Raw genomic sequence first — 53,775 nt, forward strand, 5'->3', positions numbered from 1 at the left:
GACGAACGGGATGCCGAGCCCGAGGCAGTACGCCACCCCGAGCCACATGCCCTGCCAGGCGCTGCCCGACTGCACGCTGAGCAGGTTGATGGCCGCCAGCGTCGGGCCGAGGCACGGGGTCCAGCCGAGGCCGAACACGATGCCGAGCAGGGGGGCGCCGAGGATCCCGGTGGCCGGGGTCCAGCTGGGCTTGATGGTGCGCTGCAGGAACGTGAACCGACCGACGAACACCAGGCCCATCGCGATCACGACGACCCCGAGGATCTGCGTGATGAGGTCGCGCCACCGCACGAGCCAGAAGCCGAGCGCGCCGAACACCGTCGTGTACGCCACGAACACCGCGGTGAACCCAGCGATGAACAGCAGCACGCCGAGCACCACTCGACCCCGACGCTGCCCGCCCTCGGCGACACCGCCGACGTACCCGAGGTACCCCGGTACGAGCGGCAGCACGCACGGGGACAGGAACGACACGAGCCCGGCGAGCGCCGCCACGGGCAGCGCCACGGCCATCTGGCCGCTCAGGATCGCGTCAGCGAAGGGGTTGGAGGTCACGGGTCAGGAGGCCTTGCCGGCGTCGAGCTCGTCGCTGACCAGGGTCTGCAGGATGCTCGTGCCGTCGATCGCGCCGAGGACCCGGGCAGCCACGCGGCCCTTGGTGTCGAGGACGATCGTGGCCGGCACCGCGTTCGGTGCGATCTGCCCGGACATCGCCAGCTGCATCGTGCCCGTGCGCTGGTCGAGGACCGTCGGGTACTGCACGTCGAAGGTGCGCTCGAAGGCGGCCGCGGTCGCTGCTTCGTCGCGGACGTTGACACCGATGAACGCGACGTCGTCGGCGTCGGCGTACTCGTCGTGCACCTGGTTGAGGTACTTCGCCTCGGCACGGCACGGCGGGCAGCTGGCGTACCAGAAGTTCAGGACGACGACCTTGCCGCGGAGGTCCTTCGACGAGACCGTGTCACCGTTCGAGTCCTCGGCCCGGAAGGTGACCGGGTCGGTGCGGTCCTTCGCGGAGACCTCGGTCACGGCACCGTCACCGGAGATGTAGTTCTGGGTCGTGCCGTTGCCGTACTGCTTCGCGATGCCGCCGCTGTCCGACGAGCAGCCGGACAGGACGAGCGCGGCGGCGACGGCCGTCGCTGCGAGGACCGCGAACCGCTTGCTGATGACGCGCGCACGCTTCGTGCTGTTCACACTGCTCCTTCGTCGACGGCGGTCGCGCGCAGTTCCTGCGCGGGGTCCGCGTACCCGACCTCGGTGAACCGACCGGTCGACGTGGCGGGCACACGTTCGACGGTGGTGATGCTCGACAGGTCACAGCGGCGCTTGCGCGGGTCGTGCCACAGGGGCTCCCCCGCGAGCTTCCGGTGGACCATCCAGATCGGCAGCTGGTGGCTGACCAGGACGACGTCGCCCTCGTCCACGCTCTCCCACGCCGTGGTCATCGCCGCGAGCATGCGGTTGGCGATCGACTCGTACGCCTCGCCCCAGCTGGGACGCAGCGGGTTCGCGATCCACGGCCACTCCGCCGGGCGGCCGAGCGAGCGCTTCGTGAACCCGGGGGGCTGCCCCTCGTAGCGGTTCGTCGGTTCGATCAGGCGCTCGTCGAGCGTCACGTCGAGCCCGTAGGCGGCCGACCAGGGCGCAGCGGACTCCTGCGTGCGCTGCAGCGGGGACGCCACGATCCGACGCACGTCAATGCCGGCGTCCTTCCAGGCGGTCGCGGAGGCCTGCGCCATCCGCGTGCCGAGGTCGCTCAGCCCGAAGCCCGGGAGCCGGCCGTAGAGGACGCGGCCCGGGTTGTGCACCTCTCCGTGCCGGACGAGGTGGAGACGGGTCGCGGGCATGGGTTCCAGTGTAGGTCGCCCGCGGTTCCCACCGCCCCCTCAGGTGATTCACCGGATGCGGAAGCACTCAGCCGCCGAGCTCACCGGAGAGCCGCCCGTGCAGCGCGATCGACCCCGTGTCGAGGTTCACCACCTCGACGGTCGACCCGTGCTTCGCGAACCGCTGTTCGACCCCGTCGAGCGCCGCGACCGTGGACGCGTCGAACACGTGGGCGTCGGCCAGGTCGATGATCACGTGCTCCGGGTCCTCGGCGTAGGAGAACCGCGTGACGAGGTCGTTCGACGAGGCGAAGAACAACGCCCCGCGGACCCGGTACCGCACGGTGCGGTCGTCGACCGGCTCGCGCACCACGGTCACCACGTGCGCCACCCGTCGGGCGAAGACCAGGGCCGCCACGACCACGCCGACGAGCACCCCGGTCGCGAGGTTCTCGGTCACGACGACCACCACGACGGTGACGAGCATGACCGCGGTCTCGCCGAGCGGCATCCGTCGGAGGGTGCGCGGTCGGATGCTGTGCCAGTCGAAGGTCGCGACGCAGACCATGAGCATGACCGCCGTCAGTGCCGCCATCGGGATCTGGGCCACGAGGTCGTGGAGCACGATCGTCAGGACCAGCACCGAGACCCCGGCTGCGAAGGTCGAGACGCGGGTCCGGGCACCCGCGGTCTTCACGTTGATCACCGTCTGGCCGATCATCGCGCAGCCGCCGGTCCCACCGAAGAAGGCGGACGCGATGTTCGCGACGCCCTGACCCCACGACTCGCGCCACTTGCTCGAGCCCGTCTCGGTGATGGAGTCGACGAGCTGCGCGGTGAGCAGGGTCTCGATCAGCCCGACGATCGCGACACCGAACGCGTACGGAGCGATGATCTGCAGCGTCTCGAACGTGAACGGCGTCGTGATGCCGCCGAAGCCCGGGAGCGCCGTCGGCAGTTCGCCCTCGTCGCCGACCGTCGGCACGGCGACGCTGAACACCATCGTGAGACCGGTGACGACGACGACCGCGATGAGCGGCGCGGGGATCGCCTTCGTCAGGAACGGGAAGCCGACGATGATCGCGATGCCGAGCACGGTCAGCGGCCAGACGATGAACGGCACGTCGTCGCCGAGCAGGTTCGGCAGCTGGGCGGTGAAGATGAGGATGGCCAGGGCGTTCACGAACGCGACGTTGACGCTGCGCGGGATGAAGCGCATCAGCCGTGCCACCCCGAGGAACCCGAGCACGAGCTGGAACACGCCGCCCAGGACGATCGCGGGCACCAGGTACTCGATCCCGTGCTCCCGGACGAGCGGGGCGATGACGAGCGCCACCGAGCCGGCTGCGGCGGAGATCATCGCGGGGCGACCACCGACGATCGAGATCACGATCGCGATGATGACGCTCGAGAACAGGCCGACCGCAGGATCGACCCCGGCGACGACGGAGAACGAGATCGCCTCGGGGATGAGGGCCAGGGCGGTGACGATGCCGGCCAGGACCTCTCGGGTGAGCATGCGGGGCGAGCGGAGGGCGGCGAGGACGCTCGGGGCCGTCGGCGCGTGTGTGATCACGGACATCGATCGGAACTCTACCCTCACGTGAGGGTAGAGTCGTACGCCGTGAGCACCAGCGACGTCCCCGACACGATGCACATCGACACGATGCACATCGGCGAGCTCGCCGACCGCGCCGGCATGTCCCTGCGCACGATCCGGCACTACGACGAGGTCGGGCTGCTCGTGCCGAGCGGCCGCACCACCGGCGGGTTCCGGGTCTACACGGCGCAGGACCTCGAACGGTTGCTCGTGATCCGCCGGATGAAGCCGCTCGGGTTCACGCTCGACGAGATGGCCGAGCTGCTCCGCGTGGTCGACGCCCTCGCGACGAAGGACCCCGAGGACGAACCAGCGCTGGCAGCCCGCCTCGACGCGTACCTCGAGGATGCCCGCGCCCGGCACGCCAAGCTCGTCGAGCGGGCCGGCATGGCCGAGGAGTTCATCGGCACGCTCGGATCACTCCGCGCGTCGCTCCCCTGATGTCGCGGTGTCCTCGGCGAGCACCCTGGCGCGCATGCGCTGCCGCTCGAGTTCGAGCTTGAGCTCCCCCTCTTCCACGTGGAGCTGCCAGTCGATCGCCCCACGTTGCGCCCAGTCCCACATGCTCTCGCCGGGCGCAGGACCGATGTACGGCCGCTCCGCGGGAACCGTGTCTTCCTTCCGAACCAGCTCTCGCCAGGCACGGCGCAGACGAGTCGTCATCACGGTCTCCTCTTCTCGATGAACAGTTCCGCAAGCACCCTCGCAGCGGGTTCTTCTCCGGCAGGCACTTTCTGCATGTCGTACATCGCCTGTGCCAGATTCCGGCCGATCTCGCGACGCCCGACCTCGGCCGCGGTGATCAGGTCGAACACCACGGTCAACCGCCCCCAGTAGCGGTCCCGTTGCTCCCGCGCGACGTCCCGCCGCCACCGGATGACCGCCCACAGCCCACCGACGACCGCCACGAGCAGCGTGAACGCCGCCGTGCAGAGCGCAGCCACCACCACCGCAACCGCCGCAGGCGGCCAGGTCGCGAGCTCCCCCGTCCCCGTCCCCACCCGGTCCCCCTCTCGTCCCGCGACCCGGCCACGTCGAGAACGCTACGGAGTCCACGCATGCCGCCACGGGCCTCCCGGCCATCGGTGGAGAACATCGGACGCAGGCGGCCCTGTGGAGGGAAGAACCCCGCCGCCCACGCCCCCGGACGCAGGCGGTTAGACTCGACCACCGTGATCGAACGCACCCGCATCGCCGACCTGGCAGCCCTCCCCGACGGTCCCGTCTCCGTGGCCGGATGGGTCGAGACCGTCCGAGACCAGAAGAAGGTGCAGTTCGTCGTGCTGCGCGACGAGACCGGCGCCGTCCAGCTCGTGAACCCGGCGACGCGCGAGGCCGAGGACGGCGACGACGCGGCACAGTCCGCGCTCGCGACCACCAACGAGATCTCCGTCCTGGCGCACGGCACCTTCGTGCACGTCACCGGCACGCTGAAGCACGACGAGCGCGTGAAGCTCGGGGGACTCGAGGTCAAGATCGGTGCGCTGCAGGTGGTGAGCGCCGCGATCCCGGAGACCCCGATCGCCGACGACTCGTCGCTCGACAAGCGTCTCGACTGGCGCTTCCTCGACCTGCGCAACCGCAAGCAGAACCTGATCTTCCGCATCCAGACGACGCTGGAGCACGCGTTCCGCACGTACTGGGTCGACCGCGACTACATCGAGATCCACACCCCGAAGCTGATGGCGTCGGCGTCCGAGTCGCGCGCCGAGCTGTTCCAGCTCGAGTACTTCGAGACGACCGCCTACCTGGCCCAGTCGCCGCAGAACTTCAAGCAGATGGCGCAGCCGGCCGGCTTCGGTGCCGTGTTCGAGATCGCGGACGCCTTCCGCGCCGACCCGTCCTTCACGAGCCGCCACGCGACCGAGTTCACCAGCGTCGACGCCGAGTTCTCGTGGATCGAGTCCCACGAGGACGTCATGGCGATGCACGAAGAGGTCCTGGTCGCCGGCATCACCGCCGTCAAGGAGAAGTACGGCAAGGACATCGCGGAGGTCTTCGGCTTCGAGCTGCAGGTCCCTGCGACGCCGTTCCCGCGCGTGACCCTGGCCGACGCGCGCAAGATCGTCACCGACAGCGGCTACGACGTCGTCCGCGCCGACGGCGACCTGGACCCCGAGGGCGAGCGCCGCGTCGCCGCCTGGGCGAAGGAGCACCACGGCTCCGAGTTCGTGTTCGTCACGGAGTACGACGCCTCGATCCGGCCGTACTACCACATGCGGAAGCCCGGCGACCCGTCGGTCACGAACAGCTACGACCTCATCTTCAACGGCGCCGAGATCTCCACGGGTGCACAGCGTGAGCACCGCGTCGACGTGCTCGAGGCGCAGGCAGTCGAGAAGGGTCTCGACCCGGAGGAGCTCGGCTGGTACCTCGACTTCTTCCGCTACGGCGTCCCGCCGCACGGCGGCTTCGGCATGGGCCTCGCACGCGTGCTGATGCTGATGCTCGGTGAGCCGTCGATCCGCGAGGTCACGTACCTGTTCCGTGGCCCGACGCGCCTGACCCCGTAGGACCCGTGCGCGGCGAGCCCGCGCGCGCATGGTGAGCAGCAATGGTCGCCTCCCGATGCGGGAGGCGACCATTGCTGCTCACGAAGCGCGACGCGGAGCGACGAGCGCGACGCGGAGCGCCGAGCGCGCGCGGACGGGAGGCCCGGCTCAGCTCTGCCAGTCGATGGCGGCCCGCGCCGTGACCAGTTCGCGGATCTCCGCTGCCGCGGCCTGGTGCTCCGGGTGCACCTGGTACGCGTCGAGCCCGGCGAGGTCGTCGAAGCTGGCGACGACGGCGACGTCGTGGTTCTTGTCCGGGTAGGCGACGTTCTCGACGACCTCGAGCGAGCGGATCGACTCGACGGTGCCGATCAGACCGGTCAGGAGTTCGCGGATGCGGGCGATCGACGCGGTGCGGTCGAGGTCGGTCCGCAGGGACCAGGAGACGACGTGGGAGATCATGCGCGGGCCTCGGCCTTCTCGAGCGCACGTGCGAGCCGGTCGGCGTCGACGTACCAGTTGCTGTGGACGCGCCCGTCGATCAGCACGACGGGGATGTCCTCCGCGTACTCCTGGCGGAGGGCGTCGTCGTCGAGGATCGAGCGTTCCTGCAGGGTGACCCCCGGGTGGTCGGCGACGACGCGTTCGACCACGGGTCGGGCGTCGTCGCAGAGGTGGCATCCGGGCTTCGTCAGGAACGTCACTGCGGGCATGGTCCCAGCGTAGTCCGGGAACGCGAAAGCCCCGGCGAACCGGGGCTTCTCGTGCAGGTCCTCCGACCTGCGCAGACCTGTGAGGGTCTACTTCTTGTTGCGGCGCTGGTGACGCGTCTTGCGAAGGAGCTTGCGGTGCTTCTTCTTCGCCATGCGCTTACGACGCTTCTTGATGACAGAACCCATGTGGACCTCGCTCGGACTGATGCTGATGTACGGACACCGGGCCGAAGAGACCGCGGAAAATCAACCTGCCCGAGTCTACCGGCTGCCCGCTGTGATGTCGAACGCGCGCTCAGCCGACGTCCGCCACGCCACCGCGCAGCACGTCGGCGACGGCTGACTCGGGGACGCGGAAGGAGCGGCCGAAGCGGATGGCGGGGAGCTCACCGGCGTGCACCATCCGGTACACGGTCATCTTCGAGACGCGCATCATCTCGGCGACCTCAGCGACGGTGAGGAAGCGCACGTCGTCGAAACTGCCGGTCATGGTCCGCCTTCGGGGCTCGCACGCGCGCTGCGCACGGGAGTGGTGTGACCTGTGTGGTCAGTGGCAACTGTAGAGGCGTGTGCGACCCGGTGTCCAGGATCAGTCCACGCCCGGTGCACACCGACCGTGCCGCGGGCTCAGTCCTCGTCGCCCCGGCGGGTGAAGCGCTTGCGGCTGCGGTCGACGACGCGCTCCCAGCCCTGCTGCGCTCCGGAGATCGCGGCGGTCGCCCGGTACGACGCCTCGGCCATCACACGACCGAGCTCGGTGCCCACCTCCACCGTCGCCTTGCCGGCCGTGCCGTTCCGGCGGATCGACACCGGCTGGCCGTCCGGCGTCCACGCGGTGGTGGCCGGGGTGCCGTCGGCGTCGACCGCGCCCGTGAACGGCAGGACCCAGTCCTCCAGGTGCACGAGCGGCTCCGGGTCGAGCCGGTAGTAGCGGTGCTGCCCTTCTTCGCGACTGGTGACGAGCCCGATGTCGCGCAGGACACGCAGGTGCTTCGACACCGTGGGCTGGCTGACCCCGAGGCGTTCGACGAGCTGGCCGACGCTGAGCTCCCCGCCGGTGACGTCCGAACCGTAGGCGGACAACAGCGTGCCGAGCAGCTCGCGCCGGGTCGGGTCCGCCACGACGGAGAAGATGTCGGCCATGGGGCAAGGCTAGCCGGGGCACCACGGATGTACCATGACGAACCGTCCCGGCCCATGTCCTCGGAGGCATACGCATGCTCGACCGAACCGAGCCGATCCCGCACCACGTGAGTGTCGGCCGACGGCGAGCGAGCCGGATCGCGACGGTGCTGCGCTCGTCGCCGTCCCGACTGGCGATCGTCGTGTTCATCGCGCTGATCTTCCTGTTCACGGTGCTCTTCATGACGCCGTGGGCCACCGCGGACCGCAGCAGCACCCACTTCGCGGACGCCCTGTTCACCGCGGCGTCGGTGGTCTGCGTCACCGGGTTGTCCACGGTCGACATGGCGACGCACTGGTCGGTGTTCGGCAAGGTCCTGGTGGTCATCGGCACCCAGATCGGCGCCGTCGGTGTCCTGACCTTCGCGTCGATCCTCGGCCTGTTCGTCACCCGCAAGCTCGGCCTGCGCGCCAAGCTCATGGCGGCCGGCGACTCGAACCCGCTCCGCACCCACCACGGGGCCGTGCCCGAGGGGCAGGCCGTCCGGCTCGGCGAGGTCGGCACCCTGCTCGCGACGGTGGCGGTGAGCACGCTGTCGATCGAGATCGTCCTCGGTCTGCTGCTCCTGCCGTCGGTGCTCATCGCCGGCATCCCGTTCTGGACCGCGGTCGGCGACTCCTTCTACTACGCGGCGATGGCCTTCACCAACACCGGGTTCTCGCCGAACGCCGACGGCCTCGACCCGTTCGCCCACGACTACTGGTTCCTGACGCTGCTGATGATCGGTGTCGTGGCCGGGTCCATCGGGTTCCCGGTGATCCGTGCCCTGACGAAGCAGCTGCGCACCCCGCGGCGGTGGCCGATCCACGTCAAGCTCACCCTCGCGACGAGCGCGGTCCTGCTCCTCGGCGGCGCGGTCGTCTACACCGCACTCGAGGCGTCGAACCCGACGACCTTCGGCGAAGAAGGAGCCGGGCGCACCGCGTTCCAGGCGCTCTTCCTGTCGACGATGACCCGCTCCGGCGGGTTCTCGCTCGTCGACTTCGACCAGCTCAACGGCTCGAGTCTGCTCGTCACGGACATGCTCATGTTCATCGGTGGCGGATCCGCCTCGACGGCCGGCGGCATCAAGGTGACGACCCTCGCGGTGCTGTTCCTGGCCGCCGTCGCCGAGGCCCGGGGGCGCCAGAGCATGGAGGCCTTCGGCCGCCGGATCCCCAGCGACGTGCTCCGCGTCGCGGTGGCGGTCGTGCTCTGGGGCGCCACGATCGTGGCGGTCGCGACCGTGGTGCTCCTGCAGATCACCGACGACTCGCTCGACCGGGTGCTGTTCGAGGTGATCTCGGCGTTCGCGACGTGCGGCCTGTCATCCGGGGTGTCCGCGGACCTGCCGGAATCGGGCAAGTACGTGCTCGCCGCCACCATGTTCCTCGGCCGGGTCGGTACAGTGACCATCGCCGCTGCCCTGGCCGCCAGCCAGAGCCGGCAACTGTTCCGCCGTCCCGAGGAGAGGCCGATCGTTGGCTGACCGCACCCGTTCGTCGCACCAGCACGGTGCCATCAGCCACGACGCACCCGTCCTCGTCATCGGGCTCGGTCGCTTCGGGGCCGCCACCGCCGGCCAGCTCGAACGCCAGGACCGCGAGGTGCTCGTCGTCGACACCGACCCCGGACTGGTGCAGAAGTGGTCCGACCGGGTCACCCACGCGGTGCAGGCGGACGCGACCGACATCGACGCGCTCCGGCAGATCGGCGCGCAGGACTTCGCCATCGCCGTCGTCGGCACGGGCAGCGACCTGGAGTCGAGCGTGCTCATCACGGCGAACCTGGTCGACCTCGGCGTCCCGCAGATCTGGGCGAAGGCGATCAGCCGCTCGCACGGCACGATCCTGTCCCGCATCGGCGCGAACCACGTCGTCTACCCGGAGCGCGAGGCCGGCGAGCGCACGGCGCACCTGGTCTCCGGCCGGATGCTCGACTTCATCGAGTTCGACGACGACTTCGCCGTGGTCAAGATGTTCCCGCCGCGCGCGGTCCGCGGCAAGGACCTCGCCACCACCGTGATCCGCACCCGGTTCGGCCTGACCGTGCTCGGCATCAAGCCGCCCGGCAGCCCCTTCGTACCGGCGACGCCGGACAGCGTCATCGGTGAGGACGACGTCATCATCGTTTCGGGTTCCGAGACCGACCTCGAGCGCTTCGCCGCGTACGAGTAGCGACCCCCGGACGGACGGGAGGCCCGTGGCGGCGTCGCCCCGGGCCTCCCGTCCGCACTGTGGCTGCGTCCACGACGCGGTGTGCGTCTACGACGCGGCGATCTCTTCGGCACGCGCGATCGCGGCACGCGACGCGCGCAGCAGCGTGTCCGCCAGGTCGGCGTCCTGCAGCACCGCGACTGCCCGCTCGGTCGTGCCCTTCGGGCTCGTCACCGCACGGCGCAGGTCGGCGGGCTCACGGCCCGACCGCTCGAGCAGCTCGACCGCGCCGCGGACGGTGCCCTGCACCATCGTCGCCGCCTGCTCGTGGGTGAACCCGAGCTCCTCGGCGGCACGCTGCCACTGCTCGACCAGCAGGAAGACGTAGGCGGGACCGGAACCGGACACGGCGGACAGCGCGTCGAGCTGCGACTCCGGCACCTCGATGACCGCGCCCGAGGCGGTGAACACCGACGACGCCAGCGCGACGGCCTCGGCGTCGGCCGAGGTGCCCGCGCTGATGCCGGTGACGCCCTGGCCGACGCCGATCGGGGTGTTCGGCAGGGCACGGACGACGCGGACGCCGGCGGGCACCCGTGCCTCCATGCTCGCGGTGGTGGTGCCGACGGCGACGCTGACCAGGACGGCGCCGGGTTCCAGGTCGTCGGCGACCTCGTCGAGCAGGTCCGCGATCATGTACGGCTTCACGCCGACGACGACGAGGGCCGCACCACGGACGGCTGACCGGTTGGCGTCGGGATCGGTGTCGCTCGCGGTGGCGTCGAGACCGCGCTCCCGGTGGGCAGCAGCGGACGCCTCGGACTTCGTGGTGAGGGTCACGGTGGCCGGGTCGAGTCCCGCGGCGAGCAGGCCGTCGAGGACCGCGCCGGACATGGAGCCGACGCCGAGCAGGGCGGTGCGGGGCAGGTCGATCGTCATGCTCCCGACCCTACCGACGCCACCCGCCTAGGATCGTGTCGCAGACCACGAGAAGGGGACAGCTGTGAGCGCTTCCGGAGGCACGAAGGCGATCTTCGCCGCACTCGGTGCCAACATCGGCATCGCGATCGTGAAGTTCATCGCGGCGGCGATCAGCGGATCGGCGTCGATGCTGGCCGAGGGCGTGCACTCCCTGGCCGACTCCGCGAACCAGCTCCTCCTGCTGCTCGGTGGCCGGAAGGCCCGGCGAGCGGCGGATCAGGAACACCCGTTCGGCTACGGGCGTGAACGCTACGTCTACGCGTTCGTCGTCTCCATCATCCTGTTCTCGGTCGGCGGTGTGTTCTCGCTCTACGAGGGCATCGAGAAGCTCGCCCACCCGCACCCGCTCGAGAACTGGTGGCTCCCCCTGGTGGTGCTCGTCATCGCCATCGGGCTCGAGGGCTTCTCGCTCCGCACCGCCCTGCACGAGGCCCGACCGCAGAAGGGCTCGCAGAGCTGGGTGCAGTTCGTCCGCCGTGCGAAGGCCCCCGAGCTGCCCGTCGTGATGCTCGAGGACACCGCGGCGCTGCTCGGCCTGGTCTTCGCCCTGTTCGGCGTCGGCCTGACTGCGATCACCGGCAACGGGGTGTTCGACGCGATCGGCACCATGCTGATCGCGGCGCTGCTCATCGCGGTCGCCGTGGTGCTCGGCATCGAGACGAAGAGCCTGCTCGTCGGCGAGGGCGCGACCGCCGCCGACGTCGAGCGCATCAAGCAGGCGGTGCTCGACGGCCCCGAGGTCGACGCGATCATCCACCTGAAGACCCTGTACCTCGGACCGGACGAGCTGATGGTCGGCGTGAAGGTCGCCGTCGACGGGGACCGCCGGCTCGGTGACGTCGCCGCCGGCATCGACACCGTCGAGCAGCGTGTCCGGAGCGCCGTGCCGATCGCCCGGGTCATCTACGTCGAACCGGACGTCCTGCGCACCGGGCCACAGCCGCCGACCGAGGCGATCGTCATCCTCGCCGCGGACTGAAGAAGTCGTCGAGCAGCTCGGCGCACGCCTGCTCGAGCACGCCCCCGATGACCTCGGAGCGGTGCGGCAGCCGGCGGTCCCTGGCGATGTCGTAGACGCTGCCGCTGGCGCCCGCCTTCGGGTCCCACGCGCCGAACACGACCCGGGGCACCCGCGCGGCCATGACGGCGCCGGCGCACATCGGGCAGGGCTCGAGCGTCACCACGAGCGTGTGCTCCTCGAGGTGCCAGTCCCCCGTCACCGCCGCCGCAGCACGCAGAGCCAGGACCTCGGCGTGGGCCGTCGGGTCCTGTCGTGCCTCACGCTCGTTCCGGCCGGTGGCGACCACCACGCCGTCACGGTCGAGCACCACAGCGCCGACCGGGACGTCGTCGGTCTCCAGGCACCGTCGAGCCTCGTCGAGCGCGCGCTCCATCGCCGGGACGAACGGGCGGGCTGCGGGCTCCTCCACGGGACCTCCTGACGGTCGACGGCACGCTAGGCTCGACCCTATGCGAGTCCACGTCGCCGACCACCCGCTCATCACCCACAAGCTCTCGGTGCTCCGCGACCGTACGACGCCCTCCCCCACGTTCCGCGCCCTGACCGAGGAGCTCGTCACGCTCCTCGCGTACGAGGCCACGCGGGGCGTCCGGGTCACGGCGACGCCGATCGACACGCCGGTGGCGCACACCATGGGCGTCGCGATCGCCAAGCCGCGGCCGCTCGTCGTCCCGATCCTCCGCGCCGGGCTCGGCATGCTCGAGGGCATGGTCAAGCTCGTCCCGACCGCCGAGGTCGGCTTCCTCGGCATGGCCCGCAACGAGGAGACGCTCGAGCCGCAGACCTACGCCGAGCGCCTGCCCGACGACCTGTCCGGGCGGCAGTGCTTCGTGCTCGACCCGATGCTCGCCACCGGTGGCACCCTCGCCGCCGCGATCGACTTCCTGTTCGCCCGCGGTGCGCAGGAGATCACGTGCGTGTGCATCCTCGGTGCCCCCGAGGGGCTCGCCATGGTCGAGCAGGCCGTCGGCGACCGCAACGTCTCGATCGTCCTCGGTGCGCTCGACGAGAAGCTCGACGAGAACGGGTACATCGTCCCGGGCCTCGGCGACGCCGGCGACCGGCTCTACGGCCTGGCCGAGTAGCGCAGACCCGCCACTTCTCGGACTGGAGGCGCGGTGCCAGCTGGCACCGCGCCTCCTGTCGTCCGTGCGGTCGCGCCCACCGCACCCGCCCGTTCCGGGCGCACCAGCCTGTTCCGGGCGCACCAGCCCGTTCCGGGCGTACCCGGTCGTTCCGGGCGTACCAGGTCGTTCCGGGCGTACCAGGTCGTTCCGGGCGTACCCGGTCGTTCCGGGCATACCGGGTCGTTTCTTTCGACCCGGTACGCCCGATTCAACTTTCCATCGCGTGCGCAATGGGAAAGAACGTGCGTGGCACTCGACGCCCGTGCGGTCGCGCCACCGCACCGTCCGCGCGGACGGTTGACACCGCGTTGGTATACCGCAGATACTCGTCACATGACTGCAACCGTGTCCACCCGCGTCCTCTCCGAGGCGTGCTCCTCCGCAGGGGCAGTGGGGACCGTCGGCGTGATGATGCCGACCATGCCGGTCATGCGTTGTCGAATGTGTGCCTGATCGGCACCCGTTCCAGCCGGATCCCCCGCGACACCACCCCCGTCGCGAGCGCGTGATCCCCGGGTGACGGACACCGTCGGCGACGCGCACCACGTCACGAGGTCTGTCTCCCGTTCCCCCGGGTCGGCCCCGGTCCGCAGCAGGACCGCAGGGCACATCGGCGTACCGCCGCACCCGGGATGACGCATTCGACACCGGCCGCCGCGCCACCAGCGCACCGGCCACACCGCCCGGAGAACCACCATGTCGCTCACCATCGCCCAGCCCCGCACCGCGCTCCGCACCGCACCGGCTCCGACCGACCTCGGCACCGTGACGCCGATCCGCCCGCGCCCGGCCTCCCCGGCGGCCACCGGAGCGGCCACCGTGCCGACGAGCCCCGTGATCGCGCCGCAGCGGAACCGCGCACTCCCCGACGGCACCGAGGCCCGCGGCTTCGCCCTGTACGTCGGCATCGACGAAGCGAAGGCCGCCGCCGCCGGCACGACCCTGGCCGCGGTGGTCGAGCAGCTGAAGGCCCTCACCGCGCAGCTCGTCCCGTCGTCCGAGACGTACGCGGCCGTCGCCGTCGCCGCCGAGCACTCCGGAGGCCGTGACGTCGACGTCGTCCGCCTCGCCCTGCAGGACCGCTCAGCGGTGGCCGCCCGCAAGCAGGCCGAGAAGCCCGAGCCCGAGGAGACCGGCGTCGTCATCGACATCTCCCGGAAGCGCGTGACCCTCGACGGCGAAGCGGCGCCCCTGACCTACAAGGAGTTCGAGCTCCTGCAGTTCCTGGTCCTCCGCGAGGGCCAGACCGTCGACCGGTCCGCGATCATCGACGGCCTCTGGTCGGACGGCGAGGACGAGACCCCGAACGAGCGCACCATCGACGTGCACGTGCGTCGGCTCCGCTCCAAGCTCGGCGCGTTCGAGGAGATCGTCCGCACCGTGCGCGGCGTCGGCTACCGCTTCGACCGGCACGCGGACGTCGCCGTGCGGTACGCGTCGACCCCGTCGCCCGACCTCTTCTGAGCCTCATCGACTGCTCTTGGTGAACTCGCAGCGAACCGGCCACGGAGAGGCTGGCGCGCCGTTACCGCTTCGTTATACAGTCGGTGGTGCAGGCAGTGTTTGCTGTGGCACCGCCTGTGGAATGTGATTGCAGGAAACTCTTGGTGCAAGGGAGAGGGCCGGTCGCCGACAGGCGGCCGGCCCTCGTGCATGTCGCCCGGCTCCTGTCGGACCCCGTCGGTAGTGTGGTCAGACCGTACGACCGGAGGGAACGCGAACGTGAGCGAGACACGCCGCAGTGAGAAGGCGACCGCCGTCGCTGCCTGGGAAGCGCTCTTCCGCGCCCAGGTCGCCGTGATGCGGAGTCTCAACGCGGACTTCCCCGGCGACGAGATCTCGTTCAACGAGTACGACGTCTGCTTCAACCTGTCGACCCAGCCCGGCCGCCGCTGCCGCATGCGCGACCTCACCGGGCACCTCCTCCTCACCCAGCCGAGCGTCAGCCGTCTGGTCGACCGACTGCTCGCCCGCGGCATCGTCGAGAAGCAACCGGACCCGACCGACGCCCGCGGGGTGATCGTGGCGCTGACCCCGCACGGCTTCGACGTCTACCGTCAGGTCGCCGTGCAGCACGCGGCGAGCATCGCGCAGCAGGTCGGCGCCGGGCTGTCCGACCCCGAACTCCGCACCCTCACCGAACTCTGCACGAAGCTCCGACTGGCGGTCGGCACGACTCCGGGCCGGCGGTCGACCGTCCGCCCGGTCGCTGCGGATGCGGCCACGGTGTGACCGGCGCGATCGTCTGGCTCCGTGACGACCTGCGGCTGTCGGACAACCCGGCGCTCCGTGCGGCGATCGACCACGGTGGCGACGTCACGGTGGTGGTCGTCCTCGACGAGCAGTCCTCCGGGCTCCGTCCGATCGGTGCCGCGAGCCGCTGGTGGCTGCACCACTCCCTGACCGCCCTCGATGCCGACCTGCGCGAGCGGGGTTCCCGGCTGGTCCTCCGGCGCGGCGCCGCGGCGAAGGCGATCGACCAGCTCGTCGCCGACACCGGGGCGGACGCCGTGTACTGGAACCGTCGGTACGGCGCCGTCGAGCGGGACATCGACGCCGGCATCAAGGCGGCCCTGCACGACCGTGGCATCGAGGCGCACAGCTTCGCCGCGAACCTGCTCTGGGAACCGTGGACGGTGCTCACCGGGCAGGGCGAGCCGTACAAGGTCTTCACCCCGTTCTGGAACGCCGTCCAGGCGCTGCCCGAACCGCGGCACCCCCTGCCCGACCCCGACGACCTCCCGGCTGCGGCCGACGTCACGGGTGATGCTCTGGCCGACTGGGCACTGCTGCCGACGAAGCCCGACTGGGCCGGCGGACTCCGTGACGCCTGGAGCCCGGGCGAGCACGGCGCCCAGCAGCAGCTCGAGCACTTCGTCGAGCACGCGCTCGAGGACTACGACCAGCGCGACGAGCCCGCGATGGAGGCCACGAGCAGCCTGTCGCCGTTCCTGCGGTGGGGCGAGATCAGCCCGTACCAGGTGTGGCATCGCCTGCACGAGCGGCTCGAGCCCGCGCAGCGCCAGAACGCCGCGGCGTTTCTCCGGCAGCTGGCGTGGCGCGAGTTCAACTGGAACGAGTACTTCCACTGCGACGACATCGCCACCGTCAACGTCCGTCGGAACTTCGACGCGTTCCCGTGGCGTGACCCGGAAGCGGCCGAGCTCGACCGCTGGCGGCAGGGTCTGACCGGATTCGACCTGGTCGACGCGGGCATGCGCGAGCTCTGGCACAGCGGCGCCATGCACAACCGGGTGCGGCTGGCCGCCGGCAGCTTCCTCGTGAAGAACCTGCTCGTCGACTGGCGCGTCGGGGAGCAGTGGTTCTGGGACACCCTGGTCGATGCCGACCCCGCCAACAACGCGGCGAACTGGCAGTGGGTCGCGGGCTCCGGCTTCGACGCCGCCCCGTACTTCCGGGTCTTCAACCCCGATCGGCAACTCGAGCGCTTCGACCCGCACCGCGAGTACGTCCACCGCTGGGTCCCCGCCGACGAGCTGCGCCCCGAGCCGATGGTCGACCTGAAGGCGTCGCGGCAGCGGGCGCTCGACGCCTACGAACGGATGCGGCGCTCGTGACCGGGTCGCATCCCGCGATCGCAGCGGTCGTCGACCAGGTCGACGAGCTGTTCCGTGCTCGCGTCGAGCAGGGCATCGCGCCGAGCAGCGTGTGGGGTGTGTTCGACCGCTCCGGCCTCGTCGCATCCGGTGGGCACGGCGACCGCGGGGACGGCAGGCGACCGGACGCCGACACCGTGTACCGCATCGCCTCCTGCACCAAGAGCGTCACCGCCGCGACCCTGCTGACCCTCGTCGCCCGGGGTGCGCTCGACCTCGACGCGCCGATCACCGACTTCGTGCCGGCCTTCGGCGCCGTCACCCTGCCGACCCCGGACTCCCCCGTCCCCACGGTGCGGATGCTGCTGACGATGTCGGCCGGGTTCCCCACCGACGACCCCTGGGCCGACCGGCAGGAGTCGATCTCGGACGCCGAGCTCGACCAGGTCCTTCGCGGCGGCCTGCTGTTCGACTCGCTGCCCGGCACCCGCTTCGCCTACTCGAACCTCGGCTACGCGCTGCTCGGCCGGGTCGTCGCCGTCGTGTCGGGGCAGCCCTTCACCGCGGCCGCCAGCGAGACCGTGCTCCGTCCCCTCGGGCTCACCGACACCGTGTTCAGCGCCGACGAGTCCACAGGCTTCGTGGTCACCGGTGTCCGCGGACACGAGGGCGACTGGGAACCCCTGCCGATGACCGGGCCCGGCGCCTTCTCGTCCATCGGCGGGCTCTTCTCGACCGTGCGTGACCTGGCACGCTGGGCGACGCACCTCGGTTCGGCGTTCTCCGCCGCACCGGAACCCGGCCCGGTCTCCCCCGCTGACCGCCGGCTGATGCAGCAGGCGATGCGGGTCGTCCCGTCGTCCGTCGTCCCGGGTTCTGCCCGCGCGACGGCGTACGGCTTCGGGCTGTTCGTCGAGCAGGACGACCGCTTCGGCGAGCTCGTCTCGCACTCCGGCGGCTACCCGGGCTTCTCCGCGCACATGCGGTGGTCCGTGCGCGACGGCTTCGGGGTCGTCGCGTTCGAGAACGCCACGCAGGCCAAGGTCTCCGCGGCCGCCCAGCAGGCGCACGACCTCGTGCTCGACGCGGCGCTGACGGCTCACACACCCGACGCGCCGGGAGCCAGTACCGACGTGACCGGAGCGAGCACCGGGGTGGTGGCGACCACCCGCGCGACGCGAGCCGCCCAGGTCGCCGTGACGCGCCTCCTGGCCGACTGGCGGGACGACCTGGCGGACGCGATCTGCACGCCCAACGTGGCGATGGACGTGCCGTACGACCGACGGCGGCGGGCTGTGGCGCAGGCCGTCGCGGACGTCGGTGCCGACCTCGGTGCCGCACCGGTGTCCGAGTACTCGGCGGCGCCGTCGCACCTGCGCTGGTGGCTCCCCGGCACCTGCGGGCGACTGCGCGTCGAGATCCGGCTGGCGCCCGCCGCCGCGGGACGCGTCCAGACCCTGAACGTCGTCGCTGAACCGTCCGAGCGCTGATCTGACGGCACCACGTGGGCGCCCGGCTCAGACGGGCGGTCGTCCGCCCACGAAGCCGAGTGCCCGCGCGGCGACCCGGGTGCCCTCGCGGGCTGCCGCACCGACGCGGACCGGATCCGTCGCCCACGCACGGACGAACCCGGCGACGAAGGCGTCCCCCGCCCCGATGGTGTCGACGACGGTCGCCGGTGTCGCGAGGACCCGGTGGACGCTGCGGCCCCGGCGCCCGATGAGCGCGCCGTCGGCCCCGGCCGTGACGACGACCAGTGGGATGTGCTCCGTCAGACGCCGCACCGCGGCGTCGAGATCGTCGCCCCCGGCGAGGGCGAGCGCCTCGTGCTGGTCGGGGAAGAGCACGTCGACGCCCCGCAGGGCCTCGAGGAACCGGTCGGCACCGATCGCCTCGATCACCGCCACCGACGAGGGGTCCACCGCCACGCGCGCCGGGCCGGTCCGGGCGCACGCCACGAGGTCGGCGAGCCGGTCGGCGCCACCGCCGAGCATGGCGGCCCCGGTCAGGTGCACGATGTCGGCGCGGGCGACCACGGACGGCGGGACGTCGGTGGCACTGATCTTCCCGCTCGCGGCGGGGTCCGACATCGCGGTGCGACCGTGGTCGTTGCGGACCGAGACCACGACCCCGGTGGACGTCATCGCGTCGTACCGCAGGTGGGCGCGGACCCCGGCGTCCTCGAGCGCGCGCTCGTGGCGGTAGACGTCATCGACCCCGACCCGGGCGACGACGTCGACCTCGGCCCCGAGCCAGCCGAGCCACGTGGCCGTGTTGCCACCGGCACCGGTCGGCCGGTGGCGGATCTCCGCAGCGGGGTCGTGCACCCCGATCCGGTGTGCGGTGGTGTGCACGAGGACGCCGTCCAGGACGTCGCCGACGACCAGGAAGCGTTTTCCGGCGCCGCGACGACGGCCCGCGACCACCCGTCCGGCGCGGGTCCCCTCGGGCCGTGACGGCGGCAGAGCGCCCTCGTACGGCATGGACATCCGCAACAGTGTACCCGGAGCCGAGTTTTTCTCCGTTTCTATCGGTGAAAACGGAGGTTTCGCGGAGAGATCGCACACAACGACCAATGGTGTCACTGATATACCGGCTGCTAGTATGTGGGCGGTCGCGCGACCACCGCCCCGACGACGGAGATGCCATGCCCAGGAAGCCCGACCCCACCCGCAAACCCGCGATCCTCGAGAAGGTCGTCGACCACTTCGTCGAGACCAAGATCGAGGACGTCACGGTCCGGGGCCTCGGCCGCGTGCTCGGGACGAGCGCCTACCCGGTCGTCTACCACTTCGGCTCCCGCGACGCCCTGATCGACTCCGTCGTCGAGCACCTCGCGACCTCGCACCGAACGCCCGCGCTCGACCCCGCCGCCGACACGGACGCCCTCGCCGATCACCTGGTCGCGACCTTCGGCGGGCTCGACGACACGCACCGTGCGCTGGCCGCACGGCTCACCTTCGAACTCGGCTCGGTCGAGTCCCTCGACGGGCGTGACCGGCAGCGCCGCGCGCACCGCTGCCAGGTCGCCGCCATCCGGGCCTGGTGCCGAGCACACGGCGCCGACCCCGTCCTCGCCGAACGTGCGGCCCAGCACACGGTCATGGCCGCCCGCGGAGCCCAGTGGGGCGCGCTCGTCGACGGCGCGCACACCGATGCTGACGCCGCACTGCGTCGCATTGCCCACGACCTGGCAGCCAGCACGGCCGCCGCAGACCGCGCGCGCTGAGCGCACGCGCGAACGCGATCGCGGACCGCTCGCGTACCCGGCAACGGCGCACGGCCCGGAACGTGACCCGGACCACGAACGGGAGGCACGCTGCCAGCTGGCACCGTGCCTCCCGTTCGTCAGGTGGTCACCGTGGTGACCCGCCGACGCGGATCAGAGCGTGACGAACCGCTGCGACTTCGCGTTCTCGAAACGAGCGGCGACGTTCTCCCAGTCGACGATGTTCCAGACGGCCTTGACGTAGTCCGCCTTGACGTTCAGGTAGTCGAGGTAGAAGGCGTGCTCCCACATGTCGAGCATGAAGATCGGGACGAGGCCGAACGGGATGTTGCCCTGCTGGTCGAAGAGCTGGAACGTGGTGAGCTTCTGGCCCACGGTGTCCCAGGCCAGCACGGACCAGCCGGAGCCCTGGATGCCGTTCGCGACGGCGGCGAACTGCGCCTGGAACTTCTCGAACGAACCGAAGAACTCGTCGATCGCCGCGGCGAGCTCGCCCTCGGGGACCTTCGTGTCCGGGCCGAGGTTGGTCCAGAAGATCGAGTGGTTCACGTGGCCACCGAGGTGGAACGCGAGGTCCTTCTCGAGCTTGTTGATCGCGCCGAAGTTGCCGGACTCACGGGCCTCACCGAGCTGCTGCAGCGCGGTGTTGGCACCGGTCACGTAGGCCTGGTGGTGCTTGTCGTGGTGCAGCTGCATGATCTTGCCGCTGATGTGCGGCTCGAGCGCGGCGTAGTCGTACGGCAGTTCCGGCAGGGTGTACTCAGCCATGTGAGGTCCTTTCGATCAGTGGGTTGTGGACGCGGCTCCGCGGCTCACGAGAGCCGGGAACGATCGGTGAGGGAGTGGAATTCCCGGTTGTGGTAGACCAGCGGCTCGCCGCGGTCGGCGCCGACGATGATGTCGAGCACCTCGGCCACGACGACGGTCGAGCTGCCGATGGGGGTCGTCGACAGCGGTCGGCAGCGGAGCGCACTCGCCGCACTCGGCAGGTAGCGGTCGCCGGACGGCAGGGTGCCCCAGATCGGGTCGTCAGCGGCCGGGCTGCCGGTCGAGGCGAAGCGCTTCGCCAGTGCGACCCCGAGGGAGTCGACCAGGTGCACGACGAACAGCGGCGCACCGAGCACGACCCCGGCCGAGCCGGAGTTCGTCGAGAGCGAGAAGACCAGCACGGGCGGGTCGACGGCGACGCTCGCGACGCTCGAGGCGGTGAGGCCGGTCGGTCCGTCGGGGCCTTCGGCCGTGATGACGGCGACGCCGGCAGGGTGCCCGCGGAAGGCGGACTTGTACGCGTCGGCGATGGTTGCCGGTGCTTCGTCGGGCATGGTGATCGTGGTCGTTCCTTCAGGAGGGGCTGCCGTCACTCGGCGGCTGTCACCCAACGTATGACCTGAACCCTGGTTGAGGTCAACGATTCACAGGTTCGGGCGTGGCCGGGCGCGCCGTTGCGGGCGCTTCGTGAGCAGGAATGGTCGGGTCACGCACGGCGACCCGACCATTCCTGCTCACGAAGCGCAGCGGCGCTCGCGGCGCAGCGGCGCAGCGGCGCAGCGGCGCAGCGCGCGCCCGCGCGCCCGCGCGCCCGCGCGCGGCCGCTCAGCGGCGCTTGAGCATGACGAGCGCACCCGCGGCCGCCACCACCATGAGCACCGCGGCGACACCCGCCGTGATCGTCACGCCGGAGTCGAAGGCCGCCCGCGCCGACTCGAGCAGCACCTGCCCGGCGCTGCCGCCGAGCTGGCCCGCCGCGGCGACCGCGCCGCCGAGGGTCTCCTGCGCCGCGATGTGCGCCGCCGAGGACAACCCGTCGGGCACCACGACGTGCGCCCGGTAGGTCGTCGCCAGGATCGTGCCGAGGACCGCGGTACCGAGCACGGCGCCGATCTCGTACGCCGTCTCGGACATCGCCGACGCCGCACCCGCCTTGTCCGCCGGAGCCGTCGAGATGATGAGGTCGTTCGTCACGGTCTCGGACGCCCCGATCCCGATGCCCAGCAGCACGAACGCGAACGCCAGGGCGGCGATGGAGGCGTGGTGTCCGAGGACCGCGACGAGGGCGTACGCCGCCGCCGAGAACAGCAGCGCGACCGACACGACCCAGCGCGGCGCGACACGCGCCACGATCGGCACGACCGCGAGCCCGGCGACGATGGTCAGGACCGACCCCGGGATGAGCACGATGCCGGACGCGAACGGGTCGAGCCCGGCCACGAGCTGCAGGTGCTGGGCGATGAAGAACAGGAACCCGGTGAGCGAGAACATCGCCGCCAGGTTCATCAGCACGCTGCCGGTGAAGGCCGTGCTGCGGAACAGCCGCAGGTCGAGCATCGGCGTGCGGGACCGCAGCTGGCGACGGACGAACGCGATGCCGCACACGACACCGACGGCGAGCATGGCGATCGCGAGGCCGCGCTCCTCGGGGTGCACGACCGACTTGATGGCCCAGGCGATCGGTGCGAGCGCGCCGAGGGACAGGAACATGCTCGGCAGGTCGACCGGCCCGGGCATCGGGTCGCGGGACTCCGGCACGCAGAACGGCACGCCGACGAGCATGAGCACGAGGATCGGCACCGCGACGAGGAACACGCTGCCCCAGTGGAAGTGCGCGAGCAGCGCGCCGCCGACGAGCGGGCCGAGGGCGTTGCCGGCCGCGAACATCGTCGACCAGACGGCGAGCGCCATCCGCCGCTCCCCCGCGTCCACGAACACGTTGCGGATGATCGAGAGCGTGGCGGGCATGAGCATCGCGCCGAAGACGCCCATGGCGATCCGGGCCGCGACGAGCATCCAGGCGTCGGTCGCGAAGGCCGCGGCCACCGAGAACAGTGCGAACCCGGTCGCCCCGATCACCAGGATCCGCCGGCGGCCGATGCGGTCACCGATGCTGCCCATCACGACGAGCAGGCCGGCGAGCACCAGCGGGTACGCGTCCACGATCCAGAGCTGCGTGGTCGCGTCCGGGTTCAGCGCGCGGCTGATCGACGGCAGCGCGAAGCTCAGGATGGTGTTGTCGACCGAGATGAGCAGGACCGGCAGCATGAGCACGGCGAGCGCCAGGAACCGTCGGGCGCGGCTCCCGGTGACGCGGGTGGCGACGGGGCTGGTGAGCAGTGCGGACACGGCGGACTCCTGGGACTTCGAGCCGGACCAGGTCGACGGCGGGTGGTACGTGGGGCAGACGAGACGGGACGCGGGATGGACACGCGCCCCGTCAGGACTCCGTTAGTGTACCGTCCGGACGGTTTTGGTTGCAAATGCAACTGACGACGGCCGGGAGGCCCGTGCCGGTCCCGCCACGGGCCTTGCGTCGGTCCACTGGTCGCGTCGTCGGCCTACGCCGATTCGCGGAGCAGCAACCGGTGTCGCACCGTGCGCTCCACGGCCTCGCCCGAGCGCGGCAGCTCGCCCGCGAGCATGCCGAGCGCCAGGTCGAGGGCCTGACCCGCGACCTCGTCGAGGTCGACGGCCAACGTGGTGAGCGTCGGCGCGACGAGCGTGCCGAGCGGCAGGCCGTCGACGCCGACCACGCGGACGTCAGCGGGGACGTCGACGCCGGCACGACGACAGGCCGACAGCACGCCGAGCGCCAGCACGTCGTTGAACGCCAGGACCGCATCGACCCGGCGGTGCTCGGCGAGGATCCGTTCGGTCCGTTCGGCACCGGCCTCTGCGGTGGGCGCGGACGCGACGACGAGGTCGGGCAGGTACCCGCGACGCCGGAGTGACGCGACCATGTGCTCCCCGCGCTGACTCGGCGCGCCGTCGGCGGCGGCGTCGAGCACGACGGGGTGCTTCACCCCGACGTCGACGAGGTGGTCGGCGAGGTCCTCGATCGCGGCGGTCGGGTCGATCCGGACCGCGGCGCGGGTCACCGGCCCCGAGGGGTCGAGCTCGACGACCGGGACCGAGCCGAGCCGTTCGATCCACTCCGGGGCGCGGGACCCGAGGTAGCCGATCACGACGTCGGTCTGGGCACCGAGGGACTCCACCATCCGGTCCGAGTCGCTCGCGAGCCCGACGTCGGCGAGCATGACGTTCCACCCGCGGGCGGCGGCCAGGCCGAGCACCGCGGATGCGAGTGCCGGTGCGTAGGGGTTCCGCAGGTCGTTGACGACGAGCCCGAGCTGGTGGTCGCCACCCGTGACGAGCCCGCGGCCGAACCGTGACGGACGGTAGTCGAGCGCAGCCGCGGCCTGGAGCACGCGGTCCTTGGTCGCCGCGCTGATGCCGGGCATGCCGTTCATCGCGCGGGTGACGGTCTGCCGGGACACCCCGGCGGCCGCGGCGACGTCGATGATCGTCGCGCGGCCGCCCGGGGTCAGGCGCGGAGGTCCAGCCATGCCACCTGTTCCGGGGAGAGTTCGACGGAGAGGCCGGTCATGGACGACCGGGCCTCCGCGATCGTACGGGGTCCGAAGAGCGGGAACGTCGGGAACGGCTGGTTGAGCACGTACGCCAGGGCGATCGCCGTCGCGGGGACGCCGAACTGCTCGCCGAGCTCCCGCGCACGCCGGAGCCGCTCGAAGTTGTCGTCCGAGTAATAGCAGCGGACGAGTTCGGCGTCGCTGGTGTCCTCGGGCGTCGCACGGCCGGTGAAGAACCCGCGGGCCTGCGAGGACCACGGCAGCAGCGGGACCTGACGTTCCTCCAGCCACGCCTTTGATGCCGCATCGGTCGCGTGTTCGCAGCCGTCCCACGGCACGTCGTACGCCTCGGCGAGACCGAAGTGGTTGCTGAGCACCTCGAACCCGTGCTTGCCGTTGGCCCGTGCGTAGGCGTTCGCCTCGTCGAACCGTGCGGGGGTCCAGTTCGAGCCGCCGTACACGCGGATGCGCCCGGCTCGGCGGTGCTCGTCGAGCACGTCGACGAACTCCCCCACCGGGATGTCGGGGTTGTCGCGGTGCATCATGTAGATGTCCGCGTAGTCGGTGCCCTGGCGCTCGAGGCTCTCGAGCAGCTGCCGGGTGATCGACTCGGGGTCACAGTGCGGGGTGTGGGCCCCCTTCGTGATGACGACCACGTCCTCGCGGATCCCCCGGTTCTGGATCCACTTGCCGAGCCGTCCTTCGAGCACACCGCCGCCGTAGATGTAGCCGGTGTCGAAGACGTTGCCGCCCTGCTCGACGAACAGGTCGAAGATCGCGCTGGCGTGTGCCAGGTCGGGCTGGTTGTCGACGCCCATCACCAGGCGGGACATCCGCTTGCCGACGCCCGGCACCTCGCCGTAGCGCATCGGGTTGCCGTCCTGCACGGTGAGCGGCCGGCCGGACACCGTCGGGATGTCGGCGGTCTCCGCCTCGAACGGGTAGCGCAGGCCGATCGCCGCGCGCCACCTGTCGAGCGTGCGGGCGGTGGCGAGGGTCTCGTCGATGGTCATCTGCGCCGCCTCGACCGCACCGGCACGCAGGGCGTCGGTGGTGGCGTCGGCTTCTCGGGCGTAGGGGTGCTCACCCGCGAACGACAGCGAGCGAGGGGGTTCGTCGACGGTGTGGATCTCGATGGTGGGATCGTCGCCCAGGGTCCACGGGTCGGTGAGCACGATGCGACCGCGCGAGCCGTACACCGACACGGCGTTGTCGTCCTGCACGAAGACGCCGGTCCGGACCGTCGCCGTGATCCCGCCCCGGTAGGTGAGCTGCGCGACCGTCCACTCGTCGACCCCGGTCGGCCCGAGCGTGCCCGTGGCGGTGAGGTCCACGGGCTCGGCGACGGCGACCCCGGTCGCGGCCTGCACGATCGCCGCGGCCATCGTCACCGGGTACCCGCCGACGTCGAGGATCCCGCCGCCGGCGGTGCCGACGTCGAACAGTCGACCGGTGCGCTCGCCCGTCCGGAACGCGAACGAGGCGTCGACGTGGGTCACGTCGCCGATCACGCCGTCGCGGATCAGGTCGAGCAGTGCCGCGGTCTGCGGGTGGAAGCGGTACATGAACGCCTCGACGAGCGGCAGACCGGCCTGGCGTGCGGCGTCCGTGAGCGCCATCGCGGTCCCGTGGTTCACGGCGAGGGGCTTCTCGCACAGGACGGCCTTGCCGGCCTCGAGTGCGGCGATCACGAGCCGGGCGTGCCCGGTGTGCACGGTCGACACGTAGACGGCGTCCACCCGCGGGTCGGCGAGGACCTCGTCGTAGGTCCCGGCGGTCACATCCGTGAACCCGAACCCGGCGGCCTCGTCGGCGAAGACCTGCGCCCGCTCGGCGGACGAACTGCCGGCCGCGACCAGGACGCCCCCGCTGGCGGGCAGCTGCGAGAGGAAGCGTCGGGCGATGCCGCCGGGGCCGAGGACGGCCCACCCGGGGCCGTCGGTGGTGGTCGAGGTCGGAGTGGTGGCGGTGTTCGCCGTCTGCGCTGACATGCGGATCCTTGTCGTCTCGTGAACCTTCACGGTCGGTTCGACGCTAGCCTCCGCGGGAGGGATCAGCAATGGTCTTGCGGCGATTCGTGAGCGTTCACGGCGGCGACGGAGGAGCTGGCGTCCGCGCCCCCCGGAACTGCTCCTAGACTCTCGGCATGGCCAGTGCCCGCGACCGTGTCCTCGACAGCTTCGTCGCCATCGTGTGCGAGGAAGGCGAGCGTCCCGCCACGCTCGACGCCGTCGCTGCGCGCGCCGGCGTCTCGAAGGGCGGGCTGCTCTACCACTTCGGCTCCAAGGCCGCCCTGGTCGAGGGGCTCTGTGAACGACTGTCGGACCTGTCCGCGATCGACGTCGAGCGCATGCAGGACGCCGAGGACGGTGCCGCGCGCTACTTCGTCCGCAACTGCCTGTTCGTCGGCAGCGAGCTGGACCTCGCCCTGCTCGCCGCGAGCCGCCTGCAGCAGGCCGGCTACGAAGAGGCCGGACGCACCCTCGACGACACCGAGAACGCCTGGCTCGCGACCCTCGTCGACGCCCTCGGCGACGAGCCGACCGCGCAGGCCGTCAAGCTCCTCGGCGACGGGCTGTACCACCAGGCCTCGCTCGGTGCCGCGAGCGAGGTGCGACCGAAGCGGGGCAGCGTCGACATGGAGACCCTGCTCACCGTCGTCGACCGTCTGATCGCGACGCGACCCGGAGTGTGAACCGGCACACCCCCGGCTGGGGATAGACTGGGGAACGATCCACTCGTCGACACCCGGAGGTATCCCGTGGGCCGCGTCATCGCCGCTGTTTTCTCGATCCTGCTGCTGCTGGTGTCGATGTACCTGTTCGGGTTCGCCTTCCAGGTCGAGTCGGGCCAGGCCTTCGTCTTCATGGCCGGCGTGCTCCTGATGAGCCTCTCCTTCTTCCTGCCGATCCACGTGTTCGGCAAGCGCTAGCCAACAAGCACTGCCGCGAGCCAGCAAGCACCGCCGCTGGCCAGCAAGCGCGGACCAGCAAGCACAGAACGGCCCCGCACCTCACCGGTGCGGGGCCGTTCTGCGTGGAGCGTCAGATCACGAGCCGATCAGACCGGGAGGCGCAGGGACCGAAGGATCACCGCGGTGCTGATCGCCGCGTGTGCGGCCTCGGCGCCCTTGTCCTCCTTGGAGTCGGGCAGCCCGGCTCGGTCGAGTCCCTGCTGCTCGTCGTCCAGCGTGAGCACGCCGAACCCGACGGGCTTGCCGGTGTCGATCGCGACCTGCGTCAGGCCGCTCGTCGCAGCACCCGAGACGTACTCGAAGTGCGGGGTGCCACCGCGGATGATGACGCCGAGCGCGACCGCCGCGTCGAACCCGGCCTCGAGCGCGGTCTTCGCGACCACGGGCAGCTCGAAGCTGCCGGGGACGGGGATGACCTCGGCCGTCGCCCCGAGCCGCTCGACCTCGCGCTGTGCGCCGGCCAGCAGGCCCGCCGCGATCGTGTCGTGCCACTGTCCGGCGATGACGGCCACCCGGATCCCGGTGCCGTCGACCTGGTCGCGGTCCGCCGCGCCTGCTCCGCTCATCGTGTCGTTCCTTCCGTGGGCGCTGCGGTCGCTGCCGCCGCCCGGTCTGCCGCGTCCAGCCACTCGGCGAGCGCGGCGATGGTGATGACGGGCACGCCCTCGCGCGCCCCGAGTGCGACGAGCGCCGGCAGCCGCATCATGCTGCCGTCCTCGTCGACGATCTCGCAGATCGCCGCAGCGGGCCGGAGCCCGGCTGCTGTGACGAGCTCGATCGCTGCTTCGGTGTGCCCGGCGCGCTCCCGGACCCCGCCCGGTCGTGCGCGCAGGGGCACCACGTGTCCGGGGCGGTGCAGGTCGTCGCGCACCGAGGTCGGGTCGGCGAGGACCCGCAGCGTACGGGCACGGTCGTGGGCGCTGATGCCGGTGGTCACGCCGACGGCGGCGTCGACGGTGACCGTGTAGGCCGTGCCGCGGACGTCCTCGTTGTGCGCCACCATCGGCGGCAGGTCGAGGGCGTCGGCGATCTCGGTGCTGAGCGGCGCGCAGATGAACCCGGACGAGTGCGCGACGGTCCACGCGATCCACTCCGGCGAGGCGAGCTCGGCGGACAGGATGACGTCACCCTCGTTCTCGCGGTCCTCGTCGTCGACCACGATCACCGGGCGCCCGGCGGCGATCGACGCGATCGCGGCCTCGATGCTCGACAGCCCGAGTGCCTGCGGGACGGCACCGGTCTCGGCGACCATCACCGGGCCTCCGATCCGACGGTCTCGAGCGACTGCGCCGCGGCGTCGAGCCGCAGCATGCGGCGGACGTGCCGTGCCAGGACGTCGGTCTCGACGTTCACCCGGTCACCCGGCACGCGGAGCCCGAGCGTCGTCGCCTCGAGCGTCTCGGGGATCAGGCTCACCTCGAACCAGGCCGCGTCGGGCGCGGTGTCCTCGGGTGAGACCGCGCTGACCGTGAGCGAGACGCCGTCGAGCGCGATCGAGCCCTTGTCGACCACGAGCGGGCTGAGCGCCGGCGCGAGCGAGAACCGCACGCGTCGCCAGCCGTCACCGTCTGCCGTCTCGAGCACCGTGGCGGTGCCGTCGATGTGGCCCTGCACGATGTGCCCGCCCAGGCGGTCACCCACCGAGGCGGCGCGCTCGAGGTTCAGGCGGTCCCCCACCCGGAGTGCACCGTGGGCGCTCATGTCGAGGGTCTGCTTCATGACGAAGGCGGTGAAGGTCTCGGGGGTCTGCTCGACGACGGTCAGGCAGACACCACTCGTCGCGATCGAGTCGCCGTGCCGGGCGTCCTGCACGACGACGGGGCCGTGGACGGTGAGCGCGACGGAGTCGCCCTGCTGCTCGACGGCGGTGACGGTGCCGAGTTCCTCGATGATGCCGGTGAACACTGGTGTCCTCTCAACGGGACTCCGGGGGCGTTCGACGATCGTCGGCATCGACGGACGGGTCGCACCCCACGGGTCGTGGGGTCGTCCTGTCCGCCCAGCGCGCCTCCCATCCGGACTTTCACCGTCGGTCCCGGAATCCCACCGGGTCAACCTCTGTCGGGTTCGCACCCGTCATCAGTTCGTGGACTGTCACCACCGGCTCGGAATTACACCGACCCCGGAGCGCTTGCGTAGTCGGAACGATACCCCAGGCCGCTGACGGCCGCGCCACGGTGGCAGCGCCGTCGTAACCGGGCGTCTCCCCCGGGCGCGGTGAGCACGTGGCACCCGCGGTCTCCGACGTCCGCGTCCGGCGTCCAGCGTCCGGCGTCCGGCGTCCGCACTGCGACGATGCACGAGTCGATCGACGAGCGGTCCGTCGGAACATGCACACGCATCCGATGCGCCGACATGTTCCGACAGGACATCCGTCGATCCTCCGGTGTTCTGTCGTGGAACGCGCACGCCCCCGGGCATGGTGATGAGGGGCGCCACGGTGTGACGCCCCTCGATCACCCGCCGGTCAGTGCCGGCGACGGAGCACGAGCGTGCCCGCTCCGGCGAGGAGCAGCAGGAGCGCGAACCCGGCGGGCAGGATCGGCGAGCCGGCTCCCGTGTAGGCGAGCTCCGGCTGGCCGTCACCGGCCGCGGCGGCTGCCGCGACGGTCCCGGCGCTGGTGCGGACCCCGCTGGTGGCAGCGGTCGTGGTGGTCACCACACCCGTCGTGGAGGCCCGGGTCGGCTCGACGACGTCGACCGTGCCCACCGGGATGGTCGCCGTGCCGGGCGTGGTGCCGGTGTCGGTGCCCGTCCCGTCGGTGGGGACGGTGCCCGGGTCGGTACCGGGGTCCGTACCGGGGTCGGTACCGGGGTCCGTGCCCGGGTCCGTGCCCGGGTTGGTCCCGGGGTTCGTGCCGGTGCCGGGGGTGGTGCTGGTGCCGTCACCGACGATGCCGATCCCGTTGCCGCCGATCGTGATTGGCAGGCTGATCACCGGGGTGACCTGGGTGCCGGAGAGCAGGCCGCCGTCGCCGGAGGTCGAACCGCCGGCCGTCGGGGTCGTGGTGCCGGTGGCCGGAGCCGTGGCGCCGCCGGTGCTCGTGCCGTCACCGAGGACGCCGACGCCGTTGCCACCGATCGTCACCGGGACGTCGACGACCGGGGACACCTGCGTACCCGAAGCCGTGCCGTCCGAACCCAAGGTCGAACCACCGGCCGCCGGAGCGGTCCCGGTACCCGTGCCCGTGCCCGCAGCGGGCGCCGTGCCCGTCGCGGTGCCCGTCCCGAGCAGCCCGATGCCGTTGTCCGCCACCGTGACCGGGATCGAGACGACCGGGGACACCTGCGTGCCCGAAGCCGTGCCGTCCGAACCAGAGGTCGAACCACCGGCCGCCGGAGCAGTTCCGGTACCCGTGCCCGCAGCGGGCGCCGTGCCCGTCGCGGTCCCGTCACCGAGGACACCGATGCCGTTGCCACCGATCGTCACCGGGACGTCGACCAGGCCGGTCACCTGGGTGCCGGAGAGCAGTCCGTCGGTGCCCGAGGTGGCGGGCGCCGACGGGGCTTCGGCAGCCGGCGCCGGTGTCGCCGCCGCCGGGGCGGTCGACGTCGCGGTGCCGTCGCCGAGGACGCCGATCCCGTTGCCGGACACCGTCACGGGGACGGTCACGGCCGGAGCGACCTGGGTGCCGGAAGCGGTGCCGTCCTCGCCCGAGGTGCTCGGAGCGGGAGCGGCAGGAGCGGCAGGAGCCGGTGCCGGTGCCGGTGCTGCAGGCGCCGGAGCTGCCGCGGGTGCGGGTGCGGGTGCGGCGGCCGAGACCGCGTCACCGGCGACCGCCACGGCGTTGCCGCCGACCGTCACCGGTGCCGCGACGTCCGGCACCACCTGGGTGCCCGAGAGGGTGCCGTCCTGGCCCGAGGTGCTGGGGGCAGGAGCGGTCGTGGCCGGAGCCGGAGCAGGCGCCGGAGCGGCGGGCGTGGACCCCGTCGCCGTCGACACCGCGTCGCCGAGCACGGCGATCCCGTTGCCGCCGAGGGACACCGGGGCGTCCACGGAGGGGGCCACCTGGGTGCCCGAGACGGTGCCGTCGGCACCGGATGTCGTGGCCGCGTTCGCCGCAGCCGTGCCGCCGAGCGTGAGCCCGCCGACGAAGAGGGCGAACCAGAGCCCTCTGGAGACGTACTTGTTCATGGTCGTACTCCCTGATCGAGTTCGTCACCGACCGCGGACGCAGCCGGGATGTGTGCGTGCCTGCCGTGGCGGACAGGCGCACCGATCTCAGTCAGGGGCGACGTCGTGCTCGCCGACGACCGATGCGGGGACCGCGTCGTCGGCGAGCGTGCCGCGAGACCCCGCGGCGAGGGAGACGATGTCGTCGGTCGAGCCGACGATGCCGACGGCTGCTGCGCCGCCGGAGGTCGAGGAGGCACTGCCACCGAGCACGCCGGCGTCGGCTCCGTCGAACGGGAGCCCGTGGCCCTCGCCGTCCGCGGGGACGAGCAGCGCGTGTCCGCCGAGCGTCGCGTCCTGCGCATCGACGGCCGTGACGACCGGACCGACCGTGGCCGTCGTGGCGGCTACGTCGACCGGCACCGACGGCCGGAGTCCGGCTCCGCGGTCGCCCACGGCATCGGCCGTGTCGACGCGCACGGATGCGGGTGCGGTGGGCACCGTGGCCCCCTGCGGGGCGACGGTTCCGGGCCGGACGGGTGCGTTCGCGTCCGGCACCGACGGGACGGGCCCGGCGGACGGGTTCGAGCCGCCGCCCACCGGGAGCGCGGGGACGTCGACGACGGGGTCCGTGCCTCCTGGCAGGGTGCCGCCGACGGACGGGACGACGCCCTCGACCACGTCGGGGACGGTGCCGACGGTCGTGCCGACCGAGCCGAGCGTGTCGTCGACCAGGCCCGTGACCGGGCCGGTGACGGTGCCGAGGGTGTCGTCGCCGAGGACCGCGCCGACCACCGGGACGCTACCGACCACGTCGTCGACGGTGTCGACGACGGCGGTCACGGGGCGCGTGTCGGTGACGCGTTCCACGGTTCCGGTGACGGGGCGCAGGACGTTCGCGACGGTGTCGGTGGCCGGCCTGGAGGCGCTGCTCACCTGGTCGACGACCTGTCGCACCGGGCGCGTGGCCGGGTGGGCCGCAGGGGCGGTCGTGGTCGGCTGGGCAGCCGGTGTGGTCGCGACCGGAGCGGGGCTCGACGGCGCGGGGGCTGCGGGAGCTGGAGCGGGTGCTGCTGGAGCCGGTGCGGGCGCTGCGGGCACCGGAGCAGGTGCGGGCGCGGGGGCCGGAGCGGGCGCAGCAGGTGCGGGTGCAGGTGACACGGCCTTGCGGACGGGATCCGTCACGCCGCCGACGACCTTGCCGACCTCACCGGTCACGCCCTGCACGGTGCCACCGACGCCGTCGACGACGCTGCCGACGAGTCCGCGCTGCTCGGTCGGTGCGGCAGAGGTCGTCGCGGCGGAGGCCGGTCGCGCGCCGAGGAGCAGGGACAGCAGCACGAGGGCGGCGAGCGTCCCGACGCCCAGCAGGACGATGCGGAGTGCGGCGCGCCAGGGTGCGCGCAACGGGTGGTCCATGCGCTCACCTCCTGATCTCGGCTGCGCACGTAGAGTGGTTGACCGGCAATGTACGCCGATCCGGTCCGGAACACACCCTGTTTCGGAAGAAATTCTCAGGAAGGGCCGTCCGTGGTCTCGATCTTCAACGCTCCGACCCGCAACCTGGACATCGTCACGCTGCACGAGATCCTGCGGCTCCGCCAGGACGTCTTCGTCGTCGAGCAGGAAGCCGCGTACGGCGACATCGACGGCCGTGACCTCGAGCCCGGCACCGTGCAGTTCTGGGCCGGCAACGGTTCGGTGGACGCGACGCTCCGCCTGCTCCGCGAGCCCGACGGCACCGAGCGCATCGGCCGGGTCGCCACCGCGAAGCACGCCCGCGGCCAGGGCCTCGGCGCGCAGCTCATGGAGGCCGCGATCGCCGAGTCGCGCTCGCCGAGCATCGCCCTCGGCGCCCAGTCGCACCTGGAGCAGTGGTACGGCCGCTTCGGCTTCGTGCGCTCGGGCGACGAGTACCTGGAGGACCGCATCCCGCACATCCCGATGACCCGGAAGCGCTGACCCGACGGCGCTGTTCTGACCGCGCTGATCAGGGCTTTCGCGCGTCAGGCCCGCCAGCGCCGCAGTTCGTCGAACGAGCGGCCCTGGGTGGCCCGGTCGGCGACGAGGCGTTCGAACACGATGTTCGTCTGCGTCGTCGCCACCGAGGGGTCGCCGCTGAGTTCGTCGGCGACGAAGTCCCGGAGCTGCTCGGTCGACTCGCACGCGATGTGCACGAGGAAGTCCTTGTCCCCCGCCAGGAACGACACGTCCTGCACGACGGGCACCCGCAGCAGGCGCTTGGCGAAGTCCCGCAGTTCGTGGCGGGCCGCGGCGTGCACCCGGACGGACACCATCGCCTCGATCGAGAACCCGAGCCGGGCGACGTCCACCTCGGCCCGGTAGCCGCGGATCACGCCGGCGTCCTCGAGCGCACGGACCCGTGCCAGGCAGGTCGACGGCGCGATGCCGACGGCGGCCGCGAGTCGGTTGTTCGGGATCCGGGCATCGGCCGACAGGGTCCAGAGGATGCGCTCGTCGACCTCGTCGAGGCGCGGAGCGGGGTCGGGGCGACGTGCGGGACGGTCGGACACGGCTCGACGCTACCGCGGCGGTGCGAGCAGGGCGCGGAGGGCGTCCTCGAGCGCGGCCGACACGACGGCGTCGTCGGCGGATGCCAGCGGTTCCACCGCGGTGGACTGCCGGAGCATCGACATCCCCAGCACCACCGCCAGCGCGATCTCGGCACGGACGAGCAGTTCCTCGGACCCCGCGCCGCCGACCGTGCCCGCGAGCCGTTCGGCGTACCGGCGCAGCGTCTCTCGGCGGATGGCATCGGCACCGTCGTCGCCGGAGGACCGGAGCAGGAGCATCAGCTGCAGGGAGTCGTCGTCGGTCGGGGCCCGCACGATGTGCGTGATGATCCCCGTGAGCGCCCGTTCGAGGCCCTGCTCGCTCGTCTCCTCGGCCCCCAGGTCGCGCACGACGCGGTCGAGGCAGGCGCGGAAGAGCCCCTCCTTCGAACCGAAGTACCGGTTGATCAGGGCGACGTTCACCCCGGCGTCCCCGGCGATGTCGCGCACCGTCGTCGCGCGGTAGCCGTCGAAGGCGAACCGACGCCGGGCGGCCTGCACGAGCAGGAGTCGGGTGGCCGCGGCGTCCTTGCTCATGGAGCGCAGCCTACCGGTCCTCACAGGGATGTAAGCAAGCGTTGACATGCCCTCTCGAACGCGTACCCTCGTCATGTCAGCAATTGTTTACATCGACGACCACGACGACACGGAGCACGATGACCGACACCCTGCAGAGCCCACGCACCGGCTCGCACCCCACCACCGACGGACGCCGTCCGAACAGCACGGCGATCATCGTCTACCTGTCCCTCGGCGGCCTGTCCTTCGCGGTCCTGCAGTCACTGGTCGCCCCGGCACTGTCGACCATCGGGCAGGACCTCGGCGCCTCCACCAGTGCGACGAGCTGGGTGCTCACCGCGTACCTGCTCTCCGCCTCGGTGCTCACGCCGATCCTCGGTCGCCTCGGCGACATGATCGGCAAGCGCAAGGTCCTGATCGTCGTGCTGTCGATCCTGCTCGTCGGCGCCGTGCTCGCCGCCCTCGCACCGAACCTCGGCGTCCTGATCGTCGGGCGCGCGCTGCAGGGCGCCGCCGGAGCGGTGATGCCGCTGTCGATCGGCATCGTGCGTGACGAGCTGCCGAAGGAGAAGGTCAGCGTCACGATCGGTCTGCTGTCGGCGATCTTCGGCATCGGTGCCGGTGTCGGCATCGTCGCGGCCGGGCCCATCGTCGAGCACCTGTCGTGGCACTGGCTGTTCTGGCTCCCCGCCGTGCTCGTCGTCATCGCACTGCTCGGTGCGGTCTTCGGGATGCCGGAGTCCCCGGTCCGGAAGCCCGGTCGCCTGGACATGGCCGGCACGTTCGTCCTCGCGGTGTCGCTCGTCGCCATCCTGCTCGCCGTCAGCGAGGGCGAGACCTGGGGCTGGGGCGACGGCAAGACCATCGGCCTGCTGGCCCTCGGCGCCGTCGCACTGGTCGTGTTCGTCCTGGTCGAGCTCCGGGTCGCCGAGCCGCTCATCGACGTCCGGCTCTTCGCGGTCCGCGGCGTCTGGACCGCCCACGTCGTCGCACTCGTCTTCGGGTTCGCGATGTTCGGCACCTTCGTCCTCGTGCCGACGCTGCTGCAGCTCCCGACGGCGCTCGGCTACGGCTTCGGCAAGGACGTCACCCAGGCCGGTCTCTTCCTGCTGCCGACCGTCGTGATGATGGTCGTCGCCGGGCCGATCGCGGGCATCCTGGTACGCAAGGTCGGCCCGAAGCCGCCGATGCTCATCGGCGGGTTCGCCATCGTCGCCGCGTTCGTGCTGCCGGCCATCGCACACGCCGAGCTGTGGCAGGTGGTGGCCTCCGGTGTCCTGACCGGCATCGGCATCGGCATGGCCCTCGCCGCCTGCTCGAACGCGATCATCGAGAGCGTCCCCGCGAACCAGACCGGTGAGGCGATCAGCGCCAACACGGTCGTCCGCACCATCGGCTCGAGCGTCGGCACCGCCGTCATCGCAGCGCTGATCACCTCGCACAGCACGCCGCAGGGGCTGCCGACCGACGACGCCTTCACGATCGGGTTCTGGGCGTGCACCGGTGTGGCGGTCGTGGCCGTGCTCGCCGCCGTCGCCGCGCCGTCGATGCGCGCTCGCCGCGCAGCGGCCGCCGCTCGTGGGATCGACGACCTCGAGGAGGTCGCCGAGTAGGGCCGTGGGCCCGACCACCCGGGAGGCCCGTCCAGCGTCGACGACGCGGGGCGGGCCTCCCGTCCGTTGCGCAACCTGGGAACGCACCGGGCGCACGCGAGTCAGCGTGACGATCATCGGACCGGTCGCGTCCCGTCAGGGGACGCGGACCGCCGCGCCCGGACAGGAGACCCCATGAGCAGCACCGACCACGACGACACCACCGCTCCCGGAAGGCCGTCGTTCCGCGACACCGTGACCGCCGGACTCGTGCAGAAGGCCCTCGAGCCGGTGCTGCGCGCCGTCCGCGAGGAGGTCGCCTCGGCGCGGCGCGAGATCGGCGAGCGCGCGAGCGGTGCGAAGACCGGGCTGGTGCTCACCGGGGTCGCTGTCGGGTTCGCCCTGACGACCCTGGTCGCGCTGGCCGGCTTCGCGGTGGCGCTGCTCGCTCTCGCGCTGCCGCTGTGGGCGGCGACCGGGATCACCTTCGTCGTGTTCGCGATCGTGACCGCGATCCTGTTCGTCGTCGGCCTGCGCGGGATCCGGCGGGGTGTGCCGCCGGTGCCGAAGGACACGATCCAGGCGGCGAAGCAGCGGGTGACGCACGCGGCGGACGCCCAGACGGACAGCGCCGCGCGCGGCTGACGGACCCGACGGACCTGCGGCGGGGGCCGCGACCGCCAGCGCTCGCTCCGCTACATCGCCAGGGTCATGCCGACCACCGCGACGGTCATCGCGAAGACCTCGCCGCTGCGGACGGCCCGCCGGTCCTCACGGCCCCACTCGTACCGGAGCAGCCAACCGCTGAACGCGCAGTAGCCGATCACACCGGCGCCGAGCACCGCGGACAGTGCGATGCCGTGCCCCGCGTGGTCGCCGGCGACACCCGAGGCGTGGCCCATCAGCAGCATCCCCGCCATCACGACGGCGGAGAGCGCGCGGTGGACGTCCATCGGCTCCGCGCGGCGACCGTCGCTACGGCGGCGACGCATCACGGGCAGCGGCGCGAGCAGGAGCAGGAGGGTCGCGGCGAACAGGGTCCACACCGCTCCGGCGTCGACGGCGGGCATGAGCATCGCGACGAGCATCACGCCGGCCGGCACGATGACGCCCGGGCGCGGTCGGTAGCGGTCACCGACGATGCAGCACACGGACGCGAACTGCGGCACGACGAGCATGGCGTCGGCGACGGTCTCGTGCACGTGGGGCGTCCTCGGTGCGGCGGAGTGGTGCGGGGTGGGGTCAGTCCTCGGCGCGGGCAGCGGCCTTGGCGGCGCGCTCCTGCTTCACGCGGGCGTTCTCGGCGTGCACGGCGGCCTGCGTCGCACGCTCACGGACGAGCCACTCGGGCTTCTGCTCGAGCAGCGTCTTGATGTCCGCCGTCGTCAGTGCGTCGTCGATCCCCGCACGGCTCAGGCCGGAGATGGAGATGCCGAGCTTCTGCGCCACGACGGGTCGCGGGTGCGGGCCGTCGCGTCGGAGGTCCTCGAGCCAGGTCGGGGGTTCGGTGCGGAGCTCGTCGAAGGCGGTCCGCGTGAGGGGAGCGCTCTGGAAGGACTCCGGAGCCGCCGTCAGCAAGATGCCGAGCTTCTTCGCAGCCGTCTCGGGCTTCATGGTCTGTTCCTGCGCCATGAGGACAAGGGTACGGCCCCTATGCTCGTCTGCATGACCGCGGCTCTCACCATCGCCTTCGTGCCGGGGGTCTCCCCCGCAAAGTGGGCCCGTGTCTGGCGGGAACGCTTCCCCTCCATCGAGCTCCGGCTGCGGCCGATCGGCGCCGACGACGTCGACGACACGCTGGCCGGCGAGGCCGACATGGTCTTCGCACGCATGCCCGTGTCCGAGCAGCACAACGCCATCCCGCTCTGGACCGAGACCGCCGTCGTCGCGATGCCCAAGGACTCCCCCCTCGCCGAACTCGCCGAGGTCGACCTCGCCGACGCCGAGGTCCACGTGATCGACGCCGGCCCGGTGCCCGCCGACATCGACGGATCGCTCGACCTGGTCGAGGCGAACGTCGGCGTCGTCGTGCTCCCCCAGTCACTGTTCCGCGCCGCCAGCCGCAAGGACCTGGTCGGTCGTCCGCTCATGGACGCCGAGGGCACGCGCATCGCGCTGGTCTGGCGGGACGAGGACGCCACCGAGACCACCGAGGAGTTCATCGGCGTGGTGCGCGGGCGGACCGCCAACAGTTCGCGCCAGCCAGGAGGCCCGGATCGCGACGCCGACGACGACTCGCGTCCGGCTCGTGGCGGTGCCAAGGCAGGGTCGGGTGCCAAGGGCTCGTCCAGCGGGTCGGGTGGGTCCGGCGGGTCGGGTGCGTCGGGTTCCAAGGGCGGCGCCGCGGGCGCCGGCGGCAAGGCCAAGGCGAAGTCGCCCGGCAGCGGTAAGTCCGGCGCCGGCAAGAAGTCGAACACCGGCAAGGGGCCGACACCCGGACGCGGCAAGATGCGCGGTAAGCCGAGCCGGGGTTCCAAGGGCAACCGATGACGGACACGCGGCTGGCACTGATGCCGGCCACGCGCCTCCCGGCCTGGCTCCAGCGCACGATGGCCGAGTACGTCGAGTCCCGGATGCAGGCGGGCGAGACCCGCGAGCAGGCCGAGGCGAACGAGCAGCAGTCGCGGGACCGCTGGTTCCCGGGCGGGTCCCCCGCTGACGGGCACCTCGTGTGGGACGTCACCGACCAGGACGACACCGTCATCGGGTACCTGTGGATCGGACCGCTCACGCCGGGCAGCACCGACTGGTGGGTGTTCAACGTCGAGATCGACGAGGCACACCGGCGCCGCGGGCACGCACGGCGGGCGCTCGAGCTCGGGCACCGCGCCGCTGCGGAGCACGGTGCGACGAGCATCGGGCTGAACGTGTTCGGCTACAACACCGGGGCGCAGGAGCTCTACGCGGCGCTCGGGTACCAGGTGACGTCGGCGCAGATGCGGAAGCCGCTGGTCTAGCCCGCGGCGGCCGCGCGGCGGCGGCTGCTGCTGCTGCCGCTGCTCGGGTCACAACACCCCGCGTGCATGGCCCCGAGCGGTCACGACGTGTCGACTGGCCGCGCCCGGAATGACGTGTCGTGACCACTCGGCGGAGGCCAGCGGGGATTCGTGACCGCCTGAAGGTCCGCGTCAGCGCAGGACGGCTGCGGCGGCGCGGGTCACCCTCGCGCCGCGCGACTCCTCGGCTGCTGCGCGGGCCCGGGTGACGACGACGGCGTCGGCGCGCTCGGCCGATCCGTGGTCGAACGGCGGTTGCGGGTCGTACTCGATCTGCAACTGGATCGCCTCAGCAGCGGGCTGTCCAGCGAGCTCGGCCGCGAGCCACAGCGCCATGTCGATGCCCGCGCTCACCCCGGCCGCGGTGACGACGGCGCCGTCCCTTGCGATCCGAGCGTCCACCGGCTGCGCGCCGAAGGCCTCGAGCATCGGCTTCGAGGCCCAGTGGGTGGTCGCGCGTCTGCCGGCGAGCAGCCCCGAGGCGCCGAGCACGAAGGCACCGGTGCACACCGAGGTGATCCACGTCGCGTGCTCGGCCTGGCGCCGCACGAAGGCCACGACGTCCGGGTCGAGCATCGCGTCGAAGGCACCGTCACCACCGGGCACCACGAGCACGTCCGCGGGTCCTGCATCCCTGATCGTCACGGTGGGGACGAGCGCCAAGCCGCAGTCGCTCGGCACCGGGTCGAGCGTCGCCGCGACGTACTCGACGCGTGCGCCGGGCACGCGGCTGAGGACCTGCGCCGGACCGGTCAGGTCGAGCTGGGTCAGGTGCGGGAACAGCAGGAACGCGATCCGGAAGTCGTCGGCCATGTCGTGACCATAGTCCCGGCGAGGACGTGCGTCATGGGCGGGCTGGCTCGTGCTTGCTCGTGCTCCTGGGCTGGACTGGGCTCGCCTGTCAGCCCCAGATGCCGGAGGTCCCGCGCCGGTGGCTGCCCACCAGGTGGGTGTCGACGATGCCGAGCGCTTCCATCAGGGCGTACATCGTGGTCGGTCCGACGAATGCGAATCCGCGCTTCCGCAGCGCCTTCGACAGGGCGAGGGACTCGTCGGACTTCGTCGGGACCTCGGCGGACGACCGCGGCTCGGGCGTGGTCGCCGGCTGGAACGACCACACGAAGTCGGCGAGCCCGCCGTCCTGCCGCAGGGCGATCGTGGCGTTCGCGTTGGTGATCGTCGCGAGGATCTTCGCGCGGTTCCGGACGATCCCGGCGTCGGCCATGAGCCGTGCGACGTCGTCCTCGCCGAACGCCGCGACGGTGTCGGCGTCGAAGTCGGCGAAGGCGGCCCGGAACGCCGGTCGTTTCGCGAGGATCGTGCGCCACGACAGACCCGACTGGAACGCCTCGAGCGAGAGCCGCTCGAACACCCCGCGTTCGTCGCGGACGGGCATGCCCCACTCGGTGTCGTAGTACTCGCGCAGGAGCTCGTCCGACGACGCCCAGACCGGCCGGGCGAGGCCGTCGTCGCCGGTGACGAGGTCGGGCACGGGCGGGGCGTCGACGGGCTCGGTGCTCATGCGACCATCCTGGCGGGCGCCGCCGACAGCCGATCACTCACTCGGCGGGCGGGCCGTCCTGCGTCGCCTGCTCGTCCATCCACACGTACTCCCAGCGGTGTCCGTCCGGGTCGGTGAAGCTCCGCTGGTACATGAAGCCGAGGTCCATCTCCGGGCGGTCTTCGGTGCCGCCGGCGGCCACCGCGGCGTCGACGATGCGGTGGACGTCCTCCTTCGACGGGGCGCTGAGCGAGTTGATGACCTCGATCGTGTCGGCGTCGGCGATCGTCTTGTCCGTGAACTCGGCGAACTTCGCTGTCGTCAGGATCATGACGGAGATCGTGTCGGACACCACCACGCACGCCGCGGTGTCGTCGCTGAACGCCGGGTTGATCGAGTACCCGAGCGCCTCGTAGAACGCCTTCGAGCGCTCGAGGTCCGTGACGGGCAGGTTGATGAAGACCATCGTGTCCATGGCGGTTCCTTTCGTCACGCTCAACCTGGACCCACCCGGTCCAGCGCGCAACCGTTTCGTGGGGGAACCAACCGGTACACAACATGCTGGTCGGATGCGGGCGGACGTGGACGAGTCAGAACCCGGTGGTGGACGGGACCACACCGCGTACGTCCTCGCTGCGGTGATCATGCGGATCAACGGCGAGGACGAAGCCCGCGAGGCGGTTCGACGGGCGACCCCTCGGCGGATGCGGAAGCTGCACTGGTACGAGGCACTCGGAGAACAGCGACTCTCATGGCTCGCCCTCCTGCGGCACGCCGTCGCCATCGTCGTCGTCCGTTACGCCGGTCATCCGGCCCGGACGGAACGCCGTCGCAGGCGGTGCCTGGAGCGCCTTGCTTGGGAGCTCGATCAGCGAGGAGTCAGTCGCGTGGTCTTCGAGTCGCGCGGGCCGTCACGCGACGCGAGTGATGCTTCGATGATGGAGTCGCTCCGCGGTCGGGGCCTCGGCGCAGAGTTGCAGTACGAACACGTCCGAGGCGGTGTGGAGCCGCTGTTGTCACTCGCCGACATCGCCTGCGGGATGCACGTGCACGGCGCCGAGAGCGAGCACGTGCGATTGGAGGTCGTGCGGGCCGAGTGACGGTCCGGACAGCGCAAAACCCCGGTCCCGCGCTGGCTGCAGGATGCTCCGGGGCTCACTTTCGACCGAGCAGCACCCGATCGACATATCAATGCTACCCGCAACGCTCGGCCCCGGTCAGGGCGCCGGCCGCCGCGGCCGGAAACGACGAAGCCGCTGTCGTCCGACAGCGGCTTCGTCGTTCAGCGTCAGGCCGGGGAAGCCCGACCTGAGCGACCTCAGGCCAGCTCGCGTCCTTCGCCCGCCGCACGCTGGTGCGACTCGGCCTCGGCCTGGCCGATGATGTCCTCGGCGGGCACCGGGTTCAGGCGGTCCCAGAGGAAGAACAGGCCGCCGCCGACGAGCAGCGAGATCCCGACCCACAGGTTGATGTGGATCCCGCCGGTCTTCTCGGGGTCGGTGTTCCAGTGCACGATCCCGACGATGGTCGTGATCACGCCGTAGAGCACGAACAGGCCGCCGAGGATGCGGCGCAGGTCGAGCCGGCGGGTGGAGCGGACGAGGGCTGCCTTCTGCTCCTCGGTCATCGCGCCGGGGGTGGTGGTGTCACTCATGAGAAGTGGTCTCCTTCGCGGATCAGAGGAACGGGAGGTACAGGACGACGCACAGGACGAGCGCGACGGTGCCGAGCAGGGCGGGCGAGCGGTACCAGGCGGTGTCCGTCGCGACCGAGTCGCCGTGCAGGTCGATCTTGCCCACGCCGTAGACGAGTCCACCGAGCTCCTTCTCGTCCTTCGGCTTGGTGAGCATCGAGACGACGAAGCCGACGACCAGCACGGTGACGAACGAGATGATCGCGCCGTACAGGGTCTCCGCGGTGGCGGTGGCGAACAGGTCCGGGTTGACCAGGTAGGCGATCCAGGTGATCGTCGGCGTCACGATGCCGAGGACGTACCCCCAGAGCGCACCCTGGGTCGTCATGCGCTTCCACAGCAGGCCGAGGATGAACACGGCGAACAGCGGTGCGTTGAAGAACGAGAACAGCGTCTGCATGTACGTCATGATGTTCGACGCCTGGGCCGCGATGAACGCGGTCGCGATGCCGACCACGACGCCGACGACGGTGACCCAGCGGCCGGTCTTCAGGTAGTGCAGGTCGGGCATGTTCGGGCGGATGTAGCGCTGCCAGATGTCGTAGGTGAAGACGGTGTTGAACGACGAGACGTTCGCCGCCATGCCAGCCATGAAGGACGCCAGCAGACCGGTCACCGCGATGCCGAGCACACCGGTCGGCAGGTACATCTGGATGAGCTTCGGGATCGCGTCGTTGTAGGTCAGCGTGCCGTCGGCGAACTGGTTGCCCACGACGGCCGCGGCGATGAGGCCCGGGATCACGACGATGGCCGGGATGAAGAGCTTCGGGATCGCGGCGATGAGCGGGGTGCGGCGGGCCGCGGACATGTTCTTCGCCGAGAACGCACGCTGCACCTCGGTGAAGTTCGTGGTCCAGTAGCCGAAGCCGAGCACGAAGCCCAGTCCGAGCACGATGGCGAGCCAGTTGGCGCCGATCGGGTTGGTGACGTCACCGAAGCCGGTGCCGGCCCAGGCCTGCAGGTGCTGCACGCCCTGGGTCTCGGTGATGGCCTTCGACAGGCCATCCCAGCCGCCGACGCGGTGCAGACCGACGATCGTCAGCGGGATGAGCCCGGCGATGATCACGAAGAACTGCATGACCTCGTTGTAGATCGCGCTCGAGAGCCCGCCGAGGGTGATGTAGACGAGCACGAAGCCGGCGGAGACGATGATCGCCAGCCACTCCGGCCAGCCGAGCATGGCCTCGATGACGATGGCCATCGCGTAGAGGTTGATGCCCGCGATGAGCACGTTCGACACCGCGAACGCGATCGCGTTCACCAGGTGCGGCGCCTTGCCGAAGCGGCGCAGCATGAACTCCGGCACGGAGCGGACCTTCGAGCCGTAGTAGAACGGCATCATCACGAGGCCGAGGAACACCATCGCGGGCACGGCGCCGACGAGGTAGTAGTGCAGGGTGGCCATGCCGATCTGGGCACCGTTGGCCGCCATGCCGAGGATCTCGGTGGCGCCGAGGTTCGCGGACACGAACGCCAGGCCCGTGATCCACGCCGGCATCGAGCGGCCGGACAGGAAGAAGTCCATGCTCGTCCGGACCTGCTTGCGGGCGGTGAACCCGATCCCGATGACGACCGCGAAGTACACGATGATCATCAGGTAGTCGACCCAGCCCAAGTCGAGCCGGATCCCTTCGTTCGCTGCAGCGAGAACCATTCACATCTCCACGTCAGTGTGTTGCAGTCGACAACTCTGCCGACCCGGACGGAGACGTTACACCGATTTGTGACCGTTCACATAGCCAGCGCATGCATCGTCCGAGCCGCGCAGCGCTCCCCCGGTTCGCTACGCTCAGCCCATGACCGACGCGTCGCGCATCCTCGTCCTCAACGGCCCGAACCTCGACATCCTCGGGCGCCGCGACCCGGAGCAGTACGGCACCGTGACGCTCGCCGAGATCGAGGCGATCGTGCACACCGAGGCGGCCGTGCACGGGCTCGAGGCCGACTTCCGCCAGACGAACCGCGAGGGCGAGCTGGTCGAGTGGCTGCACGAGGCCCTCGACGACTTCGCCGCGGTCGTCATCAACCCCGCCGCCTACGCGCACACCTCGGTCGCGCTGCACGACGCGGTGGAGGCCCTGTGGGTCCCCGTCGTCGAGGTGCACCTGTCGAACACGTGGAAGCGCGAGCCGTTCCGCCACGTCGACCACGTCGCCACGGCCGCGACGGCGGTCATCGCCGGCGCGGGCGCCGACGGCTACCGCCTGGCGGTCGCACACGTCGCGTCCCTGCTCGGCTGAGCCAACGACCGGACGGGAGGCCCGTGGCGGCGTCGCCACGGGCCTCCAGTCCGCCTGCTGGTCACGCTTGGTCGCGCCCGTTCCTTCCCAAAGCACGCGCGATGCCTGGTGGTTCCGGGCATACCTGGTGAGAACTTGCGACCCTGTATGCCCGGAAGCACCAGGTAAGCCCGGAAGAGCAAGGCGTGGGGATCAGAACTCGGCGGGGCGCCGCACGTCGGTCAGGCCGGCGGTGGCGAAGCCGCCGCGGATGAGCGGCACGGCCCGGCGCACGGCCTGGTCGATGCGGAGCTCGAGGTCGACGCTCGCGATGTCGTAGCCACCCTCGCGCTTGGTGAAGTCCCGCTCGTTCCCGAACACCCCGAGCGGCAGTGTCGTGGACTGGAAGAACCCGAACAACGGGCGCATCTGGTGCTCGACGAGCAGGGCGTGCCGGTCGCTGCCACCGGTGGCGGTCAGGAGCACCGGGGTGTCGACGAGGTCGTACTGCCCGACCCAGTCGAAGAAGAGCTTGAAGGCGCCGGAGTAGGCCGCCCGGAAGGCCGGGCTGCCGACGACGAGCACGTCCGCGGCCTCCACCGTCTCGAGGGCCCGGCGGGTGCGGTCGGACATCGTCTCGCGACCAGACGCCGCTCCGAGGTCGGCGAGCAGCGGGCCGATCTCGATCGTCTCGGTCCGGGCACCGTCGATCTCCTCGGCCAACCGGGCCACCGTCGCCGCGACCAGGGTCGAGGTCCGCGAGGGGCCCGATGGGCTGCCACTGACGCCGACGACCAGTTCTCCGCTCATGCGGTCGATGCTCACACGCTGCCGGGGCGGGCGGCACGTTCGTGACGACATGTGTCGGGTGCCAGTCCGTCGGGGTAGCGTCCGCGCCATGCAGACCTTCCTGCCGTACGCCGACTTCCGGGCATCCGCCGAGGTCCTCGACGACCGGCGGCTCGGCAAGCAGCGGGTCGAGACCTTGCAGGTGATGCGCGCACTGACGCTTCCCGACTGCGGCTGGCAGCACCACCCGGTGACGGCGATGTGGCGCGGCTACCGTCCGGCGCTGATGGCGTACCAGGAGGCCACGTGCCACGTCTGGGCCGAGCGCGGGTACGCCGACACGTGTCTCGAGAAGACCCTGCTCGACCTGGGCCGTGTGCCGGAGGACCTGGCGGCGTACGAGCGCGGCGACGTGCCGGTCCCGCCGTGGAACGACGACGAGGCCCTGCACGTCTCGCACCGCTCGAAGCTCGTGCAGAAGGCACCGGAGCACTACCGGGAGCTGTTCCCGGACGTGCCGGACGACCTGGACTACGTCTGGCCGGGGACACCCGAACCGGCGACGCACACCGCCTGACCGTCAGGCGACCGCCCGGCGGTCAGGCGACCGGGATCCAGCGACCGCCCTCGCGCCGGGTGACGACGTCGGAGCGGATCTCGACCACGTCCCGCAGCCCGTCGACTGCGGCGTCGCGGACGGCCGCGGCGGCACGGTCGTCCTCGGCCTCGAAGCGCACGACGGCACAGGGGGCACCACGGAGCAGCCGGACGTCCTCGGCCTCGACCACGGCGTGTTCGCGCACGAGGGCGGCCGCGGCGGGCAGGACGGCGTCCGGGGCGGTGCCGGGCGCGAGGGCGCCGATCGCCAGGGTCGCACGGTACGAGGGCATGCGACGACGCTACCGGGGAACCGGATCCCGCCGTGGGCTGCAGGGGAACCGACGCCGCTCAGGGGTGCGGACGTCGACCCACGGCGGGATCGCGGTGTACGGCGGGACACGACGACAGGGGGAACGTCGCGCCCCGCGCCGGACGTCGATCAGGGGATCGACATCCGGTCTGGGTCCACCGCGCGGCTCGGTTCAGGGGAACCGCACGGTGGTGGACCTCAAGGGTGTTCGGTGTCCTCTCGGTACCGGTCCGTCTCGGTCGGTGCGGGCATCGACCGATGGGCGGCGGCTGGCCGGACCATCGGGAGCAGGGCACTCCCGGCGGTCGCGAGCGCTCCGACCACGGCGATGATCCCGAGCGGGGCCGTGCCGAGGTCATGCTGCGCTGCCAGGGCGAGCGCGACGAGGGTGGCCGGCGCCGGCAGGAGCTGCACCGCTCGGAAGCGGTCGTCCCGTCGTGTCCGGGTCATCATCGCGTTTGCCATGACGACACTCTGACGCAGATCGGTTGTCCACAGAAGGGGGGACACGTACCCAGAGATGGAGTAGAACGTCTAGTACACCTCAGCCGAGGGCACGGACGGTCGCCACGGCGTCGGCCACGGCCCCCACGACGACCGGGACGTCGTCGGCCGTGAGTGCTGCGTCGAACGTCAGGCGGAGCGCGGTGCGCGCCACGTCCTCGGGGATCCCGAGCGCCGTGAGCACGTGGGAGGCCTCGGTGCTGCCCGCAGCGCAGGCGCTGCCCGACGACGACACCACGTCGCGCTGCTCGAGCTCGAGCAGGACGGTCTCGCCGTTGACGCCGGGGAAGCAGAACGACGCGTGCCCGGGCAGCCGGTACTCCCGCGACCCGGTGACGAACGCGCCGGGGACCGCGGCGAGCACGCCGTCGAGCACCGCGTCGCGCACGGTGGTCGCGGTGCCCTCCCCCGACCGCACCGTCTCCGCCGCCAGCCCGAGGGCGGTCGCCACCGCCACGGCACCGGCCACGTCCTCGGTACCGGACCGCCGCCCCCGTTCCTGTCCCCCGCCGTGCAGCAGCGGCTCGAGCGGGACGCCGGCGCGCACCGCGAGCACGCCGGTGCCCTTCGGGGCGCCGAGCTTGTGCCCGGACAACGACAGCGCGTCGACGCCCAGGGCCCCGAGACCGATCGGCAGCCAGGGCGCGGACTGCACGGCGTCGGTGTGGAACCGCGCCCCGACCTCGTGCGCCACCGCCGCGAGCGCGGGGACGTCCTGCACGGTGCCGATCTCGTTGTCGGCGTGCGCGATCGAGACGAGCGTGGTGTCCGGGCGGAGGGCCGCGCGCAGCACCGCCGGGTCCACGCGGCCGTCCGGGCCGACGGGCAGCACGGTGACGTCGAAGTCGTGGAAGCGGGCGAGGTACGCGCAGCTCTCCAACACCGCCTCGTGCTCGATGGCGCTCGTGACGACGTGCCGACCGCGGGGTGCGGCGAGGGCGATCCCCTTGATCGCGGTGTTCGCCCCCTCGGTGCCGCCGGTGGTGAAGACGACCTCGGCGGGCCGGCACCCGAGCACACCGGCGACGGCGGCCCGTGCGGCGGTGAGTCCCCGCGCGGCTTCGTCCCCGACCCCGTGCGTCGACGAGGGGTTGCCGAACACCCCCGTCAGGTAGGGCCACATCGCCTCGAGCACCTCGCGGCGGACCGGGGTGGTGGCGGCGCGGTCCAGGTAGAACACGGCTAGTCCCGCACCGGCACCGCGACGTGCTCCGTCGGCACCGCGACGTGCTCCACCGGCACCGCGACGTCGATGTCGAGTCCGAGGTCGAGCGCCCGCGCCGAGTGGGTCAGCGCCCCGACCGAGATGACGTCGACGCCGGTCGCCGCGATCACCGCGACGGTGTCGAGCGACACGCCTCCCGAGGCCTCGACGAGCGCGCGTCCGGCGACGATGCCGACCCCGGTCACGAGTTCGTCCGGGGTGAAGTTGTCGAGCATGATCGTGTCGACCCCCGCAGCGACGACGGGTTCGATCTGATCGATGCGGTCCACCTCGACCTCGACGTGCACGGTGTGCCCGAGCCGCTGGCGGGCCTGGGCGATCGCGTCGCCGATGCCGATGCCGCCGGCCAGGAGCACCGCCAGGTGGTTGTCCTTGGCGAGCACGGCGTCGGAGAGCGAGGTGCGGTGGTTGTGTCCGCCGCCGCACCGGACGGCGTACCGCTCGAGTGCTCGGAGGCCGGGCGTCGTCTTCCGGGTGTCGACGATCCGCGCCGAGGTGCCCGCGGCGGCAGCGACGTACGCCGCGGTGGTCGTCGCGATGCCCGACATCCGCTGCACCAGGTTGAGGGCGACCCGCTCGGCCCGCAGCACGGCACGCGCCGACCCGGTCACGGTCGCGAGGACGTCGCCCGCGACGAAGCGCGTCCCGTCGGCGACGTGCACGACGGCGTGGATCGACGGGTCGACGGCGTGCATCACGGCGACGAACACCGCGCCGCCACTCAGCACGCCGGGCTCGCGCGCGCCGAGGGTCGCGGTCGCGGTCGCCTCGGCGGGGATGAGGGTCTCGCTGGTGACGTCGCCCCAGGGTGCGTCCTCCTCGAGCGCGGTCTCGATCACGCGACGGAGCGCGTGCGGCGGGATGGTGCCGGGGTCGGTGGTCATGCGGGTACCTCCTGCGGGACGACTGCGGAGCCGTCGGTGCGTTCGTCCGTGTGCTCGTCGGGGTGTGCGTCGGTGTGGTCGGCGACCCAGGCGTACGAGGCCGGGGCGGTGGGGTCGGTGTCGGGGTGGTCGGTGCGGGCGTGCGCCCCGCGGGACTCGGTGCGGGCCTCGGCGGCGAGCGCGACGAGTCGCGCCAGGTCGAGCAGCGCACGGTCCTCGTGCTCGCGCACGCCCCCGCCGGTCGGCGCGGTCAGCGCGTCGAGCTCGCGGCGTGCGCTGGCCAGCCCGACGGCGTCACGGAGCAGCCCGACGCGGTCCGTCATGACGGACTGGACCGCCTGCCGGACGGCACCCAGGTCGTCGAGGTGGGTCGCGCCTCCAGGCAGGGTCGGACGGGAGGAACGGATCGCGTCGGCCGCTCGAGGCACGCTGGTGACGTGGAGACCCGCGTCCCCGCGCAGGCGGAGCAAGCCGGGTCGCGGTGCGGCGACCGCGTCCGCTGCGCGGACCGCGAAGACGAGTCCCTCGAGCAGGGAGTTCGAGGCGAGCCGGTTGGCGCCGTGGACCCCGGTGCAGGCGGCTTCACCGACGGCGAGGAGTCCGGGCAGGCTGGTGCGGCCCTCGGCGTCGGTGGCGATGCCGCCCATCGAGTAGTGCGCGGCCGGTGCGACCGGGACGCCCTCGCGGGTCCAGTCGAAGCCGGCGGCGCGGGTGGCCCGGGTGAGTCCGGGGAACCGCGTGACCAGGAACCCGGCGTCGAGGCCGGTGGCGTCGAGGAGCACGGGCGCGCCGCCCTGGTCGCGCACCGCGGCGGCGATCCCCCGCGCGACGACGTCACGCGGGGCGAGCTCGGCGTCCGGGTGCACGTCGGTCATGAAGCGGTGCCCGGCGGCGTCGCGGAGGACGGCGCCCTCACCGCGGACGGCTTCGGACACCAGGCCGCCACCGGGGACGGCCAGCCGTGTCGGGTGGAACTGGACGAACTCCAGGTCGGCGAGGACGGCGCCGGCGCGCCAGGCGGCGGCGACCCCGTCACCGGTCGCGACCAGCGGGTTCGTCGTCTCGCGGTACAGGTGTCCGGCTCCCCCGGACGCGATGACGACGGCGTCGGCGTCGAGCCGGCGGGGTTCCCCGAGGAGGTCGAGGACGTCGACGCCGACGACCACGCCGCCGCGGACGACCAGGTCGGTCAGGCTCGTGCGCTCGAGGATCGTGACGTGCCGTCGGTGCAGTGCTGCGATGAGGGTGCGTTCGATGGCGGCTCCGGTCGCGTCACCGTCGGCGTGCACGACGCGCCACCGGCCGTGCGCGGCTTCTCGCCCGCGGGCGAGGTCGTCGCCGTACCGGTCGAGGGTCGCCGGGTCCGACGACCGGTCGAAGGGCACCCCGAGGGCGAGCAGGTCGCGGACGCGGGCCGGGCCGTCGGTGCACAGGACCTCGACGGCCCGGGTGTCGGCGCTGCCCGCCGCGGCGACGTGGGTGTCGGCCTGGTGCAGCGCCGCGGAGTCGTCGGCACCGAGCGCCACCGCGATGCCGCCCTGGGCGTACGCGGTGGCGCTGTCGGCGAGCGCCCCCTTCGTCACCAGGGTGACGTCGTGCAGGGCACTGGCGCGGATCGCTGCGGTCAAGCCGGCGATGCCGGAGCCGACGATGACGACGTGCACGGTGGTCTCCCTCGTTCGGTCGGGTCCGCGTCTCAGCCGCGCGGCTTGGCCGCGAGCATGCGCTCGAGCGCGACCTTGGCGTCGGCCTGCACGTCGGTGGGGACGACGATCTCGTTGAGGACCTCGCCGCGGACGAGGGCCTCGAGCACCCAGGCGAGGTAGCCCGGGTGGATCCGGTACATCGTCGAGCAGGGGCAGACGACCGGGTCGAGGCAGAAGATCGTGTGCTGCGGGTACTCGGCGGCGAGCCGGTTCACCATGTTGATCTCGGTGCCGATCGCGAACGTCGTCGGCTCGGTGGCCGCGGCGACGGTCTTCCGGATCAGGTCGGTGCTGCCGGCGTGGTCAGCGGCGTCGACGACGGCCATCGGGCACTCCGGGTGCACGATGACCTGCACGCCCGGGTGCTCGCGGCGGGCCTGGTCGATCTGGTCGACGGTGAAGCGGCGGTGCACCGAGCAGAAGCCGTGCCAGAGGATGACCTTCGCCTCGAGCAGGTCCGCGCCCGTGTTGCCCCCACCCGGCAGGCGCGGGTTCCACATCGGCATCAGGTCCGTGCTGATGCCCATCGCCTTCGCGGTGTTGCGGCCGAGGTGCTGGTCGGGGAAGAACAGGACGCGCTGCCCACGCTCGAAGGCCCACTCGAGCACGGTCGCGGCGTTCGACGAGGTGCACACGATGCCGCCGTTGCGACCGCAGAAGGCCTTGAGGTCGGCGGCGGAGTTCATGTAGGTGACCGGGATCACGGGGACGCGGCCGTCGGCGTCGGGCTCGGTGCCGTACACCGCGGTCAGCTCCGCCCACGCGGCCTCGACGCTGTCGATGTCGGCCATGTCGGCCATCGAGCAGCCGGCGGCCAGGTTCGGCAGGATCACGCGCTGGTCGTCGCGCGCCAGGATGTCGGCCGTCTCGGCCATGAAGTGCACGCCGCAGAACACGATCGCCTCGGCGTCGGGTTTCGTCAGGGCGGCGTTCGCGAGCTGGAACGAGTCGCCGAGGAAGTCCGCGTGCCGGACGACCTCGTCGCGCTGGTAGAAGTGCCCGAGGACGACGATTCGGTCGCCGAGGGTGGCCTTCGCCCGCTCGATGCGCTCGTGGAGCTCGTCGGTCGGGGTCGTCTTGTACTCGTCGGGCAGGACGCCCTGGCGCGGGGCGCTCGTCGGGATGACGTCGGACATCGACGACCCCGGGCCGTACCCGGGGCGGGAGTCGAAGTCCCACGTCGGCATCGCGAGGTCGGGCGTGCAGGTGCTGCCGCCGGCCTTGCCGTTGGAGATGAGTTCGATCGTCGTGGCGATGGACACGGGGCTTCCTATCGGTTCCGCTGCTGGTGCTGATCGGCCCCGGTCTGCAGCGGGCCGTTGTCCGCGTAGGCCAGGTCGGGGTTCGAGCGGTACAGCCGGGCCGGACGGTGCCGACCCCCGCTCGTGGTCTCGTCGGTCGGCAGGACCGCGTCGGTCTTCTCGACCTGCCGACGGAAGTTCGCGGGGTCGAGTGCACGGCCGAGCACCGCCTCGTACACGCCGCGGAGTTCGGCGAGGGTGAAGCGGTCACCGAGGAACGCCTGCGCGATCCGCGAGTAGGACATCTTGTTGCGCAGCCGCCACAGGGCGTACTCGACGATGCGGTCGTGGTCGAAGGCGAGGGGCGGGTGCTCGTCGGCCAGGAACCACCGGACGTTCCAGTCGTCGGGCACGACGTTCGCCTCGTCCGGGTGCACGAGTGCCCAGTACACGATCGACACCACGCGGCTCGGGGATCGTCCGACGTCCCCGAACGCGTAGAGCTGCTCGAGGTACCGCGGCTGGACGTTCGTCGTCTCGCGCAGTCGGGCGGCCGCGGAGTCCTCGAGCCCCTCGTCGTCGCCGACCCAGCCGCCGGGGAGCGCCCATGAACCCTCGAACGGTTCGGCGACGCGACGGACGAGCGGCATCCACAGCGCCGGGGCCCCGGTGTCGGGGTGCGGGCGCAGTGCGACGATCACGGTGGAGACCGCGACGCGGATGCCTGCTTCGTCCATGGTGGAGATAGTGTCAATCTGACTCGAAGTGTTCGGGTTGGGATGACACTATCACTGCCGACGCGGTGCGCTCGTCACGAGCCGGAAACAGATCGTCACGGGGCCGAAAACTCCCGAGGGGCCGCCGCGGTTAGCGTGGAGGACATGACGACGGTGACGAGGGTGCATGCCGTGGTGTCGGGGACGGTCCAGGGGGTCGGCTTCCGGTACTGGACCGCTCGGAAGGCGGACGGGCTCGACCTCGTCGGCTACGCGAGGAACCTCTGGGACGGCACGGTGGAGGTCGAGGCGGAGGGACCCTCGGTCGCCGTCGACTCGTTGGTCGAGTGCCTGCGCACCGGGCCACCGTCGGCGACCGTGACCGACGTCAGCCTGCGGTCGGTGGTACCGCACGGCGACACCGACGGGTTCGCGATCCTGCACTGAGCCGACGTGCGTGGGAGCTGCGCCGGCGACCGGCGTGCTCGGCACCGATCGTTCACCTGCGGATGTCGGAGCGAAGCGGAATAATCGCATCCACTCAGGGAGTTGGCCTGTCTGCGCGTCCTGCGCCACACCCGTTCCACCCGTCGTGACCACCAGGAGCACCCGCATGACCCAGGCCGTCGATTCCGCCCCCCGCACGGGAAGCGTCTCGCAGCCGTCCGCTGCCGAGACCCGACTCGTGATCGGGCTGCTGCTCGTCTCCGCGTTCGTCGTCATCCTCAACGAGACCATCATGGGCGTGGCCCTGCCCCGGCTCATGGACGACCTGGACATCAGCGCCGCGACCGGCCAGTGGCTGACCACCGGCTTCCTGCTCACCATGGCGGTCGTCATCCCGATCACCGGGTTCCTGCTGCAGCGCTTCAACACCCGACCGGTGTTCGTCTGGGCGATGGGCCTGTTCTCGGTCGGCACGCTGATCGCCTTGCTCGCGCCGGGCTTCACCGTCCTGCTCGTCGGCCGCATCGTGCAGGCCAGCGGCACCGCGATCATGATGCCGCTGCTCATGACGACGGTCCTGACCCTCGTCGACCCCGCGCACCGTGGCCGCATCATGGGGAACATCTCGATCGTCATCTCGGTCGCTCCGGCCATCGGCCCGACGATCTCCGGCCTGATCCTCAACGCGTTCTCGTGGCGCTGGCTGTTCGGCTTCGTGCTGCCCATCGCGATCGCGGCGCTCATCCTCGGCATGGTCAAGGTCCAGAACGTCTCGACGCCGCGCAGGGCACCGATCGACGTCGTCTCGGTCATCCTCTCCGCCTTCGCGTTCGGCGGCATCGTCTACGGACTGTCCAGCATCGGTGAAGCCGGTACGACCGGTCCGCTCGTCCCGGTGACCGCCCTGGTCGTCGGTGCCGTCGCCCTCGCGGTGTTCATCGTCC

Annotated in this window: 64 protein-coding genes and 1 riboswitch (2 of these 65 only partly in view); of the genes, 23 read left to right on the forward strand and 41 right to left on the reverse strand. The window is 71.5% G+C overall.

The features are described 5' to 3' along the window. The 4 genes from DEJ19_RS12850 to DEJ19_RS12865 form a co-directional block, all read right to left on the reverse strand. On the reverse strand, positions 1–513 hold the 5' portion of the coding sequence (locus DEJ19_RS12850) for a cytochrome c biogenesis CcdA family protein (protein WP_110863490.1). It extends 186 nt beyond the left edge of the window; the window shows 513 of its 699 coding nt (coding positions 1–513); the start codon lies at positions 511–513; its stop codon lies beyond the left edge, outside the window. A gap of 45 nt (positions 514–558) precedes the next feature. Continuing rightward, positions 559–1,197, reverse strand: coding sequence for a TlpA family protein disulfide reductase (locus DEJ19_RS12855; RefSeq protein WP_111233290.1), 639 nt, complete (start codon positions 1,195–1,197; stop codon positions 559–561). Next, entirely contained in the window at positions 1,194–1,850 is a 657-nt protein-coding gene (locus tag DEJ19_RS12860; RefSeq protein WP_071406299.1) for a histidine phosphatase family protein, read from the reverse strand. The genes DEJ19_RS12855 and DEJ19_RS12860 overlap by 4 nt, the downstream gene beginning before the upstream one ends. Positions 1,851–1,917: 67 nt before the next feature. After that, complete coding sequence (locus DEJ19_RS12865) at positions 1,918–3,411, reverse strand: SulP family inorganic anion transporter (RefSeq protein ID WP_111233289.1); 1,494 nt, start codon at positions 3,409–3,411, stop codon at positions 1,918–1,920. A 69-nt stretch (positions 3,412–3,480) separates the two neighbouring features. Here DEJ19_RS12865 and DEJ19_RS12870 point away from each other — a divergent pair, with 69 nt between their 5' ends. Beyond that, the gene (locus DEJ19_RS12870; protein ID WP_111233314.1) at positions 3,481–3,870 is read left to right on the forward strand and encodes a MerR family transcriptional regulator; all 390 of its coding nucleotides are present in this window, start codon (positions 3,481–3,483) and stop codon (positions 3,868–3,870) included. On the opposite strand, the gene DEJ19_RS12875 is transcribed toward DEJ19_RS12870, so the two are convergent. Both DEJ19_RS12875 and DEJ19_RS12880 read right to left on the reverse strand, forming a co-directional pair. Next, positions 3,847–4,092, reverse strand: a complete 246-nt coding sequence (locus DEJ19_RS12875) for a hypothetical protein (RefSeq protein ID WP_111233288.1) — start codon at positions 4,090–4,092, stop codon at positions 3,847–3,849. The two genes, DEJ19_RS12870 and DEJ19_RS12875, sit on opposite strands and share 24 nt — an antisense overlap. Beyond that, positions 4,092–4,376 carry a hypothetical protein gene (locus tag DEJ19_RS12880; RefSeq protein ID WP_284176450.1) on the reverse strand — a complete coding sequence of 95 codons (285 nt, stop codon included), beginning with the start codon at positions 4,374–4,376 and terminating at the stop codon, positions 4,092–4,094. The genes DEJ19_RS12875 and DEJ19_RS12880 overlap by 1 nt, the downstream gene beginning before the upstream one ends. Before the next feature lie 225 nt (positions 4,377–4,601). On the opposite strand from DEJ19_RS12880, the gene aspS reads away from it, so the two are divergent. Further along, entirely contained in the window at positions 4,602–5,942 is a 1,341-nt protein-coding gene (gene aspS, locus DEJ19_RS12885; protein WP_111233286.1) for an aspartate--tRNA(Asn) ligase, read from the forward strand. A 147-nt stretch (positions 5,943–6,089) separates the two neighbouring features. On the opposite strand, the gene DEJ19_RS12890 is transcribed toward aspS, so the two are convergent. The 5 genes from DEJ19_RS12890 to DEJ19_RS12910 all read right to left on the reverse strand — a co-directional run bounded on the left by DEJ19_RS12890 (position 6,090) and on the right by DEJ19_RS12910 (position 7,777). Beyond that, positions 6,090–6,383, reverse strand: coding sequence for a Dabb family protein (locus DEJ19_RS12890; RefSeq protein WP_111233285.1), 294 nt, complete (start codon positions 6,381–6,383; stop codon positions 6,090–6,092). Then, complete coding sequence (locus DEJ19_RS12895) at positions 6,380–6,634, reverse strand: glutaredoxin family protein (RefSeq protein ID WP_111233284.1); 255 nt, start codon at positions 6,632–6,634, stop codon at positions 6,380–6,382. The genes DEJ19_RS12890 and DEJ19_RS12895 overlap by 4 nt, the downstream gene beginning before the upstream one ends. Before the next feature lie 87 nt (positions 6,635–6,721). Then, the gene (locus DEJ19_RS12900) at positions 6,722–6,820 is read right to left on the reverse strand and encodes a 30S ribosomal protein bS22 (RefSeq protein WP_003792170.1); all 99 of its coding nucleotides are present in this window, start codon (positions 6,818–6,820) and stop codon (positions 6,722–6,724) included. 109 nt (positions 6,821–6,929) lie between these two features. Next, on the reverse strand, positions 6,930–7,124 hold the full coding sequence (locus DEJ19_RS12905) for a helix-turn-helix domain-containing protein (protein ID WP_017888579.1): 195 nt from the start codon (positions 7,122–7,124) through the stop codon (positions 6,930–6,932). 137 nt (positions 7,125–7,261) lie between these two features. Continuing rightward, positions 7,262–7,777, reverse strand: a complete 516-nt coding sequence (locus DEJ19_RS12910; protein WP_051596885.1) for an ArsR/SmtB family transcription factor — start codon at positions 7,775–7,777, stop codon at positions 7,262–7,264. A gap of 74 nt (positions 7,778–7,851) precedes the next feature. Between DEJ19_RS12910 and DEJ19_RS12915 the strand changes: the two genes are divergently transcribed. Next, positions 7,852–9,285 carry a TrkH family potassium uptake protein gene (locus DEJ19_RS12915; protein WP_111233283.1) on the forward strand — a complete coding sequence of 478 codons (1,434 nt, stop codon included), beginning with the start codon at positions 7,852–7,854 and terminating at the stop codon, positions 9,283–9,285. Next, positions 9,278–9,973, forward strand: coding sequence for a potassium channel family protein (locus DEJ19_RS12920; RefSeq protein ID WP_258377401.1), 696 nt, complete (start codon positions 9,278–9,280; stop codon positions 9,971–9,973). Before DEJ19_RS12915 ends, DEJ19_RS12920 begins: the two co-directional genes overlap by 8 nt. Before the next feature lie 87 nt (positions 9,974–10,060). Here the strand turns inward: DEJ19_RS12920 and proC are convergent, their stop codons facing one another. Beyond that, positions 10,061–10,891 (reverse strand): pyrroline-5-carboxylate reductase, encoded by an 831-nt coding sequence (gene proC / locus DEJ19_RS12925; protein ID WP_111233282.1) that lies wholly within the window; start codon positions 10,889–10,891, stop codon positions 10,061–10,063. 64 nt (positions 10,892–10,955) lie between these two features. On the opposite strand from proC, the gene DEJ19_RS12930 reads away from it, so the two are divergent. Next, positions 10,956–11,912, forward strand: coding sequence for a cation diffusion facilitator family transporter (locus DEJ19_RS12930; RefSeq protein ID WP_027466331.1), 957 nt, complete (start codon positions 10,956–10,958; stop codon positions 11,910–11,912). Here the strand turns inward: DEJ19_RS12930 and DEJ19_RS12935 are convergent. Further along, entirely contained in the window at positions 11,893–12,327 is a 435-nt protein-coding gene (locus DEJ19_RS12935; protein ID WP_071247896.1) for a nucleoside deaminase, read from the reverse strand. The two genes, DEJ19_RS12930 and DEJ19_RS12935, sit on opposite strands and share 20 nt — an antisense overlap. Before the next feature lie 76 nt (positions 12,328–12,403). Here DEJ19_RS12935 and upp point away from each other — a divergent pair, with 76 nt between their 5' ends. The 5 genes from upp to DEJ19_RS12960 all read left to right on the forward strand — a co-directional run bounded on the left by upp (position 12,404) and on the right by DEJ19_RS12960 (position 18,128). Further along, the gene (upp, locus tag DEJ19_RS12940; RefSeq protein WP_071406290.1) at positions 12,404–13,039 is read left to right on the forward strand and encodes a uracil phosphoribosyltransferase; all 636 of its coding nucleotides are present in this window, start codon (positions 12,404–12,406) and stop codon (positions 13,037–13,039) included. Between the two features lie 738 nt (positions 13,040–13,777). Continuing rightward, positions 13,778–14,545: a winged helix-turn-helix domain-containing protein gene (locus tag DEJ19_RS12945; RefSeq protein ID WP_111233281.1), complete on the forward strand. Its 768-nt coding sequence runs from the start codon at positions 13,778–13,780 to the stop codon at positions 14,543–14,545. Positions 14,546–14,803: 258 nt separating this feature from the next. Further along, positions 14,804–15,313 (forward strand): MarR family winged helix-turn-helix transcriptional regulator, encoded by a 510-nt coding sequence (locus DEJ19_RS12950; RefSeq protein WP_181422577.1) that lies wholly within the window; start codon positions 14,804–14,806, stop codon positions 15,311–15,313. After that, positions 15,310–16,659 (forward strand): cryptochrome/photolyase family protein, encoded by a 1,350-nt coding sequence (locus tag DEJ19_RS12955; protein ID WP_111095284.1) that lies wholly within the window; start codon positions 15,310–15,312, stop codon positions 16,657–16,659. Before DEJ19_RS12950 ends, DEJ19_RS12955 begins: the two co-directional genes overlap by 4 nt. Next, positions 16,656–18,128, forward strand: a complete 1,473-nt coding sequence (locus tag DEJ19_RS12960; protein WP_181441534.1) for a serine hydrolase domain-containing protein — start codon at positions 16,656–16,658, stop codon at positions 18,126–18,128. The genes DEJ19_RS12955 and DEJ19_RS12960 overlap by 4 nt, the downstream gene beginning before the upstream one ends. A gap of 27 nt (positions 18,129–18,155) precedes the next feature. Here the strand turns inward: DEJ19_RS12960 and DEJ19_RS12965 are convergent, their stop codons facing one another. Then, positions 18,156–19,127, reverse strand: a complete 972-nt coding sequence (locus DEJ19_RS12965; protein ID WP_111233278.1) for a carbohydrate kinase family protein — start codon at positions 19,125–19,127, stop codon at positions 18,156–18,158. Positions 19,128–19,285: 158 nt separating this feature from the next. Here DEJ19_RS12965 and DEJ19_RS12970 point away from each other — a divergent pair, with 158 nt between their 5' ends. After that, positions 19,286–19,867, forward strand: a complete 582-nt coding sequence (locus DEJ19_RS12970; RefSeq protein WP_110863422.1) for a TetR/AcrR family transcriptional regulator — start codon at positions 19,286–19,288, stop codon at positions 19,865–19,867. A 153-nt stretch (positions 19,868–20,020) separates the two neighbouring features. On the opposite strand, the gene DEJ19_RS12975 is transcribed toward DEJ19_RS12970, so the two are convergent. The 5 genes from DEJ19_RS12975 to DEJ19_RS12995 all read right to left on the reverse strand — a co-directional run bounded on the left by DEJ19_RS12975 (position 20,021) and on the right by DEJ19_RS12995 (position 26,219). Continuing rightward, entirely contained in the window at positions 20,021–20,635 is a 615-nt protein-coding gene (locus tag DEJ19_RS12975; RefSeq protein ID WP_027466323.1) for a superoxide dismutase, read from the reverse strand. Positions 20,636–20,679: 44 nt separating this feature from the next. After that, positions 20,680–21,189, reverse strand: coding sequence for a flavin reductase family protein (locus tag DEJ19_RS12980; RefSeq protein ID WP_027466322.1), 510 nt, complete (start codon positions 21,187–21,189; stop codon positions 20,680–20,682). A gap of 271 nt (positions 21,190–21,460) precedes the next feature. Beyond that, the gene (locus DEJ19_RS12985; protein WP_110863423.1) at positions 21,461–22,984 is read right to left on the reverse strand and encodes an MFS transporter; all 1,524 of its coding nucleotides are present in this window, start codon (positions 22,982–22,984) and stop codon (positions 21,461–21,463) included. Positions 22,985–23,196: 212 nt separating this feature from the next. After that, positions 23,197–24,204, reverse strand: coding sequence for a LacI family DNA-binding transcriptional regulator (locus DEJ19_RS12990; RefSeq protein ID WP_111233277.1), 1,008 nt, complete (start codon positions 24,202–24,204; stop codon positions 23,197–23,199). Further along, positions 24,183–26,219 (reverse strand): aldo/keto reductase, encoded by a 2,037-nt coding sequence (locus DEJ19_RS12995; protein ID WP_111233276.1) that lies wholly within the window; start codon positions 26,217–26,219, stop codon positions 24,183–24,185. Before DEJ19_RS12995 ends, DEJ19_RS12990 begins: the two co-directional genes overlap by 22 nt. 155 nt (positions 26,220–26,374) lie before the next feature. On the opposite strand from DEJ19_RS12995, the gene DEJ19_RS13000 reads away from it, so the two are divergent. Both DEJ19_RS13000 and DEJ19_RS13005 read left to right on the forward strand, forming a co-directional pair. Further along, on the forward strand, positions 26,375–26,923 hold the full coding sequence (locus tag DEJ19_RS13000) for a TetR/AcrR family transcriptional regulator (protein WP_111233275.1): 549 nt from the start codon (positions 26,375–26,377) through the stop codon (positions 26,921–26,923). 66 nt (positions 26,924–26,989) lie between these two features. Continuing rightward, entirely contained in the window at positions 26,990–27,160 is a 171-nt protein-coding gene (locus DEJ19_RS13005; RefSeq protein ID WP_017888559.1) for a hypothetical protein, read from the forward strand. Between the two features lie 128 nt (positions 27,161–27,288). Here the strand turns inward: DEJ19_RS13005 and ribH are convergent, their stop codons facing one another. The 5 genes from ribH to DEJ19_RS13030 all read right to left on the reverse strand — a co-directional run bounded on the left by ribH (position 27,289) and on the right by DEJ19_RS13030 (position 32,735). Continuing rightward, complete coding sequence (gene ribH, locus DEJ19_RS13010) at positions 27,289–27,768, reverse strand: 6,7-dimethyl-8-ribityllumazine synthase (RefSeq protein WP_111233274.1); 480 nt, start codon at positions 27,766–27,768, stop codon at positions 27,289–27,291. Further along, positions 27,765–28,454, reverse strand: coding sequence for a 3,4-dihydroxy-2-butanone-4-phosphate synthase (gene ribB, locus DEJ19_RS13015; protein WP_110863426.1), 690 nt, complete (start codon positions 28,452–28,454; stop codon positions 27,765–27,767). Before ribB ends, ribH begins: the two co-directional genes overlap by 4 nt. Then, positions 28,454–29,107 carry a riboflavin synthase gene (locus DEJ19_RS13020; RefSeq protein ID WP_071247477.1) on the reverse strand — a complete coding sequence of 218 codons (654 nt, stop codon included), beginning with the start codon at positions 29,105–29,107 and terminating at the stop codon, positions 28,454–28,456. Before DEJ19_RS13020 ends, ribB begins: the two co-directional genes overlap by 1 nt. A 94-nt stretch (positions 29,108–29,201) precedes the next feature. Then, positions 29,202–29,336, reverse strand: a riboswitch (FMN riboswitch). A 333-nt stretch (positions 29,337–29,669) separates the two neighbouring features. Beyond that, positions 29,670–31,337: an LAVTG motif-containing sortase-dependent surface protein gene (locus DEJ19_RS13025; protein ID WP_111233273.1), complete on the reverse strand. Its 1,668-nt coding sequence runs from the start codon at positions 31,335–31,337 to the stop codon at positions 29,670–29,672. 87 nt (positions 31,338–31,424) lie between these two features. After that, the gene (locus tag DEJ19_RS13030) at positions 31,425–32,735 is read right to left on the reverse strand and encodes a hypothetical protein (protein ID WP_181441533.1); all 1,311 of its coding nucleotides are present in this window, start codon (positions 32,733–32,735) and stop codon (positions 31,425–31,427) included. Between the two features lie 111 nt (positions 32,736–32,846). Here DEJ19_RS13030 and DEJ19_RS13035 point away from each other — a divergent pair, with 111 nt between their 5' ends. Next, positions 32,847–33,278 carry a GNAT family N-acetyltransferase gene (locus DEJ19_RS13035; RefSeq protein ID WP_027466313.1) on the forward strand — a complete coding sequence of 144 codons (432 nt, stop codon included), beginning with the start codon at positions 32,847–32,849 and terminating at the stop codon, positions 33,276–33,278. A 44-nt stretch (positions 33,279–33,322) separates the two neighbouring features. Here DEJ19_RS13035 and DEJ19_RS13040 read toward each other — a convergent pair whose 3' ends face one another. Both DEJ19_RS13040 and DEJ19_RS13045 read right to left on the reverse strand, forming a co-directional pair. Next, positions 33,323–33,850, reverse strand: a complete 528-nt coding sequence (locus DEJ19_RS13040) for an Lrp/AsnC family transcriptional regulator (protein WP_027466312.1) — start codon at positions 33,848–33,850, stop codon at positions 33,323–33,325. A gap of 9 nt (positions 33,851–33,859) precedes the next feature. After that, a complete protein-coding gene (locus DEJ19_RS13045; protein ID WP_111022213.1) occupies positions 33,860–34,426 on the reverse strand; it encodes a TetR/AcrR family transcriptional regulator in 567 nt (188 codons plus the stop codon). Between the two features lie 119 nt (positions 34,427–34,545). Here DEJ19_RS13045 and DEJ19_RS13050 point away from each other — a divergent pair, with 119 nt between their 5' ends. Both DEJ19_RS13050 and DEJ19_RS13055 read left to right on the forward strand, forming a co-directional pair. After that, positions 34,546–36,021 (forward strand): MFS transporter, encoded by a 1,476-nt coding sequence (locus DEJ19_RS13050; protein ID WP_111233272.1) that lies wholly within the window; start codon positions 34,546–34,548, stop codon positions 36,019–36,021. 174 nt (positions 36,022–36,195) lie between these two features. Then, on the forward strand, positions 36,196–36,645 hold the full coding sequence (locus DEJ19_RS13055; protein ID WP_111233271.1) for a phage holin family protein: 450 nt from the start codon (positions 36,196–36,198) through the stop codon (positions 36,643–36,645). Positions 36,646–36,695: 50 nt separating this feature from the next. Here the strand turns inward: DEJ19_RS13055 and DEJ19_RS13060 are convergent, their stop codons facing one another. Then, a complete protein-coding gene (locus tag DEJ19_RS13060) occupies positions 36,696–37,202 on the reverse strand; it encodes a hypothetical protein (RefSeq protein WP_111233270.1) in 507 nt (168 codons plus the stop codon). Positions 37,203–37,242: 40 nt separating this feature from the next. After that, entirely contained in the window at positions 37,243–37,632 is a 390-nt protein-coding gene (locus tag DEJ19_RS13065; protein ID WP_017888549.1) for a DUF5997 family protein, read from the reverse strand. Positions 37,633–37,665: 33 nt separating this feature from the next. Between DEJ19_RS13065 and DEJ19_RS13070 the strand changes: the two genes are divergently transcribed. After that, positions 37,666–38,490 (forward strand): LysR family transcriptional regulator substrate-binding protein, encoded by an 825-nt coding sequence (locus DEJ19_RS13070; protein ID WP_181437950.1) that lies wholly within the window; start codon positions 37,666–37,668, stop codon positions 38,488–38,490. Beyond that, positions 38,487–38,957, forward strand: coding sequence for a GNAT family N-acetyltransferase (locus DEJ19_RS13075; protein WP_111038132.1), 471 nt, complete (start codon positions 38,487–38,489; stop codon positions 38,955–38,957). The genes DEJ19_RS13070 and DEJ19_RS13075 overlap by 4 nt, the downstream gene beginning before the upstream one ends. A 171-nt stretch (positions 38,958–39,128) precedes the next feature. Here DEJ19_RS13075 and DEJ19_RS13080 read toward each other — a convergent pair whose 3' ends face one another. The 3 genes from DEJ19_RS13080 to DEJ19_RS13090 form a co-directional block, all read right to left on the reverse strand. Next, positions 39,129–39,809, reverse strand: a complete 681-nt coding sequence (locus DEJ19_RS13080) for a DJ-1/PfpI family protein (protein WP_111233269.1) — start codon at positions 39,807–39,809, stop codon at positions 39,129–39,131. Positions 39,810–39,897: 88 nt separating this feature from the next. After that, on the reverse strand, positions 39,898–40,518 hold the full coding sequence (locus DEJ19_RS13085) for a DNA-3-methyladenine glycosylase I (RefSeq protein ID WP_111233268.1): 621 nt from the start codon (positions 40,516–40,518) through the stop codon (positions 39,898–39,900). Positions 40,519–40,555: 37 nt separating this feature from the next. After that, on the reverse strand, positions 40,556–40,972 hold the full coding sequence (locus DEJ19_RS13090) for a VOC family protein (protein WP_110863434.1): 417 nt from the start codon (positions 40,970–40,972) through the stop codon (positions 40,556–40,558). A gap of 94 nt (positions 40,973–41,066) precedes the next feature. On the opposite strand from DEJ19_RS13090, the gene DEJ19_RS13095 reads away from it, so the two are divergent. Next, entirely contained in the window at positions 41,067–41,597 is a 531-nt protein-coding gene (locus tag DEJ19_RS13095; RefSeq protein WP_111233267.1) for a hypothetical protein, read from the forward strand. A gap of 218 nt (positions 41,598–41,815) precedes the next feature. On the opposite strand, the gene DEJ19_RS13100 is transcribed toward DEJ19_RS13095, so the two are convergent. Continuing rightward, complete coding sequence (locus DEJ19_RS13100; RefSeq protein WP_027466303.1) at positions 41,816–42,151, reverse strand: hypothetical protein; 336 nt, start codon at positions 42,149–42,151, stop codon at positions 41,816–41,818. 22 nt (positions 42,152–42,173) lie between these two features. Next, positions 42,174–43,844 carry a sodium:solute symporter family protein gene (locus tag DEJ19_RS13105; protein ID WP_071405106.1) on the reverse strand — a complete coding sequence of 557 codons (1,671 nt, stop codon included), beginning with the start codon at positions 43,842–43,844 and terminating at the stop codon, positions 42,174–42,176. A gap of 142 nt (positions 43,845–43,986) precedes the next feature. On the opposite strand from DEJ19_RS13105, the gene aroQ reads away from it, so the two are divergent. Beyond that, positions 43,987–44,430, forward strand: coding sequence for a type II 3-dehydroquinate dehydratase (aroQ, locus tag DEJ19_RS13110; RefSeq protein ID WP_027466301.1), 444 nt, complete (start codon positions 43,987–43,989; stop codon positions 44,428–44,430). Between the two features lie 192 nt (positions 44,431–44,622). Here aroQ and DEJ19_RS13115 read toward each other — a convergent pair whose 3' ends face one another. Further along, positions 44,623–45,219, reverse strand: a complete 597-nt coding sequence (locus DEJ19_RS13115; RefSeq protein WP_111233312.1) for an NAD(P)H-dependent oxidoreductase — start codon at positions 45,217–45,219, stop codon at positions 44,623–44,625. 88 nt (positions 45,220–45,307) lie between these two features. Here DEJ19_RS13115 and DEJ19_RS13120 point away from each other — a divergent pair, with 88 nt between their 5' ends. Further along, the gene (locus tag DEJ19_RS13120; RefSeq protein ID WP_111233266.1) at positions 45,308–45,775 is read left to right on the forward strand and encodes an MSMEG_6728 family protein; all 468 of its coding nucleotides are present in this window, start codon (positions 45,308–45,310) and stop codon (positions 45,773–45,775) included. 22 nt (positions 45,776–45,797) lie between these two features. Here the strand turns inward: DEJ19_RS13120 and DEJ19_RS13125 are convergent, their stop codons facing one another. The 7 genes from DEJ19_RS13125 to DEJ19_RS13155 all read right to left on the reverse strand — a co-directional run bounded on the left by DEJ19_RS13125 (position 45,798) and on the right by DEJ19_RS13155 (position 52,405). Further along, positions 45,798–46,088 carry a hypothetical protein gene (locus DEJ19_RS13125; protein WP_111233265.1) on the reverse strand — a complete coding sequence of 97 codons (291 nt, stop codon included), beginning with the start codon at positions 46,086–46,088 and terminating at the stop codon, positions 45,798–45,800. A gap of 218 nt (positions 46,089–46,306) precedes the next feature. Next, on the reverse strand, positions 46,307–46,573 hold the full coding sequence (locus tag DEJ19_RS13130; protein WP_111233264.1) for a hypothetical protein: 267 nt from the start codon (positions 46,571–46,573) through the stop codon (positions 46,307–46,309). A gap of 79 nt (positions 46,574–46,652) precedes the next feature. Beyond that, entirely contained in the window at positions 46,653–47,792 is a 1,140-nt protein-coding gene (locus DEJ19_RS13135) for a cysteine desulfurase family protein (protein ID WP_111233263.1), read from the reverse strand. Between the two features lie 2 nt (positions 47,793–47,794). After that, positions 47,795–48,721 (reverse strand): carboxylating nicotinate-nucleotide diphosphorylase, encoded by a 927-nt coding sequence (nadC, locus tag DEJ19_RS13140; protein ID WP_111233262.1) that lies wholly within the window; start codon positions 48,719–48,721, stop codon positions 47,795–47,797. After that, a complete protein-coding gene (gene nadB / locus DEJ19_RS13145) occupies positions 48,718–50,385 on the reverse strand; it encodes an L-aspartate oxidase (RefSeq protein WP_111233261.1) in 1,668 nt (555 codons plus the stop codon). Before nadB ends, nadC begins: the two co-directional genes overlap by 4 nt. A 32-nt stretch (positions 50,386–50,417) precedes the next feature. Then, the gene (gene nadA / locus DEJ19_RS13150; RefSeq protein ID WP_111233260.1) at positions 50,418–51,689 is read right to left on the reverse strand and encodes a quinolinate synthase NadA; all 1,272 of its coding nucleotides are present in this window, start codon (positions 51,687–51,689) and stop codon (positions 50,418–50,420) included. An 8-nt stretch (positions 51,690–51,697) separates the two neighbouring features. Beyond that, a complete protein-coding gene (locus DEJ19_RS13155; protein WP_035808830.1) occupies positions 51,698–52,405 on the reverse strand; it encodes an NUDIX hydrolase in 708 nt (235 codons plus the stop codon). A gap of 144 nt (positions 52,406–52,549) precedes the next feature. Between DEJ19_RS13155 and DEJ19_RS13160 the strand changes: the two genes are divergently transcribed. Both DEJ19_RS13160 and DEJ19_RS13165 read left to right on the forward strand, forming a co-directional pair. After that, positions 52,550–52,831 (forward strand): acylphosphatase, encoded by a 282-nt coding sequence (locus tag DEJ19_RS13160; RefSeq protein ID WP_111095290.1) that lies wholly within the window; start codon positions 52,550–52,552, stop codon positions 52,829–52,831. A gap of 166 nt (positions 52,832–52,997) precedes the next feature. Further along, positions 52,998–53,775, forward strand: partial view of an MDR family MFS transporter gene (locus DEJ19_RS13165; protein WP_111233259.1) — the 5' portion only. The gene runs 704 nt beyond the window's last position; only the first 778 of its 1,482 coding nucleotides appear in the window; it begins with the start codon at positions 52,998–53,000; its stop codon lies off the right edge, out of view.

It is taken from the genome of Curtobacterium sp. MCSS17_016 (genome assembly GCF_003234255.2).
GTDB lineage: Bacteria > Actinomycetota > Actinomycetes > Actinomycetales > Microbacteriaceae > Curtobacterium > Curtobacterium flaccumfaciens.

Coding starts and splice junctions, on each gene's coding strand:
- DEJ19_RS12860 (WP_071406299.1), bottom strand. CDS start 1,850: ATGCCCGCGACCCGTCTCCACCTCGTCCGGCACGGAGAGGTGCACAAC.
- DEJ19_RS12865 (WP_111233289.1), bottom strand. CDS start 3,411: ATGTCCGTGATCACACACGCGCCGACGGCCCCGAGCGTCCTCGCCGCC.
- DEJ19_RS12870 (WP_111233314.1), top strand. CDS start 3,481: ATGCACATCGACACGATGCACATCGGCGAGCTCGCCGACCGCGCCGGC.
- DEJ19_RS12875 (WP_111233288.1), bottom strand. CDS start 4,092: ATGACGACTCGTCTGCGCCGTGCCTGGCGAGAGCTGGTTCGGAAGGAA.
- DEJ19_RS12890 (WP_111233285.1), bottom strand. CDS start 6,383: ATGATCTCCCACGTCGTCTCCTGGTCCCTGCGGACCGACCTCGACCGC.
- DEJ19_RS12895 (WP_111233284.1), bottom strand. CDS start 6,634: ATGCCCGCAGTGACGTTCCTGACGAAGCCCGGATGCCACCTCTGCGAC.
- DEJ19_RS12900 (WP_003792170.1), bottom strand. CDS start 6,820: ATGGGTTCTGTCATCAAGAAGCGTCGTAAGCGCATGGCGAAGAAGAAG.
- DEJ19_RS12905 (WP_017888579.1), bottom strand. CDS start 7,124: ATGACCGGCAGTTTCGACGACGTGCGCTTCCTCACCGTCGCTGAGGTC.
- DEJ19_RS12910 (WP_051596885.1), bottom strand. CDS start 7,777: ATGGCCGACATCTTCTCCGTCGTGGCGGACCCGACCCGGCGCGAGCTG.
- DEJ19_RS12915 (WP_111233283.1), top strand. CDS start 7,852: ATGCTCGACCGAACCGAGCCGATCCCGCACCACGTGAGTGTCGGCCGA.
- proC (WP_111233282.1), bottom strand. CDS start 10,891: ATGACGATCGACCTGCCCCGCACCGCCCTGCTCGGCGTCGGCTCCATG.
- DEJ19_RS12935 (WP_071247896.1), bottom strand. CDS start 12,327: ATGGAGCGCGCGCTCGACGAGGCTCGACGGTGCCTGGAGACCGACGAC.
- upp (WP_071406290.1), top strand. CDS start 12,404: ATGCGAGTCCACGTCGCCGACCACCCGCTCATCACCCACAAGCTCTCG.
- DEJ19_RS12945 (WP_111233281.1), top strand. CDS start 13,778: ATGTCGCTCACCATCGCCCAGCCCCGCACCGCGCTCCGCACCGCACCG.
- DEJ19_RS12965 (WP_111233278.1), bottom strand. CDS start 19,127: ATGTCCATGCCGTACGAGGGCGCTCTGCCGCCGTCACGGCCCGAGGGG.
- DEJ19_RS12970 (WP_110863422.1), top strand. CDS start 19,286: ATGCCCAGGAAGCCCGACCCCACCCGCAAACCCGCGATCCTCGAGAAG.
- DEJ19_RS12975 (WP_027466323.1), bottom strand. CDS start 20,635: ATGGCTGAGTACACCCTGCCGGAACTGCCGTACGACTACGCCGCGCTC.
- DEJ19_RS12980 (WP_027466322.1), bottom strand. CDS start 21,189: ATGCCCGACGAAGCACCGGCAACCATCGCCGACGCGTACAAGTCCGCC.
- DEJ19_RS12990 (WP_111233277.1), bottom strand. CDS start 24,204: ATGGCTGGACCTCCGCGCCTGACCCCGGGCGGCCGCGCGACGATCATC.
- DEJ19_RS12995 (WP_111233276.1), bottom strand. CDS start 26,219: ATGTCAGCGCAGACGGCGAACACCGCCACCACTCCGACCTCGACCACC.
- DEJ19_RS13000 (WP_111233275.1), top strand. CDS start 26,375: ATGGCCAGTGCCCGCGACCGTGTCCTCGACAGCTTCGTCGCCATCGTG.
- ribH (WP_111233274.1), bottom strand. CDS start 27,768: ATGAGCGGAGCAGGCGCGGCGGACCGCGACCAGGTCGACGGCACCGGG.
- ribB (WP_110863426.1), bottom strand. CDS start 28,454: ATGGTCGCCGAGACCGGTGCCGTCCCGCAGGCACTCGGGCTGTCGAGC.
- DEJ19_RS13025 (WP_111233273.1), bottom strand. CDS start 31,337: ATGAACAAGTACGTCTCCAGAGGGCTCTGGTTCGCCCTCTTCGTCGGC.
- DEJ19_RS13030 (WP_181441533.1), bottom strand. CDS start 32,735: ATGGACCACCCGTTGCGCGCACCCTGGCGCGCCGCACTCCGCATCGTC.
- DEJ19_RS13045 (WP_111022213.1), bottom strand. CDS start 34,426: ATGAGCAAGGACGCCGCGGCCACCCGACTCCTGCTCGTGCAGGCCGCC.
- DEJ19_RS13050 (WP_111233272.1), top strand. CDS start 34,546: ATGACCGACACCCTGCAGAGCCCACGCACCGGCTCGCACCCCACCACC.
- DEJ19_RS13055 (WP_111233271.1), top strand. CDS start 36,196: ATGAGCAGCACCGACCACGACGACACCACCGCTCCCGGAAGGCCGTCG.
- DEJ19_RS13065 (WP_017888549.1), bottom strand. CDS start 37,632: ATGGCGCAGGAACAGACCATGAAGCCCGAGACGGCTGCGAAGAAGCTC.
- DEJ19_RS13070 (WP_181437950.1), top strand. CDS start 37,666: ATGACCGCGGCTCTCACCATCGCCTTCGTGCCGGGGGTCTCCCCCGCA.
- DEJ19_RS13075 (WP_111038132.1), top strand. CDS start 38,487: ATGACGGACACGCGGCTGGCACTGATGCCGGCCACGCGCCTCCCGGCC.
- DEJ19_RS13080 (WP_111233269.1), bottom strand. CDS start 39,809: ATGGCCGACGACTTCCGGATCGCGTTCCTGCTGTTCCCGCACCTGACC.
- DEJ19_RS13085 (WP_111233268.1), bottom strand. CDS start 40,518: ATGAGCACCGAGCCCGTCGACGCCCCGCCCGTGCCCGACCTCGTCACC.
- DEJ19_RS13090 (WP_110863434.1), bottom strand. CDS start 40,972: ATGGACACGATGGTCTTCATCAACCTGCCCGTCACGGACCTCGAGCGC.
- DEJ19_RS13095 (WP_111233267.1), top strand. CDS start 41,067: ATGCGGGCGGACGTGGACGAGTCAGAACCCGGTGGTGGACGGGACCAC.
- DEJ19_RS13100 (WP_027466303.1), bottom strand. CDS start 42,151: ATGAGTGACACCACCACCCCCGGCGCGATGACCGAGGAGCAGAAGGCA.
- DEJ19_RS13105 (WP_071405106.1), bottom strand. CDS start 43,844: ATGGTTCTCGCTGCAGCGAACGAAGGGATCCGGCTCGACTTGGGCTGG.
- aroQ (WP_027466301.1), top strand. CDS start 43,987: ATGACCGACGCGTCGCGCATCCTCGTCCTCAACGGCCCGAACCTCGAC.
- DEJ19_RS13115 (WP_111233312.1), bottom strand. CDS start 45,219: ATGAGCGGAGAACTGGTCGTCGGCGTCAGTGGCAGCCCATCGGGCCCC.
- DEJ19_RS13120 (WP_111233266.1), top strand. CDS start 45,308: ATGCAGACCTTCCTGCCGTACGCCGACTTCCGGGCATCCGCCGAGGTC.
- DEJ19_RS13125 (WP_111233265.1), bottom strand. CDS start 46,088: ATGCCCTCGTACCGTGCGACCCTGGCGATCGGCGCCCTCGCGCCCGGC.
- DEJ19_RS13130 (WP_111233264.1), bottom strand. CDS start 46,573: ATGGCAAACGCGATGATGACCCGGACACGACGGGACGACCGCTTCCGA.
- nadC (WP_111233262.1), bottom strand. CDS start 48,721: ATGACCACCGACCCCGGCACCATCCCGCCGCACGCGCTCCGTCGCGTG.
- DEJ19_RS13155 (WP_035808830.1), bottom strand. CDS start 52,405: ATGGACGAAGCAGGCATCCGCGTCGCGGTCTCCACCGTGATCGTCGCA.
- DEJ19_RS13160 (WP_111095290.1), top strand. CDS start 52,550: ATGACGACGGTGACGAGGGTGCATGCCGTGGTGTCGGGGACGGTCCAG.